This window comes from Actinomyces succiniciruminis (assembly GCF_900002405.1).
In the GTDB taxonomy this organism is placed as follows: Bacteria; Actinomycetota; Actinomycetes; order Actinomycetales; family Actinomycetaceae; genus Actinomyces; species Actinomyces succiniciruminis.
The window spans coordinates 1-40,909 of the sequence record NZ_LK995501.1 but is presented as its reverse complement, the minus strand read 5'-3'; the positions used below and the strand labels follow the sequence as shown (position 1 = coordinate 40,909).

Below are 40,909 nucleotides of genomic sequence, written 5' to 3'. Positions count from 1 at the left end.
GTCCTGAGGCAGAACTGTCACCGATGTCCTGAGACATCACAGGGCGCTGCGCACATGCAAACCTCCAAAACGCGTGTCTTTGTGGGGAAGTCGTATACGAGACGGTTCCGGGCGTGCCCACGACGCCGTCACGATGGCCTCGCAGGCCGGTACAGAGTGCGGGACAGAGCCGGGACAGGGTCAGTACAGCCGGAGGTTGCGGGAGGACTGGGCGGCGGCGTCGGGCACGGTGGGAAGCACGGAGATGAGCGTGCCCGGCACGTCGCCGGAAACCTCGGTGGTGACGACGGCGGCCGCGGAGACCTGCTGCCCGCCGGCCCCGGTGATCACCAGCGCCGACACCTCGTCGGGAACCCTGGGGGTGAGCGTGGTGGTGGCGGGGACCGTGACCTCGTCGGTCCACTCCCCATCCGCCGAGGTCAGGCTGACGGTGGCGTCGGCTGCCCCGGAGTTGGTCAGCACCACAGTGGTGTCCAGACCGCCCTCGCGGGGCAGGGCGAGGGTGGAGCCCGCGGCGTCGGCGGCGGCCTGCACCCAGGCCGTGTCGTGGGCGAGGGCGCCGGAGCGGTCGGGGTACTCCCCCGCGCTGCGCACAAGCTTGACGGCCGCGCCCACTGTCGCGTCCGAGGTCACGTGCACGGCGTAGGCGCCGGGGTCCACGCCCGCCAGGGAGATGTCGAAGACGGCGCCCGGGTCGACGGTCACGGCGGTGGCGCCCGGCAGGTCCTCCTCGCCGTCGGCGCCGATCAGAGAGATCGACACGGTGGCGGGGGCCTCGGCGGGGTTGACCACGCGCACGGCCGGAGAGTCGGAGGAGTCGGCGCCGTCGGCCTCCGTCTCCCCCTGCGCGGCGGCCTCCACGAGCACGACTCCGGGGATGGTCAGGTCGGTGGCGGGAGCGGCGCCGGCGGTGAGCGTGTCGACGCCGGCGGGGGTCTCACCGTCGAGGGACTCGGTGACCAGGGCCGGAATGAGCACGCCCCCGTCCGCCTCCACGCTCAGCGCCAGGCGGTCGTCCGCCGCCCCGGCGGCCTCGAGCAGCACGCCGACGATCTCACCGGCGCCGACGGCCACCTGCCCGGAGGATGGCAGGGTGAGCTCACCGGTGGAGCCGTACAGGTGGATGGTGGCGGTAACCGTGGTCAGTCCGGGGTTGGTCAGCCGCAACTCGGAGGAGGAGCCGACGGCGGCCGAGCCGCCGACGATCCAGGCGACGGAGGCGGGGGCGGCACAGGGGGCGGCGCTCAGGCCGCGCAGGTCGCCGCCGGCGGTCAGGGTGGTGACCGTGCCGACGGCGCCGGTGGCTTGGCCGCCGGGGGCCCGCACCGTCAGGATGCCGCCGTCGGCGGTATCGAAGGTGGTGGTGGCGTCCTCGAGCGACTCCGAGCCGTAGGTGAGGGTGGAGTCGGCGTCGAGTGCGGTGATGGTGGTGGATGCCGTGGGCTCGTCGAGGTCAATGCCGCCGATGGTGTTGTTCGGGGCTGCGGGACAGGCGTAGACGACGTCGGCGGCAGGGGCGGGCACCGCGGTGGCGGTTACGTTCTGGCTGGTCGCGCGCGGACTGCCGGTCCCCCACCAGGTCAGGGCGAGGACCGCGGCCAGCAGCAGGAGCGCGGAGGCGACGCGCCCGGCGATGGCGAAGAGTTTGCGATGGGGAAGGCTCATACGGTGCGCCTCCTGCGGCGCAGGGGCAGGGCGAACAGGGCGGTGATGACCCAGATGACGGGGATGCCGCGAGCGGCGATCGCGCCGAGGGTGGTGCCGTGAGTGACCACGAGTTCGCCGCCGTCGGCGGGGACGATGAAGGCGGTGCGCCAGCGGCCGGCGGCGTCGGGCACGGTGGTGGCCGCAAGTGGCTCGCCATTCAGGGTGGCCCGCCAGGCACCGTCGTTGCGCTCGGCGAGCATGAGCACGCGCCTGCCGGTGCCCGCCTGAAGGGCGGTGCGGACGGCCGTGGCTCCGGTGGCGTTGGCGGGGATGGTGGTGGCGGTGCCGTCGGCGGCCTGCAGTACGGCCCGGGCCGATTCGGGGGCGGCGGCGGGGGCGACGCGCCAGGAGGTGCCGGAGTCGGTGCGGGCGAGTTGTTCCAGGCCGGGGGTGGACTCCAGGCCGGCGCGGGTGGAGGCGGTCAGTTCGTCGCCGGCGGCGTCGGTCAGCAGCACGACGGCGATGCCGTGGGCCGCCAGGGCGTCGGCCACGTCCTCGTCCTGGCCGGCGGCGGCGCGCACCACCAGGTCGGCGAGTTCGGCGTCGGCCGGGTCGGTCAGGGTGGTGGTGAGCGGGTCGTCTGCCGCGGTCGTGGCCGGCGCGGGGCTTGCGGCCGCGGTGGTTCCGGACGCCATGCGCATGGCGAGCTGGGTTGTCAGGACGTCGGGAGTCACGTCGGTCAGCTGGGTGCCGTCCCCGCGCCAGATGCGCACGCGCAGTCCGGAGTCGCCTCCCGACAGGATCAGTACGCGTCCGGCGGTGTCGGAGGACTGGATCTCAGCGGCGATCAGCGGGATGCGGCTGCCGGCGGGCCGCAGGGCCATCACATCGGCGTCGGTGCCGGTGGCGGTGGAGGCGTGGGCCGCCAGGGCCCAGGCCCCGCCCACGCTCAATGGGGCGGCGACGGCGATGACACCGGCGCCCACCAGCCCGACGCGCGCCCAGCGCCTCCAGCCGGGAGCGTGGGCGGGCAGGGCCGCATATGCGGCGTCGCCGGCGGCCAGGGCGGCGGTGAGCAGGCCGGCAAGGGCGAAGGAGACGCCGGTGCCGGCCCAGGCGGCTACGGTGACGGAGCCGGTGCCGTCGGTTTGGGTGCCGACGGCGACGATGACGCGCGTCCCGGCGGCGGCCAGGGCCAGCCCGCCCAGTGCCATGAGGAAACCGGCGCGGGCACAGTTGCCGCGGCGCCCACCGGTCAGCAAGCCGAAGACCGCCGCGACTGGGACGATGGCGAGTAGGGCCTTGGCGGTCAACGCAAGGTTCGGGTCGGCGATCAGGGACTCGACGTCTTGCGGCATGCCCAGGAGGGTTTCGATGGTGCTGGGAGGGGCGACGGCAGCGGGCAGGCCGGTGTCGGTGAGCAGATAGTGCACGCCGTCGTCCACGTCACCGGCCTGGGCCAGGCGCGCGGCGCGCCACCAGGCGGGGGTGGCGGTGGCCGCGACCGGTACGAGCGTCAGTAGCAGGCGCGGCGCGCTGCGGCGCATGCATGCCGTCAGCACAATCAGGCCGACGAGGATAAGCGCGGCGGTGGCGGGGGCGGCGGCCACGATCAGGCTGAGCAGCAGTCCCGCCGCCGCGGCGGCCGTGGGTGAGCCGGGGCCGTAGCGCTCCGGCAAGGGCAGCGGCGGGCCGGCGGCCTCGGGCACCTCGACGGACTCAGCGGCGGCAGCGTCTGTTGCCGGCGGCTCGGCGTCCGCGGACGCCTCCGATGCGGCGAGGGCGTCCGCCTCGGAAGCGTCGGCAACCTCCGCCAGTTGGTCCTGCGCCTCCTGAGGGGCCGCGGGGTCGTCGTCGGCCAGCTCGGCCAGGTCCTCAATGCGGGCGGCGGCGAAGCGGTCGAGCTCGGCCTTCTCCGCCTGGGTGGCGTGGTGCGCGCCCACCATCCCGGACAGGACCACGTCGCGCCGATCCGCCCCCACGGCGCGTGCGAGCGCCGTCAACGCCCACGGCAGCGTCAGGTGCACGATGACGGCGGTGAGCCGCCCCTGTCCGACGGCCAGCAGCAGCCCCGGGGCCAGCGCCCACACGAGCGCCGCCCAGGCGCGCAGCGGGTTGCGGCGGGTCACGGTGCCGGCGGCGTACCAGGCGCCGAGCGCCGCCAGGGGGACGGCCAGCACCAGCAGGATATGCACCAGGGCGTCACCGTCGAGGCCGACCCAGGAGCCGACCGCCACCGGCAGGGCCAGGGTGGCCAGCAGTGGACTCAAGGCGGCGGGATAGCCGTCTCCGGAGCCGACCCAGGTGGACCAGGCGGCGTCCCACAGGTCGCGCCCGCTGCCCCCCAGGCCGGGCAGGGCGCCACCGGTCACGGTGCGGGCGACCAGGACCTGCGACAACCCGACAGCAGCGAAGGCTCCCGCCACGATCAGTACGCCGGCCAGGACGAGGCGCCGCCGCCGGGTCAGGGCGGCCAACTCACGCAGTTCCAACTCGCTGCGGGCGGCCTCACGGGCGGCGCGCTCGCGCTCCTGGCGCCGCCGGTCGCGGCGGGCGGCACGGATGTCGGCGGCGCTGACGTACAGCTCGGACAGTACGGTGCGACGCACGTCCTGGTGCGCGGCGAGCCGCCTGCGGCCGCGCCGGATCGCGGCGCCGCTGCGAGCGACGGCGAGGGCGGCGGCCAACTCGTCACGGGCCAGCGCGGGTGCCTTGGTCAGCAGCCGCCAGGCGGCACGGGCCAGCCCGAGCAGGACGATCCAGGCCAGCAGCAACGGCAAGGGACGGGCCGAGAAGGTCGCCCATGCGGTCAGCTGCGCGCTGCGCCGGGCGCGGAAGGAGCGGTCCGGATCGGGTTCGGGGACGGCGACGGTCGGAGGCGTATCGCTCTGGTCGGCGTGACCAGGGACGCGGTGCGGGCCGTGGGGCTGTTGGGCGGGGCGCAGGCCGAGGTAGCTGGCGCGGCGGTGGCGCAGGACGGCGTCGGGCACCACGACGACGCGGTGGCCGGCCAGGCGCACGGCGCGGGACAGCTCCAGGCCGTCGTCGAAGAGCGGGAACGCCGGTGAGATGCCCCCGAGCTGGTCCCAGACGGCGCGGTCGATCAGCGCCCCGGCGGTGCCGACGGCAAGCATGTCCGTGCGGTCGTCGTGTTGGCCCTGGTCTACCTCCCCCTCGACGACGTCGTTGGCGCGGCGGGCGGATGCGGTGGTGCGCAGGCCCACCTCGAGCAGTTCGTGGGGCCGTTCCCAGTCGACCTGCTTGGGCCCGGCCAGGGCAATGGAGCGGGCCGTGCGTACGGCGGCGAGCAGCGCCGCCAGGCAGTCGGGATCGGGGGCGGAGTCGTCGTGCAACAGCCACAGCCAGGAGCCCTCGGTGGGCTGGGCGGCCGGTGCGTCGACCTCGGTGGCACGGTAGATCTCGGTATCGGAGATCGGCGACATGGCGCCGGTGGGGCCGGTCAGCTGCCCGGAGGCGGTGGTAACGGCGCCGGTGGTCGCGTCCGGCCGGTCCGTCTGGCGCGACCCCGTGAAGTGGTCGCGGTGACGGCGGCGCTTGCGGTTGCCCTTGGCGATCAGCTCGGCGTACTTGGTCAGGCCGCGTCCGACGGCGTCGCCGAAACCGGCGGCCTCGGGTACGTGTACCACGCGTACAGCGGTGACCGCGTCGGTACCGGATTCGACCACGGCCTCCTCGATGGGTGTACCGTCACCGAGTCCATTGGCGCGAGAGGCGACGTCGACGATCAGCAGTACGTCGGGAGCGACGGTTTGGCCGGCCAGGGCATGCAGGGTTTCAGGCAAGTAGGGGGTGACCCCGGCTGAGACGAGGACCGCGAGGACCCCGCCGGGTGCAGGTTGCTGGGCGGCGCTTCCCGCCTGGCTCATACCGCGCGCCGTTTGAGCTTGCGGCGCTCGCGCTCGGACAATCCTCCCCAAATCCCGAAGCGCTCATCGTTGGCCAGGGCGTACTCCAGGCATTCCTCACGGACTTCGCAAGAGGCACACACGCGCTTGGCTTCGCGCGTGGAACCTCCCTTCTCAGGGAAGAAGGCCTCGGGGTCGGTCTGAGCGCACAGCGCGCGCTCCTGCCAGGCCAGGGGGCCTTCGTCTGGATCGTCGTCGCCGAGCAGAAGGAGGAGCGCCTCGTCGTCGGCGTCGTCGGACCGCTCAAGCGGCCCGTCGCCGAGGATGTTCCACACGATGGCTTCCCTTCAGGATGCGGACGATGTTCACGTAGAATTACACGGGTGTGAGCCGCCGTGAGTCAAGCCGCGGCAGAGAAGTTCACTTAATTGCGACGGCACGCAGACCGGCGCAGACACGCCGTTATAAGGCTGAACTTTTACGTATCGTGACGTGGCTCACAGCCGATTCTCCGGGAGCGCAAGACGCCCCACGGCGACAGCCTCACGGCAATCAGCGGCGAGAACGCCGCGCCACGGCAGCGACCCCACGCCTCTGCTTAGATCTGTGCCGTGATCCGCAACACCACCCACCCGCATGACCCTCTTGCCGACCTGCTCCCCACGGCGGCGGACGCCGACCGCGCCTGGCTCGTGTGGTACGCGCCGGGCGAGCGAGTGGAACTGACCGGGCGGGTGCTGAACATGTGGCAATGCAAGATCGCTCATCTGCTCGCCGAGGAGGCCCCGGCCGTGGGCGCCGAGGCGTACCCGCTTGTGCAACTGAGCCTGGGGGCGCACTGGCGCACGGTGACCTGGTGCTGCGGCACCTGGCTCGCAGGTGGGACGGTGACCTTCGACGCCCCCGCCGACGTGTCGGTGGCTTTCACCCCGGAGGAGCTGGATGCGGATGCGCAGCTGCAGGTGCTGGTGCCGCGCGCCGCCCTGGCCATGCGCTGGCCGGGCGAACTGCCGCCGCTGGTGCTCGATGGCGTAGCCGATGTCATGGGCTACGCGGACTCCTTCACCGCACCGGCCGTCGATGGCGCCCGCACCGCTTTCCGGGCTGATGCGACGCAAGCCTCGGGCACGCCCGCAGGGATCTCGCGCGCCGCCCTGGTCGCGGGGCTGGCCGAGTCGTCAAACCCGACCGACGCCCCCGGCGCCGCGGAGCACGCCTCCGCAGCCGGGACGCGGCCGCGAGCCGCACTGGTGCGCTCCGACACCGCCCTGGAGGCGATGCGCGGCGTGCTCGCCGCCTGGCGCAACGGGCTGACCGCGGTGCTCGTCTCGCCCGACGCGGACGCCGAGCTCACCCAGACGGCCGCCCGCCAGGAGGGCACCTAACCGCCCAGCCGCCGAGGCAGGTCGAAGCTGCACCGAGACCGGTCATTGCGGCACGGCGCTTCCAGCCGATTACCCCCAAGAGCGCCCGGCGCCACGCCAGAACCGACACCGACTAGGGCACGTCGGCCTGGACGACGGTCCCCTCCCCCTCGACCGCCAGGGTGCGTTCGTCGGCGCCGACGAACAGCGCCTGTCCGCGCACCAGCGGCGCCTGCCCGGCAGGCGTGGTGACCGTCGTACTCCCCTCGGTCGCCAGCACAATCCGCGGCCCTCGGCCGGGCACTTGCACGCGCCCGTCGGAGGGGACCACGGTGGTCACAAGCAGCTCGAAGTCGTCCACGGGCACGTAATAGGCGCGGGTCGCCCGGGACAGGTACTCGGGGGCGGGACGCACCGGGGGCGCCGCCACATAGTCCACACAGGCCAGCATCTCCGGCACGTCCACGTGCTTGGTGGTCAGCCCGGCGCGCAGCACATTGTCGGAGGAGGCCATCACCTCGATGCCCATGCCTGAGATGTAGGCGTGGACGCTGCCCGCGGGCACGAACAGGGCCTCGCCCGGCCGCAGGGTGACGGGGTTGAGCAGCAGCGCCGCGGCCACGCCCGGATCGCCGGGGAAGGACCGCCACATGCTGATCACATTGGAGTCAACCCGCCGCGACGGCGAGTCTCCGGCGGTGAGCCGGGCATCTATCTCCTCCACCAGTTCGGCGATCTCCGCCGGCGCGGGCCGGGTGGAGGCGGAGACGAGGTCGGTGAACACCTGCCGGATCCCGAAGCGGGTCGGATTCAGCCGCAGGGTGCGACGCATGCGCCGAGCCAACGGGGAGCGCAGCTCGGCCAGTACCTCGGCGGCCCGCCGCGGCGCCCGAAAGCCGGCGACCGCCTCGAAGTGGGTCAGCGCCAACACCATCTCCGGCTTGTGGTTGGCGTCCTTGTAGTTACGCATCGGACTATCCAGGGGAACACCGGCCTCGTTCTCCAGCTCGTAGCCCTCGACCGCCTGTTCCAGCGAGGGGTGCACCTGCAGGGAGAGTACGCGGGCGGGAGCGATGAACTTGAGGAGGAAGGGCAGCTTGGGGCCGAAGCGCCGCACCACATCCTCCCCGAGCAGGCGCTGCGGGTCGGAGTCGATGAGTGCGGCCAGGGTGCGGTCACCCACGCGGGTGGGCCCGGCGGGGTGAGCGCCGTACCACTGCTCGGCCCAGGGTTGGCCGTCCTCGTGGATGCCGAGATACTCGGGTATGGCCTCGGGCGAGCCCCAGTCGTAGCGCTGCCGCGCACCGTCAAGACGTTCCATGAAGGCCAACGGTAACGGAAGCTGCGGCCGCCTCCGGTCATGACGCCGGCGACGCCCCGCCCCGGGACTCGCGACGGCTCAGGGCTACACGCTTCCAGCGGCGCTCACGGCTACTCGCTCCCAGCCGCCCCCTCGGCGACCCGCCCCGGGCGGTACCAGGTAAGCCCGGCACTCGTCTTCTTCCGGGCCCCGTCGGACAGTACCGCAAAAACCCGGCCGCCCCAATTGCGACGAAATGGGGTGTGCATGGTCCAGACTGTGCCCATGCGAGGCATCATCCTGGCCGGCGGCTCCGGCACCCGACTGAACCCCATCACCCTGGGCACCTCCAAGCAGCTGGTGCCGGTGTACGACAAGCCGATGATCTACTACCCGCTGAGCACGCTGATGCTCGCCGGCATCCAGGACGTGCTGGTCATCACCACCCCGCACGATGCGCCCAGCTTCCACCGGCTGCTGGGCGACGGCTCCCAGCTGGGCGTGAACCTGTCCTACACGGTGCAGGAGGTTCCCAACGGTCTGGCGCAGGCCTTCGTGCTGGGGGCGGACTTCATCGGCGACCAGCCGGCCGCCCTGGTGCTGGGTGACAACATCTTCTACGGCCCTGGCATGGGCACGCGCCTGCGCCGCCACACCAACCCCGACGGCGGCGTCGTGTACGCCTACCAGGTCGCCGACCCAACGGCCTACGGTGTGGTGGAGTTCGACGCCGACTTCAAGGCCGTGTCCATCGAGGAGAAGCCCACCCGCCCCAAGTCGGACTACGCCGTTCCCGGGCTGTACTTCTACGACAATGATGTGGTTGAGATCGCCAAGAACCTCGCTCCCTCCGCGCGCGGCGAGTACGAGATCACCGACATCAACCGCACCTACCTGAACGCCGGGCGACTGACCGTGGAGGTGCTCCCCCGCGGCACCGCCTGGCTGGACACCGGCACCTTCGACTCGCTGGCCGACGCCACCAGCTTCGTGCGCACGGTCCAGCACCGGCAGGGGCTGAACATCGGCTGCCCGGAGGAGGTCGCCTGGCGCATGGGCTTCATCGACGACGACGGCCTGCGCGAGCGCGCCGAACCGCTGGTCAAGTCCGGCTACGGTCAGTACCTGCTCGGCCTGCTCGAGCGCGAGCGGCGCTGACGGGCCCAGCGGCAAGCCGCCCGCACCCGGACAGTGAGGCCGCGAATGCTCCACCGCAAGAGGCCGAACCGCGCAGGCGAGTCGTTTCCGAGACATCTCAGCCAATTGCTAACGTAGTCGTACAAAAATCTCGCTCAGCAGGAGTTGCCATGCCCACCCAATTCCCCAGCACGCTGGTAATCATGCCGGCATGGAATGAAGAGGACGTGATTGGTGGGACCATTAGCGAACTACGCCGGATCGTCCCGGACTACGACCTGCTCGTCGTCAACGACGGCTCTACCGATCGCACCTCGCAGATCGCCCAAGAGGCCGGAGCTCACGTCCTCGATCTGCCCTATAACCTCGGCGTCGGCGGGGCGATGCGGACCGGATACAAGTTCGCCCGCCGTTTCGGTTACACCAGAGCCATCCAAGTCGACGCGGATGGCCAGCACGATCCTCGTGACATCAATCGGGTACTCGCTGGGCTCGAGCACTCGAACATCTCCATCGGAGCACGTTTCACCAAGACCGGAACATACCGGGTACGCGGGCCAAGGCGCTGGGCGATGGTGATGCTCGCCACCATTATCGGACGGATTGCGCATACCAGGCTAACCGATGTCACCAGCGGCTTCCGTGCGGCGGATGCGATCGCGATCGACCAGTACTGCCTCCACTATCCGGCCGAGTACTTGGGGGACACAATTGACTCGCTGGTCATCGCTGTGCGCTCGGGACTGACCGTGAATCAAGTCGGTGTGGACATGAGGCCTAGACAAGCAGGCGCGCCTTCCAACAATCCCTGGAAGGCTGCCGTATACCTCATCAGAAGCATGTTCGCACTGTTCATCGCGCTGACCCGCCGGCCCATTATCCGAGCGGGGCGTGAGTCGACAACAGCCGCCCAGAAGGGGGAGTGACTATGTCCCAGCTCTTCTACCTCCTCATCGCCGCCCTCGTTGTCGCTTTTGTCTTCACGCTGCTGCGCGGCGGCAAACTGCGAGAAAAATACGCCGCGCTGTGGATTCTCGTGGGAATAGCCATCGTTCTACTGGCGGTGGTCCCCGGACTGCTATCGTCCTTGGCCCACCTCCTCGGATTCGAAGTTCCTTCAAACCTGCTATTCGTACTGGCGATCTTTCTATTGCTGGGGGTTACGCTCCATCACTCACTGGAGATTAGCCGTCTCGAGGACGAGACACGGATTCTGGCGGAAAACATCGCAATCCTCAATCTAATTGTAACCCAGGCGGGTCTGGATCCCCATTTCCCCCGACATCCGCATGCCGGACCCGACACCAAGTAGCGGGCCCTAGAATCAGCATTCATGGGACTCAGCGACCGGCGAGTACTTCACCGACCACCTCGCTGTACTCACGTGCGCGTACCGGCCAAGTCCAGGGATCGATGAGCTCCCGTGATGCGGGAACCGGCGGATTATCCAAGAGTTCCTGGAGAGCCGTCACCAGACAGTCCAGGCTCCGCTCACGACAGATCTTCACCGGCGCCCCCGACTCCCTCAGCAGCTGAGCGCCGGGAACCTCAAACGTAACGACCCGCCCCCTCTCGGCAATTGTCTCCAGTAGGGTGGTCTGAAATCCCTCAGACAGCACCGTAGGGTTGACCAGCGTCGCTCCGCGCAGGGCTGCGCGCGCCTGCTCCTGCGGTACACGACCGCGTATCGCGACCACTCCGTTCAACCCCAGCGTCCTGCACTCCTGACGGGCCTGAGCGAGCTGAGCTCCGTCGCCCAGCAACTCGCCGGTCACGTCCTGCCCTGCCGCTCGCAACGCCGACACCGCCCGCAGGAAGGTGTCCCATCCCTTTCCCGCCACAACTCGGCCCACAAACACCAGGTGGTCAGGCCGGTCCGGAACCGCATCCGTGAAGACTGATGGTGTAATCGCGTTGTAGAACACGTCTGCATGTGGAGCGCCTAGACGTCGAGCGAATGCAGCCGCCTCGGGCGAGACACCGAGCACCCGGTCGGCATGGCGCAGAACATATCGGCCCGCAGTAAGGTCAACGGCGCGGGAGCCCACGGTGATAATGGGGGAAGGAGAGGCGACGAAACCACTCCCGTGCTCGGTGTGAATGACGGGAAGCCCCGCCGCCTGTGCAGCCCGCATCCCTACGAGGCTCATGGGGAAGAAGCGTGTGTGTGTAGAAACGACGTCGACGTGCTCACGCCGCAGGTACTGCGCGATTGCCCGGGCCGTTCCCGGCCCCGGGAAGGAGATGACCTCCGCGATCGGCAGGTGGGCACGGCCCGTCAGAACCTTGACGCCGCCGTCGTTGCGCCTGGAGCGCTCAGACGAGATCGTCAGGACGTGCACCCGGTGTCCCAAGTCGTCCAGCCCCTGAGCGAGGTTGGAGACGTGGGACTCGAGCCCGCCGAGACGAGGCGGATAGGAGTTCGTAACGATAGCGAGGTGCACAAGCGGCCTTTTCTGAAGTGATGGGGGTGACCGGCATTCAGCGTACTACCGACGCGTCGTCGCGTGCGTCTGCGCACCGGCCAGCCGCGCTGAATGCAGGGACAGAAGTAAGAACAGCAGGGCGAGCACGAGCATCGCCCCCGCGTATGACAGGGCCGCTCCCATCAGCGCCCAAATCGGCACCAACAGGCGGCTGAGCACCAGGACGACGACGGCGGCGGCGGCGTAGCCTCCAAAGACCAGAACCTGACGACGCATCGTTGTCAGGGCGTAGTACAGGATGACCGCCACAGCGTTGAAGGCACCACCGGCAACCAATATCATGAGCTCGGGCAGATAAGCCGAGACATCCTGATTGAAGACAAGCTGCAGGATCCACGGCCCCGCCACGAGCGAAACCAACGCCACCAGGACGAACGCCCCGGAAGTGGTCACCAGGCCCCGGCGAACAAGCCTGGCGAACCCCTGTCTGTCACCGCCGACCCAACGGGAGGCAATCGGGGTGAGCAATGGCCGGAACACAAACAGGGAAAGCATATTGATGGCTACTGCCGGCATGTAAATGATAGCGAACACGCCTTGCGCCTGAGAGTCCAGGAACTCCTCAATAGCGTACCTCGGCGCATTGGTCAGATACATCGCTAGGAAAGAGCCGAGGAATAGCGGCAGGCATTCTACGAGCAGGGACCAGATCCGGCTGAAGTCCCAGCATGGTCGCACCGAGAACAGGCGCCGTGCCGCGGGCAGGTACAGCAGAACGAAGGCGATGCTGGACATCACCAACGTCAGAATTGTGGCACTCATCAGGTCATGAGTCACCACCAGGGTCACGACGAAAACACCGGTCGTGGTAGTGATTCGCCAGAAGCAGGCACGGCCTCCTATGTCCAGCCGCCCATTGCGCTGGAACTCGGAGTAGAACACATCCTCAACCGCATCGAATATGCGCAGCATAGCCACCAAGAGGCTCACTAGTCCGTCGCGAGGACTAGCCCCCGCCATGGTCGCCGCTACGATCCCCCCAATCATGAGTACGGTCGTCACGATGCGGGTGGCCAGGTAGTTCCCGAATGCGTAGCGCCCGGAGACGTCGGTTACATGATAGGTGCGAACCTCGTACATGCCCAGGGTTTGGAATTGCTGGCCGACGGCGATCGCCAGGGAATAGACCCCGGCCGCGGCAATTCCGGCGGTGCGAGTAACCGCCGTGAGCATGATCACCAGGGAAAGCGAGCTCATGAGCGAGGCCGCGGTATTCCACACGTAGTCGCGGCCCAACTGCCGCCTGTCGCCACTGACCACGCCTAGTCCTCCGGTGAAGCATAGGGCCCAAAAGTCACCCAGGCTGCCGCATGGTTCACCCGCTCATCCTCCGCCGGCAGTTCCATATAGCTACCATAACCGCGGGTCAGGACGGCATCATACTGGCGAGGCAGCATGACACGAATCCCCTCAAAGGGCACCCGGCGGGCCGGGAAGAGCTCGTCCAGACGCACTGCCCAGTGGCGCGGGTCTGTGGTCGAGTAGTCACCCAGCATCTCGGTGTGGCTTCCCTCGAAGCGTCTCGCGCTGCGCTCCCACCGGCTCTGCAGCAGGCGCGGACTTACGCCGAGCATACGCATCGTCCAGTGGACAACATGCAGCACGCCGGTAGCGAGATGGGTCAGGGGGGCCGGCAGGTCAACCTGCGCGTGCGGGGTTCCTCTCAGGTACAACAGCCTCCCCCACAGCCAGGTACTTCGCCTTTGGCGGCGGTAGGAGGCGCCATCGTCAGGCAAGGAATCGAGCGGGAACAGATCCACTCCAATGGGCATGCGGTAAGGGCGATCCCGCGCCGCCTGCGAAACGAACTCACTGCCCACCAGTCCTAGAACAGCGAAAGTCTGAGGATAGTCGGGATCGGAACGCGGCGAGTGAATCTTGAAGGCCTCGCCCAGCACAGCGGGAGCCTGGTCAAGGAAGCGCTCGTAATCCGGACGGGGCATGCACACATCGGCGTCGTCATCCCAGGGGATGAACCCCCGGTGACGCACGGCACCAATAGCGGTGCCGCCGTAGACGGTGTAGCGGACTCCAAGGTCAATGCACACGCGGTCAAGCTCCTCTAGGACAAGCGTAGTCGCGCGCTGGACTTGGGCGAGCTGCTCCGATGGTTCGTCGCCGCTCATGACCGTCCTTCCTCGAACTCGTCGGCATACGGCCCGAAGTCGACCAGGTGCATCCGGTGATTACGCTGCTGGTCCGGCGGCGGCAGGGCCATGTAGTCGCCGTAACCGCGGCTCAGCAAGGCGTCATAGTTGTGCGGAAGCATTACGGTGATGTCCTCAAAAGGTACGTCGCGGGTGGGGAACAACTCCTCGCGGGTGACTACCCAATTGTAGGGATCGCGCATGGTGAAGTCGGCCATACGTCCCGTGTCCTCGTGCTCGTAAGCGCGTACTGCCTTCTCCCACCGCAGCTGCAGCGCGGCGGGCGAGACTCGAGTCAGCCTCAGGCCCCAGTGCACCAGAGTTGTGAGCGCATAGATCAGGCGGCGACGCACTCCGGTGATGCCGATAAGGTAGGGGCGGGGAGTACCTCGCAGAAACAGCAGGCGGCCCCAAAGCCAACTCCGGCGGCTCATAGAACGCATGGCGCCGTCGTCGTCAGGAATATTATCCACCGGAAGGACGTCGACGAAGAAAGGCATGCGATAGCTCGAGTCCTTATCCGCTTCGGGGATTAAAAGCGTTCCCTTGAGCACCATTTTGGTGAACATAAAAGGGAACTCGGGGACGGTACGGGTGTTGTGCAGCTCGAACTCCCCTCCCATGACGGCGGGGGCCTCGCACAGGAACCGCTCGTAGTCTGCACGCGTGAGCATCACGTCAACGTCGTCGTCCCACGGAATAAATCCCCGGTGGCGAACCGCTCCGATGGCGGTGCCACCGTAGACGGCGTACTGGATCCCCAACTCGCGGCACACACGATCGAACTCGCCTAGCAAACGGGTGAGCAGCACGTGGATGTGGTCAAGCTGCCGCTGGTCAGCCGCGTGAGAAGGCATTGGCATCTCCCGTCTGATCTGGGCCGTCATCAGTTGGCAAGTCAGGGCAGGCCGCATCGCGTCCAGCCCCCGGGAAGGTCACCAGCGTACGCCAGTCCGGCGTAGCCGCCAGTACCGTTCCAACCAGCAGGACGAGGCACCCCGCGATCTGCAGCGGCGTGGGCACGGACCCTTGGAGCAGAAAGGCGAACAGTACCGCCCATGCCGAATACGAGATATTCAGAGCCATGCCTCGCGACGCCCCGATTGTGCCGATGGCCTTGTAGTAGAACAAGTATGAGAACGCACCCGCAATTCCGGCAAGCGCAACGACCGAGGCGGCCCGCGTTGCCACAGACGCCAAGGTGAAACCAAGGATCCCGGACAACGGTGCAACCACTAGCAAATAGACCAGTGAGGACGTGGTCTCGCGAATCTGCAGCGCAGTCTCGTTGTCAACCGTGTCATCACGCATGCCCCAGGCCAACAGCACGGCCTCAGAGCCCCAGCCCAACACGCACGCGAGCGCGGCAAGAACACCGACCGGCGCTGAGCCGGGAACATCGAACTCCGTGGAGGACCATCCGATAAGTACCACTGCCGCCAGTGCCACCACCAGCGCCACCACCTGTCGCGGTCTCATACGCTCGCCGAGCAGAATCGCGGCCAGCAGGGTGCCCACGGCGGGATAGAACGTGGAGATGATCGCGGTGTAGGCAGGACCGATGTTATCAATCGCAATCAGGTAGCCGGTCATTCCGAAGGGACCACCCAGGAGCGCCCCAAGCATGACAATCTTACCGCTACGAGTGCGCAGGGCCGCCGCGGTATCGTGCAGCCGACCCCGCGCTGCCATATATAGCGCAAGCACAATAGCGCACGTGGTGTCGTGCAGAACGGCGCCGGTTAGCGTCGCGTTCCCAACGCCGAGAAACGGCACCAGTACCAGGGCCATACCGAGAACAACGGTGTCGAGGCCCCACAGCGCCCCGCTGATCACCCCGTACCTCATGCCACCGCTCCCGCCGACAGGCGCGGCGCCGGCGCGCTCAACAACGGAGTGTCTGTCTCATAGGAGGCCAACAGCGCATCAACGTAGTCGACGGCATGGCGGTAGTAGATGAACAGCCACTCCCCCACTTCATCCCCCTCCGCTTCCTTCGCCAACGCCCATACATACCAGCACCAGCCGGCGAAAACGACGTGTGCCCAGAAGTGACGTCGCTCAACGGGAGTGGGCTCGCCCTCGAAATAGGCGAATAGCGCTTCCTCAGCCTGCTCACCGCTCAGCTGGGCGCACACGACCATGGTTCCGAAGTCGCTAGCAACATCGGACATACCGGCATACTCCCAGTCGATAAGATCGATGTGCCCGTGCTCATCAACGAGGAAGTTCAGCGGAAAGAAGTCATTGTGGCTGGGCCCGACCGGGAAGCCGTCGGCATCGGCATAGCGGCTAAGCCGAAGGATCTTCTCCCGCAGCTCGCCATATCCGGGCACATCGACGGGACCGTTGGCGGTAAGTAGGCGCTCGTAGCGCAGCCCCTCCTCCACGAAACCGAAGCTGCGCGCGAGCACTCGGTCGCTGTTGTGAAGACTGCGCGCCATGGACATCGCCCGCGCCAACTCACCAGGACGGTTCACGTCTAGATTACGACAGTGGGGGATGAAACGGGATATCTTCCACCCCTTGTCTGGGTCGCCCGCGAGAAATGTCCGGTCAATGCCGAGCTCCCGGGCCAGGAACAGAGCATCAAACTCAGCTTGCCGATCAACGATCTGGTCCGTGCCGACGCCTGGATGACGGTACACGTATTCCTGGCCGCCGGCGCTGAAGTGGCACGAGAGGTTCGTGATGCCCTGCTTGAGCGGATAGAAGTCGACTATCTCTGCCTTTGGCACGCCCAAAGCCGAGGCAATATTGTCGAACACCTCCGAGTCCACATTCTCCATGAACAACGGATCGAAAGAACGGATCTCGTCAACCGAGTCGAACTCATTGATGACGCCAGCCGGGTAGCGGCGCACTCGCATGTCAAGGTCGCTGACGTGGTCGAGGTAAATCGCTTCCCACAGCTTTGCGGCGGTCTCCGGCAGGTGGTACACCTCTTCAAGGATCTGGCGGAACGCTGCCGAGAAGGTCCGGTCGAAGTAGACGTGACCGAGCATCGTCCAGGCGTCGGCACCGCCCATAGTCGCGCCGGTAATGCGATCACCTGCGCCCACGGTTATACACCACTCGTCGGTGCTGCCCTCAGCATACTGGGCCGAGTAGTAGGCGTGATGGACGTGCGACTCGAAGGGGTTAACGGTGAAGTAGTCATCCGAGGAACACACGTAGGTGTTGTCGAGCCGGTCGCGTACGCGCCACAAAGAACCGTTGTTGTTACGCGTGGCGTACTCATCGTTGACGACGATTCGGACGCCGTACTTCTCCGCCAGGTAGAAGAAGTACTCCTTCTTGTATCCGACAACGACGGTGATGTCGCTTATTCCGGCTTCAAGCAGCTGTTCAATTTGCCGCTCGATGAGCACCTCCCCACGGACCCGCAGGGTTCCCTTGGGACGCTCGTAGGAAATCGGAGCGAACCGCTCGGAGAGCCCAGCAGCGAGTACGACGGCGTTGGTCACGCGGTACGGTTCCAACGCGGCTGCACCCGCGTCAGTCAGGGAGCGGTCCGCCAGCAGCCCGAGTGCCTCACACTCGCGCACCGCAGCGTTGGCGCTGCCCAACGACATGCCGGTCGCCGCCTGGACCTGCCGCTGAGTCAGCGGCTCTCCGGCGCGCAAGTACGCGTAGAGCACATCGAACTGCGACCGTTTCAAAGAAAGGGTCCCCTTATCTGGAGAAGTCACAGGCAACACCATCCGTTCATCAGCTTTCAATCATGGCTAGCGTTCGAAAGCATACACACGCCACCCAGTTTTGAACAAACGCCGCCGGCGTTTCCCACGGCGATGGCCCACACCGCCCACCTCCAGGTCACGCGGCAGCAGGCGACTCGGCCGTCGGGGCCGCGGAGGCAGTGTGAGTCTCGCGCTCAACCGGCCGTGACCTGCCGCCGCCTACCAACCACACCAGCATCGTGGAGGCCAAGAGGGTACAGGCCGTGACCAATGCCCACAGCTGCATCGGGGAGATAGGAATGTTCCACCACCACTGGACGCCGACATCAAGGTTAAAGGGCACACGATTGATGTCTTCAATGCCTTGCGTATACCGGAGCAGTAGTCGATGAACCGCAGCGGAACTCACCGCAGTGGACACAACGACGACCAGCATCGCCTGCGTACGAGTCATCATCGTACGCGAGTCGTCGGTGAGGAAAAGCACGAGGTAGAACACCGCCAGCAACGGCAGCACATAGCGGGGCTGAACCATGACATAGACATTCGGCAAGCCATTGAGAATCGCATACACAACGGGCATTCCCGCCAGCGCCCCGAGAATAACTCCCGCCGACAACAGCTTACGCCAGGTCATCACCCGGACTCCCATGAACAGCGCGATACCGGCGAGGCTCAGCGCGCCAATGGTGATCACGCCGTCCATGGGGACATCCCACCAACCTCCACCCCAGCGGCGCCCGTACATACCCGCCAGGAACTGAGGCACACCCTGAACGATCTCGAACAGCCGGGTACGAGTCATTGGCGGAGGCTGAGCCCCCTCACCGGAGGCGTAGCCGCCCTGCCCCGTGCTCCGCATCACCCAAACTCCAGCAAAGCCAACAACAGCCGCGACCAGCGCATGGACACGGATCTGCCGCCGCCAACGCACCCCCAGAAGCAGCGCCAGGGAGACCACGAAGAGGAAGAAGGCCGCGTCGCCACGGGACATGCAGGCGAGCACGCTCCCAACGACGCCCAGCCCCAGCAGCAGCCACTGGCGCTTACCTTCAGCCCTGAGCGACATGAATAAGCCGGAGGCGTAGGCAAGCACCCCAGTCAGCGCCCACGAACTGGGATTATTGGAAGCTACGAAATATACGCCCATTGGAATCCAGGCGAATCCGACCGCGGCAATGTAGCCGGCACGCAGTGCGGGTGGCGACAGCAGCGCAATCGTTCCCAACAGAGCCACTGCGATGAGTACGTTGACAACACGCATTAAGATCACCGAGCGGGTGACGTCGCTACCGACGAGGGCGTGATGGAAACGGTAGTAACCCACCGGATAGTTCCCGTCGTCATAACGAGCCGTATAGGCGGTCGTCTCGTCCGAATAGGACATCCGGCAAGCAGCAGATGTCTCCGGGTGCTTCTTATAGCAGAGCGAATCATCATCGATGGTCTGCGGCACCAGGACCTGCGTAACGTTGTCGATCGTCTTGGTCTGACAAGACTCCGCCACCGGACGCGGACACCATATGCTTCCCAGATGGTAGTCATCGTCGGGAGAGCCGCCCAATGGGGAGCACAGCACCCAGCCGACCCCGACGACGAGCAAAAGCAGCATGGTCAGCGCGGCCCCGAGGCGCCTGCGGCTTCCAAGGGGCCACCGCGATCGTCCCGCCTGGCTCGACCCGGTTGCTGCATCCATTGATTATTCTCCTCGTTGCTCGACGCGATGCCCGCACCCCAAGCCGACCGGAGAGGAGTGGAACGCCGGCGCTGTCGCACCCCGCCATGCAGGAGTTGCGCATGCCGCAGCAGCACGCAGTCTCGTCAACACGACCGAGAAGATCTCGCAAACAGTCGCCGGAAGCTCGCGCCAGGGAATGCTAGCAGGTATTGAGGCGGCTATGGAGACTCTGTTTGTTTCCTGGGTTGCCTGGAGTGAAGCCAACCACCCGGGCTTAGCGGCATTGGCTGGGTGGGCCTATCCAGGTTGCTGCCAGTGAGGTACCCCTGCCATGGCGCGTGAACGTGCGGTTTCCTCGACCGAGAGACGGCATTTGCCCAGCCGGGAGGGACGGGATGCCCTACAGGTCTAGGCTAGGTGGGTCGACGGCTTGCGGCGCTCGCCGTCAGCCCGGCACCGTAGTGCGAACCAGATGGAGAACCATGACTGACACGGCCGACACCCCCGACCGCACCGACGGCATCGAGCTGCTCAAGCCGCTCGGTGTTGAGACCACCCCGATTCCCGGCTTCCTGCGCATCGATCTGACCGTGCACGGCGACAACCGGGGCTGGTTCAAGGAGAACTGGCAGCGGGAGAAGATGACGGCCCTGGGGCTGCCGGACTTCGGCCCGGTGCAGAACAACATCTCCTTCAACGACGAGGTCGGGGTGACCCGCGGCATCCACGCCGAGCCGTGGGACAAGTTCGTGTCGGTGGCCACCGGGCGCGTCTTCGGTGCTTGGGTGGACCTACGTGAGGGGCCGTCCTTCGGCACCGTGTACACCACCGAGATCGACCCGTCGGTGGCCGTGTTCGTGCCCAAGGGTGTGGGCAACGCCTACCAGACGCTGGAGCCGAACACCGCCTACACCTACCTGGTCAACGATCACTGGTCGCCCGACGCCCAGTACACCTTCTTGAACCTGGCCGATGAGACCGTCGCCGTGCCGTGGCCTATTCCGCTGGAGCAGGCGATCCAGTCCGACAAGGACCGCGCTCACCCGCGCCTGGCGGACGTCGTCCCCTTCGCAGCCACCGACGCCACCGCGGATGGCAGGCGCGTGCTGGTCACCGGCTGCAAGGGGCAGCTCGGCCGCGAGCTCATGAAGCAGCTGCCCGCGGCCGGCTTCAGCCCCACCGGCGTGGATCTGCCGGAGGTGGACATCTCCGACGCCGACGCCATGGCCGCCTGGGACTGGTCCGCTTACGACATCATCATCAACGCCGCCGCCTGGACGAACGTCGACGGCGCCGAGACCCCCGAGGGACGGCCCCTGTCCTGGCGCGCCAACGCCACCGGCCCGGCAAACCTGGCCCGGGAGGCGGCCCGCCACGATCTGACCCTGGTGCACATCTCCAGCGAGTACACCTTCGACGGCACGCTTGAGCCGCACACGGAGGATGAGTCCCCCAGCCCGCTGGGTGTGTACGGCCAGTCGAAGGCGGGCGGCGACGCCGCCGTCGAAGCGGCCCCCAACCACTACCTGGTGCGCACCTCCTGGGTGGTGGGTGACGGCAAGAACTTCGCCAAGACCATGGCCTCCCTGGCCGCGCGCGGCATCGCCCCGAAGGTGGTGGACGACCAGACCGGCCGACTCACCTTCACCACCGACCTGGCGGCCGGCATCATCCACCTGCTGCGCACCGGCGCCGAGTTCGGCACCTACAACCTGTCCGGTGAGGGGCCGGTGGTGTCCTGGTGCGACGTCGCCAAGCGAGTCTTCGAACTGGTGGGCCACAGCGCCGAGGAGGTCACGCCGGTGACGACCGCCGAGTACTACGCCGGGCAGGAGGGCATCGCCCCGCGTCCGCTTCGCAGCGCTCTGGACCTGAGCAAGATCGAGGCAACCGGCTTCACGCCGGGCAACTCCATGGAGCGTCTGGACGCCTACGTGCCCACCATCGAACTGTGAGTTCGTGAACGCTAGCGGGGTGCGCCTCATGGGGACGTGACCCACCCCCCACCCCTGTGGGCAACGAGTCCGAAAATGTGGCCATCTCTGCGACGCGACACACGCCAACTCCTTGCCTAGTCCGTTAGCCTTCCCACATGCGTATTTCGGTAATTGGTTGTGGATACCTGGGCGCTGTGCACGCGGCCTCGATGGCCGAGTTGGGCCATACGGTGGTGGGGGTCGACGTCGACGCCCGCAAGGTCGAGCTGCTGTCCCAGGGCAAGGCCCCCTTCTTCGAGCCCGATTTCGAGGATGTCCTGCGCCGCAACGTGGATGCCGGGCGGCTGACCTTCACCACCGACTACGCGGCAATCGCCGGCGCGCAGGTGCACTTCATCGGCGTGGGCACGCCCCAGTCGGAGACCGGTGCCGCGAACCTCACCTACGTGAACGCTGCCATCGAGGGCATGCTGCCGCACCTGGGCCAGTGCACCGACGGACCGGAGGTCGTCGCCGGCAAGTCCACTGTCCCGGTGGGCACCGCCGCCCGCCTGGCCGAGCAGGTCGCCCCCACCGGCGTGACGCTGGTGTGGAATCCGGAGTTCCTGCGCGAGGGATTCGCGGTCAAGGACACGCTGGACCCCGACCGCATGGTTTACGGGCTGCCCGACGACGAGCGGGCCGCGGCGGACGCGCAGGCGGTCCTGGACGAGCTGTACCGGCCGATTATCGAGGCGGGCAAGCCCCGGCTGGTGATGGATTACCAGACCGCGGAGCTGGTGAAGATCTCCGCCAACGCCTTCCTGGCCACCAAGATCTCCTTCATCAACGCCATGGCGCAGATCTGCGACGCCGCCGGGGCCGACGTGACCGCGCTGGCCGGCGCCATCGGCCTGGACGACCGCATCGGCAAGCGGTTCCTGCGCGCCGGTATCGGCTTTGGCGGAGGCTGCCTGCCGAAGGACATTCGCGCCTTCCAGGCGCGCGCCAACGAGCTGGGCGTCGGCGAGTCGCTCGGCTTCCTGGCCGAGGTGGACAAGGTCAACGACGCCGTACGTCACTCCGTGGTGGACACCGCCCGTGGGCTGCTGGGTGAGGACCTGGCTGGGAAGCGGGTGGCGATCCTCGGCGCGGCCTTCAAGCCGGACAGCGATGACATGCGTAACTCCCCCGCACTCGACCTGGCTAAGGAGTTCGTCGGCCTATCCGCCTCCGTGGTGGTCATGGATCCGGCAGCCGGCCCCATCCTGGCCGACCGCGAGGGCCTGCCCTATCAGGTTGCGGACTCCATCGAGGCGGCACTGACCGGCGCGGACGTGGTTGTGCTGGGAACCGAGTGGAAGCAGTTCACCACCTTCGACCCCGCCAAGGCCGCCGAGCTGGTGGCCCGCCGCATCGTCATCGACGGCCGCAACGCGCTGCCGCGTGAGGACTGGAAGGCCGCCGGCTTCACCTACGCGGGCATCGGCCGGCGCTAGCCGTACAAACCGTGACAACGGCCCGAAAACCGGTCAGCAGTTGACTGGTTTTCGGGCCGTTGGCGTTGCCCCTACAGCCGGATGATCAGATCCAAACAGCGTCGCGCAGCGCTAGCAAGAAAGTTCGCCCAAAACGCGTAGTCGGCTCCAAAACGGCGCTCTCCGCCCACTCGTTCCAGGCGTTGATGAACACCACGCGGTGCTCCGGCTCCCGAGACATCACCGAGTCGATCAGTCCTGCCACCCAGCGACGGAAGGTGTACGGGTTCGAGCCGTACCAGGTGTCCGCAGTCCACTGGCGGCGTGCCGTGTTGTCGAATGCGACCATGGCTCCCGGATACTCGCTGTCATCCAGTGTGCCGGACATGGCCAACGAGGCCTTGACGGTCTCCTGGTAGCTCATGAAGTTCCCGCGCCAACGCGAGTCGAGGCCGACCTCTGTAGCCGGACCGGCGACCCAGGGCAGGTTGTGCGGGGGGAACTGGAGCGTGCCGTCGATGCCAGTTTCACCGCCGAGAGCCTGGATGCCGTCGAACTCCTCCGCTACCGCGACGGCGAGCACGTACAGCTCGCCGACGCCCGCCTCACGGGCCTTCTGGCGCCAGGTCGCGACCACGTCCGGGAAGTTCGACATCTGTGCCGGGCGGTAAACGGCTAGGACGGCCTTGCCGTCTATACGCATGTAGCGCGGGTCAAGGAGGAACTCCATGACGTCGTCGATGAAGGTCTCAGCCGGGACCTTCGTGTAGTCCTGGCCGACGAGAATATCCGCGGCCCTGCCGTCCCAGCGACGGGTCCAGTTCTCGTTGGCCCACATGATGCAGTAGGGCTGATCGAGATCGGATGCGTGCAACCGCTCGATCGGAACGTTCAGCAGTCTCTCGCCGGAGAACCAGTAGTAGTAGTACATGAAGCCGGCAATACCGTGTTCACGCGCCAGTACGGCCTGCTTACGGCGGACCTCATCGTTAGCGAGGTCGTAGAAACCGAGCTCGGTCGGCAGCTTCGGTTGGTAGTGCCCCCGGTATCCCGGGATCGCGGCGGTGACATTCGACCACTCGGTGAATCCCTGCCCCCACCAGCGGTTGTTCTGCGGAGAATCGTGGAACTGCGGCAGGTAGAAGGGGATCAGCTGGGCCCGGGCATACCGGTCTGCTCCGCGTTCGAACCGCGCATAGGCATCAGCCGCGCCCGCGCCCTGCTTGCCGAGTTCGGCCACCTCGGCCATTCGCAGGCCCGCCTCCTCGGTCAGGATGCCCAGTAGGCGCTCAACGGCGTGAGCCGTGGTGGCGTCGACCTGCCCGTTCTCCTCATCAAAGTCTGCGTGCTGCAGGTTCAAGGCGCGCAGCCCCTGCAGTACGAAGCCACGGATCCAGTACATGGAGCCGGAGGCGAAGCGCAGGGCGTCAGGATCGTCCAGTGACAACTCCAGCCGGCGCAGCAACTGCTCGACGATGTGCTGGTCCCCGCCCCAGAACTCGGGTCCAACCACGCAATCGTCGGCTGTGACCAGGCCGAGGGAGGAGTCCGAGGCGAACGCGTTGAGGATCTCCTTCACCCGCTGCTCCGAGCCGAGCAGGTCGGCCAGCAGCTGGTCCTTCCAACCGGCGCCGTCGCCGGCGAGCTCCGCATGCTCCTCCCGCCAAGGGCTTCGCTTCGTATGCACCTTCAGCACGATGTCGTACGGGTCGAGGAAGCCGGCATTGATCAGCTGCACGGTTGGGAAGATGTCCCGCCCGTGGTTGGCCACCTCCACGACGGATACATGTCCCAGATGCGGCAGCCGCTCCCGCGGAACCGTGAGCTCCCGTCCGGAGGCGTTGGTGACGAACAGGTCGAAGTCGACGGGAATGACCTGCAGGTGCTCGAACAGCTCATCCATCAGCTCCGGGTAGAAGCAGTGAATCACCACGGCGACCCGCGCCGGGTCGTCGTTGACCAGTGAGTCGTCCACCCGCCAGTGGTCCGGAAACCCGGAGTTCTGGCGTCCTCCCAACCGCGAGACGTACTCGTTGAAGTCCGCGCAGTGCTTGCTCTGATAGCCGTGGATGCTGCCGCTGACGACCAGGTTGGCGACGGCGTTGCGCCCCCTGGCGGCGAAGTAGCTGGCTCGTCGTACGAGCCCGGTCTTGGTGACTTTGGTCATCACAGGTCCTTACCACTCGTTGACGTCGGTTCCGAACCGCCGCCGAATGTACTGAGCCGCCTCGGCCGCTTCAGCCTCGGTAGACGGATGGGTCATGATGGTGCGCTTGAGAAACGGCACGCCGGACTCGATCAGGTTCTTCCAGCCATCGACAGTGGGGTTTCCGTAGGGCACTCCCAACTCCGGACCGGTCACCCACACCTCGCTCGAGTAGCACTCGGCGAAGGCCAGACGGGACACGCCGATCTCATACGACATGACCACGTCGTCCTTGCCGGGCTCCACGCGGACGGCGTTGAAGAAGTCCCGCCACGGATGATCGGCCAGTATCCCGCCTCTGAAGGACAGGAAGAAGCTCTGAATATGGTGGGCGAACTGGAACGACGCGGTCAGGCCGCGAATGTCGGGGCCGGGCGCGGCGGCCCACTCCAGCAGTTCGTCGATCGGAGCGAACGGGCCCAGCAGGGAGTCGTTGGTGAGCAGCACCGTCCCCGCGTTGCGCAGTTCCGGGAAGCAACCCAGGGCGGTGGCCCATGATCCGAAGTCATAGCCGAGGTTCGGGCGCCGGATGATCATCGTGTCGTTCGGAATCCCCGCCGGGAACTCCAGCGGCTCGGCGGACTCGCAGGTCGAGATCACCACGGTCGCGTAACCCGCCGCATCCAGACGCATCAGGTATTCGGAGAGCGACTTGGGTTGGAGCGGGCCGACGGAGAACTGGGCGACAAGCGCCACCCGATCAGGGCCCACGACCGTGGCGGGCCTGCCGCGTTCGATGTGCACGCGCCCTCTTGACACCTCCGACACCAGAGGACCGCGTCCCTTCAGCCGTGGGCGCCTCACCTCAGGACTCCCCGCAGACGGGTCTTGAATGCACGCACCGGCGCGGTGACCCGCCACGATGAGGAGTGGCGCAGTACGTCGATCTGCTCCCATGCACCGCTGATGACCCTGTTGGCACGCCGCAACTCCTTCTCAAGCTCCTCGTTGCGCATGGAGAGCTCGGCCATCTCGTGCTTCATCTTGTGCAGGGTGGCACGAAGCTGCCGGATCTCCTCCTCGCAGTCGCGCGCTGCGGAGTCCGGACCCGCGCCAAGCGGCACTTCTGGTTCATTGGCGGATGTACTCATTGTTGTCCTTCCCCGGGGGCGGGAAACCCCGGACGCTTACTCCAGTGCCCCGGCACCAGCGTGACCAGTCCGGGTTCGTCCATGGTCCTGTCGGCACGGACAATGAGTTCGGTACGTCGGTCGGACAGGTCGAAGATCTGTCCATCCCTGACGAAGCACGTGGTCAGCCACAGCCTTCCGGGCTGGAACACCACCTGATCGATCTTATAGTCGATGAAGGAATCGCCTGCACGGAGTGAGTACAGCGTGCCCGCGGCCTTGGAGTTGGGGCCGGCAATCGTCACGCCCCCGTCGGTCGAGAATCCGAGTCCCAGCTCAACATCATGCAGGTCCTTCTTGGCGTTCACGTGCACGCGCACGGTCAGGGGCCTGCCGTACGTGGCGAACGCGACCTCTTGGAGGTCATCGTCCAGCAGTTGCACACCGGTCATCCGGCAGTCGCCGTTGCCCTGGTTCAGCTTGTACTGGTCGTCCTCGGGGAACTCCTCCTCCGGCTGCTCCTGCGCCCGTTGGCGGGCCTCCTTCTCATTGACGGAGGTCAGGTAGGCGGAGACGACCTCGTCGGCATCGCCGACCATCTGCACCTTGCCGTGGTCGAGCCAGACGACTTCATCACACATCTCGGTGGCGAGCGACAGCGAGTGGGTCACCAGCACGATCGTGGTGCCGCGGTCACGCAACTGCCGCATCAGATCAAAGCACTTGCGCTGAAACTCCTCGTCCCCGACGGCGATGATCTCGTCAACCACCAGGATCTCCGGCTCGATAGCCACGGCCGCGGCGAATCCCAGTCGAACCGTCATTCCGGAGGAGTAGACCTTGACGGGCTCGTCGATGAAGTCGCCGATGTCCGCGAAGTTGATGATCCAGTCGATGGACTCTTCGATCTGCTTCTTGGTGCGTCCGAGGATGGCCCCGTTGAGGTAGATGTTCTCTCGCCCCGTGAGCTCACCGTGGAAGCCGGCACCCACCTCCAGCAGCGCGTCGACCTTGCTGGCGACCATGACCTCGCCCTCGTTGGGCCGGTACACGCCGGCGAGGATCTTGAGCATGGTGGACTTACCGGATCCGTTGTGCCCAACGAGCCCGAACGTAATGCCCTTCTTCACGGCGAAGCTGACATTGTCCAGGGCGTGGAATACGTGGGTGTCACGAGACCGTCCGCGCACGAAGCGCTCCTTGAGAGAGTCGCGCCGGTCCGCGTGCAGCGTGAAGTGTTTGGAAACGTCACGCACCTCAATGGCGAAGTCATCGCCTGCGTCGGCGACGACCGGAGCAGCCGTAGTGTTCATGTTCAGATCCTCTCCCCCAGGTCGGCACCCCAGCGGCGGAAGACGAGCACCGCGCCGACGAGTGCGATTCCCGCCCAGACACAGCAGGACAGCCAGTCACCTATGGTTCCGGGCTGTAGCGAGTAGACCAGCGAACGGAACAGACTGATGAACTGGGCCATGGGCATCGCCTGAATGAGGTCGTGGGCGGGCAGCCCCCAAACGGACTCGGGGACGATATCGGGGTTGTAGATAATGGGGGTCGCGTAGAACATCAGCTGCAGAAAGACGCCCACGAGGTGCGCCAGATCGCGAACATAGATGTTCCAAATGGACAGGATCACACTGATGGCACCAGTGAAGACAACGAGCAGCAGCAGGAATGGCACCAGCAGCAGCCAAGTCCAGGACACGTTCGTCAGGCACAGCAGTACCGCTAGCAGCAGACCGACCTCAATCGCCGACTGCACCCCGATGGCCAGGCAGGAACCAAGCACTGCGGAGTAGGCGGGGAAATAAACCTTCTGTAACAGGCCGCCCGAACCGAGCAGACCGTTGATTCCCGCATTAATCGAGTTCTGGAAGAATCCCCAAATGGTCAGGCCTGCGAATAGCCATACGGCGAAGATTCCGATGCCCTCGTGTCGTGAGGCGATAGTTGCCGGGACCATTTTGAACAATCCGCCGAAGATCAGCGTGTAGATGCCCAGGGACGCAAGGGGGACTACGAGTGACCACAGCCAGCCCAGAGCGGTCCCCTTGAACTTCGACTTGAGGTCACGCTGCCCGAAGGCCTGAATGAGGTCCCACTCCTGCCAGAACGACCTCCTGGACCTCACGTTCGTCTTGTTCATGCAGTCCTCACTTGCCTCGGGGTGCACGTCGGAGCGCGGACGAGTCCCCAAGGACTCGTGCAAGCGCGTCCGCGCCTGACGGACCAGGCCACCATACCTGCTAGGTCATAGTCGCAGAGAGGGCCTGTAGGTGATGTCTCCCGCAACTTCCCCGGCTGCATCGGCGGTGTCGGTCGGGTTACCCTGTGGATACCCAACTGCGAGAACACAGCACTGCCAGGGAGGACGCGCATGCCGGTAGTAGTAGCGGTTGTCGTGACCTTCAACCCCGATCATGACATCGCCGGACTGCTCCGGGTGCTGGACGAACAGTGCGATCACGTGCTTGTCGTCGACAACGGCACTCCCGGCGACGGGCTGTCCCGCATCAAAAGAGCGGCGGTGGAAGCACACGCCGAACTGTTGGCCTTGGGGCACAATCGGGGAATCGCCGCGGCTCAGAACGTCGGCATCGCGCATGCTCGCGACCTGGGCGCCTCCCACATACTACTGTCCGATCATGATTCACTGCCCGCTCCGGGAATGGTGGACCGCCTGCTGTCCGGCTTCGACTCCGCGGGGCGCGTTGCCGCGGTCGGGCCTTTGCCGGAAGAAGACCGCGAGGGCGGCGATCAGCTCGTCTACGTGAGTCGCCGTTGGAAACCGGGGCGCGCAACGCCTGCGGAGCTGGACACCGACCGTCTCGAAGCCGCCTTCCTCATCGCCTCCGGCTGCCTGGTGAGTGTCGACGCGCTGAACACCGTAGGTCCAATGGATGAATCGCTGTTCATCGACCACGTCGATCTGGAGTGGGGACTGCGCGCACGCCAAGCCGGGTTCCGGCTGCTGGTTGTTCCCGACGCCAAGCTGCATCATTCACTGGGCGACGACGTGGTCATGTTGCCGGGCAGATCCCAACCAGTGCATGTCCACGGGCCGACGCGTAACTACTACCTCGCGCGCAACACCATCGCCCTGGTCCGCAGGCACGCGCTCATGCCCTGGCGGTGGCGAGTGCGGTACGTGTACTGGCTGGTCAAGTACGTTGCCTTCAACGCCATGCTGCCGGACCGAGGCAAGGAGCGCAGACGCCTACTGCGCCGAGGCATCCGGGACGGCCTGTGCGGCCGCTCGGGGCCGCTCGACGACCAGGCCTGAGCCGTACCTCCCCGCACGCCTCCGCCTGCGTCTTCCCACACGCTATTAGACCCGGCCTACTCCGAGGCTGTCGATGACGATCAGCAGCAGCACCAGAGCGCACAGGCACCAGACCACGGCCCGTCCGCGTCTCTTCAAGGGCTTTAGCAACAGCCCGAGCACCAGCGCTGTGAGTGGGATCAGCGTGACCCCGTAACGTGCGGAGACGATGGGGAAGTAGACCTCCTCACGTACCCACGACTGGACCTGGACCAGCAGAACCACCAGCACCGGCCCCACTACCGCAATGCCTGCCAGGAGTCGTTCACGCCCGCGCAGCGCAATAAGCCCACAGAAGGGGGCCACGGTTAGCGCCAGCCCCGCCAGATTGGTGAGGAGCTGGCCGTGATAGGTCGTGACCGGAGCTCCTTCCCAGGATCCCGAGGTGTATCCGAACACGTGGGTTAGCGTCGGCAGCCACTCGTCGAACGGATTGCCCGCGTATTCGGTGTTATTCTGGCCGAGGACCCGGTTCTCCCACCCGGTCGGCGTATGGGCGGCGACGTATCGCCCCCACAGCAGGGTGACCAGCCCACCCCCAGAAATACCGGCGGCCACGGTGAGCAATGGCTGCCACCAGCGGTCGCGTCCGCGCACCAGTCGCACCACTGCGATAAGTACCAGCACCCCGAGCACAATGACTAGGGACGCCAGGGTGATCGTCTTGACCGCCCCGGCACAGGCCGCCGCTATCAATGCGAGTAGCGCCGCCGACTTTCCCGACAGTTCACGCGTAAGCACGATCGCGGACAGCACACCGAACACCAGGAAGGGCGCATCAGTGGACACCGTCGTGGCCACCATGAGCGTGAAGGGATTGGCGAGCAGCAGCAGGGTCACCGGAGCAGCGAGCCCGCGCGGCAGGGACCACATGCGCATCAGGGCGTAGACCATCATCAGGCCAACCGCGACGATGATCGCACAGGACAGGCGCATGAGCGTCACCGGATCGAGGGAGGTTACCACCATGCCGATACGGGTCATCAGTGCAACCACGGCGAAGAAGCCCGGCGGCTGCCAGGCGTTGTAGTTCTCCATGATCACACCGAACTGCGACGGATCGGTCACGCCGCACTCGGGCAGTTTGTTATACACACTCGCCTGCTTCCGGCAGGACCACTCCTCGAGCGTGAAGGGGGTGTAGGTGTCACCGCGATGGGGAAGCTCGCCGTGCATGATGCGCCATACGTAGTCGATATGGGTCGCCTCGTCGATAGGGCTGATCTCGGTAACTCGCATGATCTGCACCACCGCGACGGCGAGGGCGAACAGGCCAATCGCCAGGGCGATGCCCACGTCGGCGCGCCGCCGGGGCCACCAGGAGCTCCACCGGGACCGCCCATTGCCGTCCCCCGCCCAAGTGCGCCGTGCCGACGCAACGGAGTCCGTAGCACCTTCCACCATGTCACTCCTCCTCATGTGTCACCGATTCCTGCCCTCGCCCGGCGGCCGCTCCGGGTTACCTCACTCGGACGGCGTCTGCCCCCGACTACGCCCTTGCCGAGCGGCGAGAATGCCGGCGCCACCCATGGCAAGATCCGCGATGGTCAGCACCGCGCGGGACAGTAGCACCACGGCGACCACACCACCGGTGGTCAGCGCGCCTGCCAGGACGAGCCCGAGCACGCCCTCGCGCACACCTGCGCCGGCGGGGACAAAGACGATCAGGAAGCCGACGGTCCAGGCCATGGCGTACCCGCCGATGCACAACGCCAACGTGGCCGGGGTCCCGGCCATACCGATGCCGATGGCCAGCAGCCACACCTGAACGCCGGCGACCGCCCATGCGACCAGCGTCCAGACCGTGCAGGCACCGATACCGGACCAGCTGACCGGATGCTCCAGCGGGGGCCGCCCTGTGAGACGGAAAACCAAGGCGAGTAGCCGGTTGAGGATCGGCGGCAGCAGCATGACGACGAAGACGGGCAGTGTCCAGGACACCCAGCCATAGCTGTCGCGCAAACGCTCCGAGGCGAAGGGCATCGTTACCACCGCCAGCGCGGCACCGGTGACGATGGAGACGATCACGGTCACCGCCATCACCGAGACGGAGCGACGACGCGGAATGTCATGATCCGCGCCGAGTTCGGCCGCGGCGAGTATGTTCCACACCCCTCCGGGCATGTACTTGCCGAGTTGGGAGACGAAGAAGACCCGGAAGGCCGCGCTCAGCGGCAGCGTTGTGCCCATGTCGGCCAGCAGTACCCTCCAGGCCAGCATAGTCAACAGTACGTAGATCACGCCGGCAACCAGCGAGCCCAGCAGCAGCAAAGGATTCATGCCGCTCACGGCCGCGACGATGTCATCCCACTGTGAGGCCACCGCATACACTGCCAGTACGACCACCAGTGCGAGGAAACCAATCCGTACCGGGGTGGAGCGCAACGCCCCCATGACTCTTCCGATAAGCGCGCTCACCGATCCCCCTCCGCAGCCACCGCGCGCTCCAGAGCGGCGACCAGTGGCGCGACGGCCTGCTCGGGCACAAAGGCCTCCGCAGCGGCCGCGGCGTGCTCGCGTGCGGCGCGCAGAGCGGCGGGGTCGGTTGCCAAGCGCTCCAGGGCGTCGGCCAAGGCGTGGGGATCACCTGGCGGGACCAGAATCGCGCCGTCGCCGATCGCACGCCGTTGTGGGGCGGTATCGGAGGTGACGACGGCGCATCCGGCCGCCAGCCCCTGGTAGACCTTGTTGGGCACCACGTCAAGGGCCTTGTCGGTGGTGCCGACAATGCCGAGGCAGACATCGTGCTCGGCCACCACGCGGGGCAGCTCGGCGGAGTCCACCCAGTCGCGCCACTGAACCATCTGCCCGGCTGGGGAATCAGCCAGTATCTGTTCGCATTCGGCACGATCCTGCCCCGACCCAATCAGCAACGTTCGCACCGGCACACCTCGCTCGGCGAGTTGCCGCAGCGCCTGGGCGATGTACGGCGTGCCTTGCAGCGGAGTGAACAGTCCGAAGAAGACTACGGTCAGTGGGCGATCTGCATTCCGCACGTCGTCGTCCCCGCTCGTGGTGCGTTTCGTGCGGGCGGCTTCACCGGCCGTAAACCAGGCCGACGGGGCGCCGACCGGGACGATCACTCCATGGTCGCGTACTGCGCCGTCGAGCTTGGCAGCGTGCTCCGCGGTATCTAGGACAACCACATCAGCGCAATGTGTAGCCATGCGGTCAAGGACCGACAGGAGTTTTGCCTTGACCCCATCCTCGCCGCGGTCGCGGGCGGTTCCAGAGGCGAAGATCAAGTGGTCCAGAATGATCGTCGTGCGGGGGTAGAGCAGGCGGGCCAGCAGCACGTCGAAGTGCCCCATGTAGCCTACAAGTAGGGCATCTGGTTTGTGCGAGCCGCGGTAGCGGCGACTGCCGGCGGTAAGACGCGACCAGCGTGAGGCAAGCCGGCCTGCCAGAACCGGCAGGCGCCAGGGCTGTTTGAGGATCGCGACCCGGTCGGCGGTGCTCAGCCCCAATGGCTCGTCTAGCTCACGCACCTCGTTTCCAGGTGTGCGACGCAAGCCCTCGAGAAGGACCTCGACGCGCGGGTGTGACGCGACATCGTAGGTCCCAAAGCCCAGTACCCTGCGCACGTCTCAGTCTTCCTGGTTGTAAGAGTCCGCTCCCGGCAGGAGACCGGGGATGAGGGCGGCGCGGATACCGGGAATCTGCGTGTCGTCCACGCGCCCGTACTCGATGTTCTTGACCCGTTCCAGAGTCTCCTCGATCAGCACCCGGTTGGTGCGCTGCAGGTCGGCGATCACCAGCAGGGCCACGCACAGCAGGGCCGCCACCAGCATGGTGGTGCCGAAGACCAGGGACTGCACGTGACCGCCGGCGGTGCCCATGCACCACAGGATGAAGAAGCGGATGAACGGGATGGCCCCAACGATCGCGAATAACGCCGCCAGCCAGCCCAGCACCACGTGCGGCTTGAACATCAGGTAGGAGCGGGTGATAGCCCCACCGGACTTGGCCATGTGCTGGAAGATGTTGTTGAACAGGCGCGATTCACGCGTCTTGGGGTTGGTGGTGATCGGCACCGACGCGATACGCAGCCGCTTGTTGCCCGCCTGGATGATCGTCTCCATGCAGTAGGAGAACTGGGTGATCACATTGAGTTTGAGCAGTGCGTTCTTGGAGTAGGCGCGGAAGCCGGAGGCGGCGTCGGGCAGGCGAGTACCGGCCGCATAGTTGACCACCTGGGAGCCGAAGTGCTGCATGCGCTTCTTGAACCAGGAGAAGTGGGCGATCTTGGCGGTCTGCCGATCGGCGATGGCGATGTCGGCCTCGCCGCGCACCACCGGGGCCACCAGGTCGCCGATGTACTCCTGCTTGTACTGGTTGTCGCCGTCGGTGTTGACCACGATGTCGGCGCCATGCGCCAGGGCGTAGTCCACGCCGTCGCGGAAGGAACGGGCCAGACCCATGTTTCGGGCGTGGCGCACGAAGTGCTTGACGCCGTGCTCCCGCGCCACCTCCACGGTGCGGTCCTTGGAACCGTCGTCGATGACGAGGATCTCGATCTCGTCGACACCCTCGATCTGGCGGGGGATCGTGTCCAGGACCATGCCTAGCGTCCCCTCCTCATTGAGGCAGGGGATCTGCACAAACAGTTTCATGAACTTCCTTCTCGGGTGGGCGCGGGGCGTGTGCACGCCCGAAATCGTGGCCGAGCGAGCACCGCTAGCCTACAAGCTGCCACATGCGCTACACACCAGCGCGAAGGACATCACCGTTGTTCAGCGCACCACGCCGAGAGTGTCCTTCTTGTCCCCGTTCCAGTCACCCACGATCGTCTTGTCACCGGCCCGGCCGTAGATCTGGACGATGTCGGCCACGCCGCTGGACAGAGAGTTCCGGACGTAGTACGTGGCGTTGCGACGCACGGCGAGGGTGTCCTTACCGTTCCCGTTCCAGTCGCCCACCAGGACGGTGTCGGTGGGCTTACCGTAGATGACGACCTGATCCGCCTTCCCGCCGGTCAGCGAGTTCTTGATGTGGTACTGGCCGCCGCGGCGCACCGCCAAGGTGTCCTTGCCGTCACCGTTCCAGTCGCCGACGATCACTTCGTCGGCCGCTTTACCGTAGACAACAACCTTGTCAGCACCACCGCCATACATGGAGTTCCTGAAGTAGTAGGTGTTGCCGCGCCGCACCGCCAAGGTGTCGGTGCCGTTGCCGTCCCAGTCCCCTACGAGCACCTGATCGGTGCTCTTGCCGTAAGTGAAGGTGCGCAGGCTCGCACCGGACGTGTTGGCGTTGCGGAAACCGTAGGCGGCGCCATTGCGCACTCCGGTGGTGTCCTTGCCGTCTCCGTTCCAGTCGCCCGCGAGGACGGTTGTAGCCGGAGTGGTGTAGGTGAAGACCGTATTGGCGGTCGCCGACCAGGCGTCATTCAGATAGATCTGGTGGCTCCTGGCACCGTTGGACGAGGTGGATTTGCTTGTGGAACTGGTCGCGTTGTTACTCGAGCTGTTGATCTGGCTCTGCGCGGTCGAGCGGATCTGGCCCAGCTTGGAGTAGCCGACGTCGCCGGGGCAGGTTGTGTAGCCGACGTCGCGGTGCCCGGAGATGACGGGCAAGGAGATGGTTTGCCCGGCGGCGTACTTCTCCGTGGACTTGAAGGTGAAGGCGGAGGAGCCGGTGGCGCTGGTGACCCCGGCCCGCTTCAGGAACCAGCCGGCCATCTTGCCGACATTGGTCAGGTGGGTGGAGGAGGGGGACACGCTGGTGTAGGTGCCCATCATGGAGATGCCCATGGTGCCGGTGTTGGCGCCGTAGGCGTGACCGCCCACCACCATCTTGCCGGCCGCGGCACCGGTGGACCCGTAACGGCCCTCGAACACCTGGCCGTACTTGTCCACCAGGAAGTTGTAGCCGATGTCGCCCCAGCCGAGGGTGACCGCGTGGTAGTAGTAGATGCCGTTCACAATGGAGGCCGACTGGCTGGACGTGTAGTTGTTCGTCCCGGCGGTGTGGTGGACGATCACGTGGTCGGCCGCCACGTATGACGGCGTCCAGGTCATGTAGGAGGAGTTGGCGCCCCACTCCGCGCGGGTGATCACCGGCACCGGCAGGCTGCCCGCGGTGGTGGTGGCCGCCAGTGCGGCGGGCAGGTTCGGGCTGACGGAGGTGCCTCCGCTCGTACCGGTCGAGGCCGCTGCGGACTCGGTGGTGGCGGCCGTTGCCTCGGCAGCCTCCGGCTCCGCGCCTCCTGTCTGCGAGGTCGCCTCATCCGCCTCCTGCGTTGCCACCCCGGTGGGTGTGGTCAGGCCGCTCGTCAGGTTGTCCTCCGCCTCCTCGGGCGTGGCCACCGCGGTGGGCTCCGCATCCACGGAGCCGAGGTTCTCGGGCTCGAGTACCTCCTCGCCGACGGGCTCGCCGGGGATCAGCGCCAAGCGGAGGCCGGCGGGCAGGTCGGCCGCATCGCCGACGACGCTGGCCTGTACGGCGTCCGCACCGCCGGTGACGAACTCCTCCGTGCCGGCCACGCCGACGGCGTCATCCCGGCCGGCGCCACTGGCCTCGTTGAGGTACCACTCGGACCAGACGCCGTTCTCGCGAACGCGCAGGTAGACGTCCAGGCCGTCGGGCAGCTCGTCGGCGCCGGTCCAGGTGAAGCCGGCGACCAGGAAGTCATCTACCTCTAGCGGTTCGGTGAGCAGGAGCGCATCCGCCTCCGGGTCCACGCCGCCAGCAGTGACCGCCCGGGCCACGGTTGCCAGGCGCGCGTTGAGCCGGGGAGCGACGGCGGTGCCGCCGCTCGTGCCGGCCGATGTCGTCTCCTCCAGTCCGGCCTCGGCCACCTCGGTCGCCTCGCCGGTGGAGGTGGTCAGTTCGAGCAGTTGCACGGGTGCGGCCGTCTCCGCAGTATCGGCGACCGCCGTCGTGGCGGGCATGAGTCCGGCCGCGAGCAGCGGGAGCACCGCCGTCAGCCCGAGAAGTCGTGGGGCTCGCATGAGGGTCCTTTCAGCACCGCGAACAAATTCCTGTGAGTCACATGTGCACGCTGAGACGTATGTGACTTATGTGAACTGAAAGGCAGGCTACCGCCGATGAGCGATACATGGTGAACGAATTGATCTATGTCACTTAACTACAGAAGCGTAATTATCGCCGATGTAATTCATTGTCGACATGCGCCTAATGCCATCACTCCGAGTTGCCACTGCCACCGACTGCATGGGCGGCACCTGACCCGCCCAGTCGGCCGATCCCATGTGGCATGATGGCGACGTTCGAACGCCTTCTAGCAGCGCAGGGGAGCACTTCATGCACGTCCTCATCACCGGCGGCGCCGGGTTCATCGGCGCCAACTTCGTCCACCAGACCCTGGTGCGTCACCCCGACGCGAAGGTGACGGTGCTCGACAAGCTCACCTACGCCGGCAACCGGGGCTCCCTGGAGGACCTGGGCGACCGTATCAACCTGGTGGTCGGTGACATCGCCGACGCAGACACGGTGGACCCGCTGGTGGCCGACGCCGACGTGGTGGTCCACTTCGCCGCCGAGTCTCACAACGACAACTCGCTGCGTGACCCCTCCCCCTTCATCCGCACCAACCTGGTGGGCACCTTCACCCTGCTGGAAGCGGTACGCCGCCACGGGGTGCGCTTCCACCACGTGTCCACCGACGAGGTCTACGGCGACCTCGAGCTTGACGACCCGGCCAAGTTCACTCCCGACACCCCCTACAACCCCTCCTCCCCCTACTCCTCCTCCAAGGCCGGCAGTGACCTGCTGGTGCGCGCCTGGGTGCGTTCCTTCGGCGTGGAGGCGACCATCTCCAACTGCTCGAACAACTACGGGCCCTATCAGCACATCGAGAAGTTCATTCCTCGCCAGATCACCAACCTGATCGACGGCGTGCGCCCCAAGCTGTACGGCGCGGGCGAGAACGTACGCGACTGGATTCACGTGCTGGATCACAACAACGCCGTGTGGGACATCATTGAGAAGGGCCGCATCGGCGAGACCTATCTGATCGGCGCCAACGGGGAGAAGAGCAACAAGGAGGTCGTCGAGCTCATCCTCGAGCTCATGGGACACGACCCCAGCGACTACGAGCACGTGAACGACCGCCCCGGCCACGACATGCGCTACGCGATCGACAACTCCAAGCTCGTCACCGAGCTCGGCTGGGCCCCGCAGTACACGGACTTCCGCTCCGGCCTGCAGGCCACCATCGACTGGTACCGGGACAACGAGTCCTGGTGGCGCCCGCTGAAGGCGGAGGTCGAGGCCAAGTACGCCGCCCAGGGACAGTGAGCCACCCCGCAGCGCCCGACCGGAGAGGTTGGGCGCTGCGGTTCTTATTCGCCGTCGTCGCCGTCGCAGGCGGTGATGCGCCACAGCTGCGCGCCGCCCTGGGAGTCCACCAGCTCCATTCCGGTCTCGGGCAGCTGTGCCAGGGGCTCGTCCCAGCGCAGTGGGGCAATGCCGGTCTGCGATCCCGCGGCCGTGGCATCGGTGTCGATGAAGAAGAACTCTGCGCCGAGCTCGTCCAGTGCCACGCAGGTGGTCTGATTCAAGTCCGGCCAGGTCTCCAGCAGTGCCGCCTGGGGCGTGCCCGCGGCGGGGGCGGCCCGCATTGGATAGGCGACGTGCACGCCGCCCAGCGACCACAGGTAGGCACCGCCTAGGGATGGTGCACCGACCACGACGGCGTCATCCGGCAGCGCCGACGCCGCCCGCTCGAACAGGGAGATCTCGTCGGCAGTGACCAGGGTGCCGTACTGGATGCGTTTCGGATCGTAGATCGAGGCGACGAGTGCCCGCTCCAACGGTATCCGCGTCAACACCGGCACCGTCGCCAACAGCACCAGTGCGACCGCGCCCGCCCGTCGCCACTGCACCGTGCGCTGTTGGAGCAACCGGGCGGCCATGCCCTGCACCGCACCGCCGGCCAGGACCAGCGCCGGTAGCAGCACCAGCGGGGCAATACGGGCCTTCTGCAAATACCAAGGAGAACCGAGCTGGCGGCCCACCCACTGCGGTCCGCCAACCATCACGACGAGCACCAACGCCAGTAGCCACGCCGCCAGCCAGGGACGCAGCCGCCGATCGCGCCGTCCCATCCAGGCACCACCGATCACGAGTGCACCGAAGACCGCGCCCACGGGGATCAGGGCGCCGGCGTAGGAGCCGTACATGGGTAGGTCGGCCAGCGTCTGCAACAGCGTGCCCGCAGCGCCCGCCGGCCCGCCGGCCGGGCGCCGGTAGCCCATGACGGAGGCCAGCGAACTGCGCAGCAGCCAGGCAGCGGCCGCCAGTATCAGCACGCCGACCGCTCCCCCGCCGAGCAACCACGCCCGTGCGCGTCCACGCAGGTGACGCAGCCCGGCAAACGCCCCCACTGCGAACGGAAGTCCTAGGACCACCAGATTGAACAATCCGGTGCCGTGCGCGGCCACCACCCCACCGCAGGCACCAATGAGTAGCAGCCAAAGCACCGCCCGCCGGCGCGGCGACTCGGCAGCGTGTGCACGCAGTAGCTCCAGGCACACCATCACCCCCGGCAGGCCCAGCACGCTGAGCGCGTAGGGCCACACCGCCAGCGCGGTCATGGGCAGTAGCGCGAAGGCCACCAGCCCCGCTGACAGGGCGACGGTAACGGCTACCGCGATCGCCCGGAGGCGATCACGGTCGAGCTGCGCGCCGGGCACGCCCCCGGTGCTGGGCCTGGGGCCCATGCCCGCGCCGACCAGCTGGATGAGCATGCCGCAGGCGGTCAGCGGCCAGACAAGGGCGAGGACCGCCAGAACGGCGGCGTTGGTTGCAGCCACTGCGCTGCCGGGAGCCAGGGCGACGAGCCCGTGCCAGACCGTGGGGTAGTAGACCGCCCGGCCGCCATACAGGTCGGCGAGGCCGCCGAGCATGGAGGCATTGCCACCCTCCCGAATAGCGGCCACGGCACTCAGGTGGAAGACGGCGTCGAAGGCCTGGGCCGGGTATCCGGCACCCGGCAGCGTCGTAAGAAACACCAGCGCAGGAACCAGAACCGCGATGGCCAGGCCGGCGCTTAGGATCCGGCGGCCGCTCCGTCCGGCCGCCAGCCGCCGCCCCACCTGGTCACCGTGCCCGGCGACCAGGCGCGCCGCCGAGACAAGCAGCACGGTGACAACGCCAACAACCAACCACCCCCACGGGCACCAGGACGCGCCGACGGCGTGGGCAAGGATCTCCGCCGCCCCGACAATCGCGCAGCTGAGCGCGGGGGCGAGCGCCAGGGCCGCCGACGCATTCAGCCGGGCCCCCCGTGCGACGGCCCAGCCGGGCAATAGCAGAATGAGCGCCACGACCGCCGTCGCCGGCAGCAACTCCACGGGGCTGGACACTGCGGTGACCGTCATGCTCAAGCTCACGTCCACCTGCACCATGAAACCAGATGCACCAGGCGCCGCACCGGCTTACCGGGCCCAGCCACAGGCACTGATCAGCCACAGGGTGTGGTCGCCGTCGCTCGCCACCGGCGTCAACGCCTCGCGCGGCAGCTCGTCGAGCTGGTTGGGCCAGCGCGGTGTCTCGGCTCCGCCGGGGGCGCCGCCTTCGGTGAGGTCGTCGTCGGTGTAGTAGTAGTGGGCGCCCAACCGGTCCAGGGCGGCGCACACCTGCGGGTCGTCAAGGATCTCGTCCGCATGCCGAGCCACGATGCGGCGGTCTGCCTCGGCGTAGCGCCGCAGAGTCGGATAGACCACGTCGGTGCCGGTCAGTGACCAGTAGTAGGCCGAGCCGTTGGTGGGCTGGCCGAGCACCACCGCGTCCTGGGGCAGCAGGTCCGCGGAAGCGCGGATGAAGTCGATCTCCTCCTCGGACAGCATCATCGGCCAGCGGCTGATCGTCGGCTGGTAGGAGAAGGCGATTACGTAGTGGTGAAAGCCCGAGCGGGCGACCGCGGCGCCGCCAAGGGCGACCGTGCTCACGGCGAGCAGCGCCGCCGCCGCGCGCAATCCCCAGGCCGCACGGACCGGCTGCGGGGAGGCGAGCAGCGCCGCGCGGCGTCCCCGCGCCGAGTCCCCTAGCCCCTCCAGCGCGGTCACCGCCAGCACCAGAACGGCGATCTCGAACAACGGCATGATCCGCGCACGCTGCAAATACCAGGGTGAGGCGAACACGCGCAGTGGACCATCCGTGTACACGGAGGCGACCATCAGCAGCACGGCGAGCACAGCGGTGAGGATCGCCCAGCGATGCCGGCGCCGAACCACGGAGACGACCACTCCGACGGCCGCGACCACGGTCAGGCTGGCCCCGCCCCAGCCGCCGTCGCGAATGGCCCGGGTCATGGCCGAGTCGTGGAAGGCCTCACGCAGCACCGCCACCGCATTCGCACTCGGCCGGTGGTAGGTGAACAGCATCCGCAGCTGGTCCCAGAAGCCAATCACGCCCAGGGCCACCGCCAGCACAACCAGGCCGGCCAGGGCCATGATGATCATCCGCTGGCGGTTTCCGGCGCGCCAGCGCTGCGTGATCGCCACCAGCCCCACCACCAGCAGCGCGGGCACGCCGATGACCGCCAGGTTGAACGCGGAGGCGCCGTGCACCGCCACCAGTCCCAGGCAGGCGAAGCCGGCGGCCAGCCAGCCACCGACCCGGGAGGCGGCCGCGCGGCGCTC

General features: G+C 66.8%; 31 protein-coding genes. 8 read left to right on the top strand and 23 right to left on the bottom strand.

All coding sequences use genetic code 11. The features are described from left to right. Window positions 1-180 precede the first annotated feature (180 nt). Genes BN1056_RS07820 through BN1056_RS07810 form a run of 3 tightly spaced genes read right to left on the bottom strand, consistent with a single transcriptional unit; the run spans window position 181 to window position 5,779 of the window. On the bottom strand, window positions 181-1,665 hold the full coding sequence (locus BN1056_RS07820) for a DUF5719 family protein (protein WP_210580214.1): 1,485 nt from the start codon (window positions 1,663-1,665) through the stop codon (window positions 181-183). Beyond that, window positions 1,662-5,534 (bottom strand): glycosyltransferase family 2 protein, encoded by a 3,873-nt coding sequence (locus BN1056_RS07815; protein ID WP_210580212.1) that lies wholly within the window; start codon window positions 5,532-5,534, stop codon window positions 1,662-1,664. Before BN1056_RS07815 ends, BN1056_RS07820 begins: the two co-directional genes overlap by 4 nt. Next, on the bottom strand, window positions 5,531-5,779 hold the full coding sequence (locus BN1056_RS07810) for a WhiB family transcriptional regulator (protein ID WP_275405338.1): 249 nt from the start codon (window positions 5,777-5,779) through the stop codon (window positions 5,531-5,533). Before BN1056_RS07810 ends, BN1056_RS07815 begins: the two co-directional genes overlap by 4 nt. A 345-nt stretch (window positions 5,780-6,124) precedes the next feature. Between BN1056_RS07810 and BN1056_RS07805 the strand changes: the two genes are divergently transcribed. Then, window positions 6,125-6,898 (top strand): TIGR03089 family protein, encoded by a 774-nt coding sequence (locus tag BN1056_RS07805; RefSeq protein ID WP_244671581.1) that lies wholly within the window; start codon window positions 6,125-6,127, stop codon window positions 6,896-6,898. Window positions 6,899-7,010: 112 nt separating this feature from the next. Here the strand turns inward: BN1056_RS07805 and manA are convergent, their stop codons facing one another. Continuing rightward, window positions 7,011-8,198 carry a mannose-6-phosphate isomerase, class I gene (manA, locus tag BN1056_RS07800; protein WP_210580210.1) on the bottom strand — a complete coding sequence of 396 codons (1,188 nt, stop codon included), beginning with the start codon at window positions 8,196-8,198 and terminating at the stop codon, window positions 7,011-7,013. Window positions 8,199-8,462: 264 nt separating this feature from the next. Here manA and rfbA point away from each other — a divergent pair, with 264 nt between their 5' ends. The 3 genes from rfbA to BN1056_RS07785 all read left to right on the top strand — a co-directional run bounded on the left by rfbA (window position 8,463) and on the right by BN1056_RS07785 (window position 10,626). Further along, window positions 8,463-9,335, top strand: a complete 873-nt coding sequence (rfbA, locus tag BN1056_RS07795; protein WP_210580208.1) for a glucose-1-phosphate thymidylyltransferase RfbA — start codon at window positions 8,463-8,465, stop codon at window positions 9,333-9,335. 149 nt (window positions 9,336-9,484) lie between these two features. Next, window positions 9,485-10,240 carry a glycosyltransferase family 2 protein gene (locus BN1056_RS07790; RefSeq protein WP_073327155.1) on the top strand — a complete coding sequence of 252 codons (756 nt, stop codon included), beginning with the start codon at window positions 9,485-9,487 and terminating at the stop codon, window positions 10,238-10,240. Window positions 10,241-10,242: 2 nt separating this feature from the next. Next, a complete protein-coding gene (locus BN1056_RS07785; RefSeq protein WP_108966623.1) occupies window positions 10,243-10,626 on the top strand; it encodes a DUF2304 domain-containing protein in 384 nt (127 codons plus the stop codon). A 28-nt stretch (window positions 10,627-10,654) separates the two neighbouring features. Here BN1056_RS07785 and BN1056_RS07780 read toward each other — a convergent pair whose 3' ends face one another. From BN1056_RS07780 to BN1056_RS07750, 7 genes are all read right to left on the bottom strand, one after another. Then, on the bottom strand, window positions 10,655-11,758 hold the full coding sequence (locus BN1056_RS07780) for a glycosyltransferase family 4 protein (protein WP_111819687.1): 1,104 nt from the start codon (window positions 11,756-11,758) through the stop codon (window positions 10,655-10,657). Window positions 11,759-11,803: 45 nt separating this feature from the next. Beyond that, the gene (locus tag BN1056_RS07775; RefSeq protein WP_210580205.1) at window positions 11,804-13,060 is read right to left on the bottom strand and encodes a lipopolysaccharide biosynthesis protein; all 1,257 of its coding nucleotides are present in this window, start codon (window positions 13,058-13,060) and stop codon (window positions 11,804-11,806) included. A 2-nt stretch (window positions 13,061-13,062) separates the two neighbouring features. Then, on the bottom strand, window positions 13,063-13,926 hold the full coding sequence (locus BN1056_RS07770; RefSeq protein ID WP_073327160.1) for a LicD family protein: 864 nt from the start codon (window positions 13,924-13,926) through the stop codon (window positions 13,063-13,065). Further along, window positions 13,923-14,804: a LicD family protein gene (locus BN1056_RS07765; RefSeq protein ID WP_073327161.1), complete on the bottom strand. Its 882-nt coding sequence runs from the start codon at window positions 14,802-14,804 to the stop codon at window positions 13,923-13,925. Before BN1056_RS07765 ends, BN1056_RS07770 begins: the two co-directional genes overlap by 4 nt. Beyond that, complete coding sequence (locus BN1056_RS07760; protein ID WP_210580203.1) at window positions 14,785-15,795, bottom strand: DMT family transporter; 1,011 nt, start codon at window positions 15,793-15,795, stop codon at window positions 14,785-14,787. The genes BN1056_RS07765 and BN1056_RS07760 overlap by 20 nt, the downstream gene beginning before the upstream one ends. Next, window positions 15,792-17,651 (bottom strand): phosphotransferase, encoded by a 1,860-nt coding sequence (locus tag BN1056_RS07755; RefSeq protein ID WP_111819685.1) that lies wholly within the window; start codon window positions 17,649-17,651, stop codon window positions 15,792-15,794. Before BN1056_RS07755 ends, BN1056_RS07760 begins: the two co-directional genes overlap by 4 nt. A 115-nt stretch (window positions 17,652-17,766) precedes the next feature. Continuing rightward, window positions 17,767-19,326 (bottom strand): DUF2142 domain-containing protein, encoded by a 1,560-nt coding sequence (locus BN1056_RS07750; RefSeq protein WP_210580201.1) that lies wholly within the window; start codon window positions 19,324-19,326, stop codon window positions 17,767-17,769. A 464-nt stretch (window positions 19,327-19,790) separates the two neighbouring features. Between BN1056_RS07750 and BN1056_RS07745 the strand changes: the two genes are divergently transcribed. Both BN1056_RS07745 and BN1056_RS07740 read left to right on the top strand, forming a co-directional pair. Beyond that, window positions 19,791-21,263, top strand: coding sequence for a sugar nucleotide-binding protein (locus BN1056_RS07745; protein WP_210580199.1), 1,473 nt, complete (start codon window positions 19,791-19,793; stop codon window positions 21,261-21,263). A 137-nt stretch (window positions 21,264-21,400) separates the two neighbouring features. Continuing rightward, entirely contained in the window at window positions 21,401-22,723 is a 1,323-nt protein-coding gene (locus tag BN1056_RS07740; protein ID WP_210580197.1) for a UDP-glucose dehydrogenase family protein, read from the top strand. Window positions 22,724-22,808: 85 nt separating this feature from the next. On the opposite strand, the gene BN1056_RS07735 is transcribed toward BN1056_RS07740, so the two are convergent. Genes BN1056_RS07735 through BN1056_RS07715 form a run of 5 tightly spaced genes read right to left on the bottom strand, consistent with a single transcriptional unit; the run spans window position 22,809 to window position 28,124 of the window. Beyond that, window positions 22,809-24,869, bottom strand: coding sequence for a glycoside hydrolase family 99-like domain-containing protein (locus tag BN1056_RS07735; protein WP_210580195.1), 2,061 nt, complete (start codon window positions 24,867-24,869; stop codon window positions 22,809-22,811). A 9-nt stretch (window positions 24,870-24,878) separates the two neighbouring features. Further along, window positions 24,879-25,652: a rhamnan synthesis F family protein gene (locus BN1056_RS07730; RefSeq protein ID WP_244671580.1), complete on the bottom strand. Its 774-nt coding sequence runs from the start codon at window positions 25,650-25,652 to the stop codon at window positions 24,879-24,881. 56 nt (window positions 25,653-25,708) lie between these two features. After that, on the bottom strand, window positions 25,709-25,999 hold the full coding sequence (locus BN1056_RS07725) for a methyltransferase (RefSeq protein WP_210580217.1): 291 nt from the start codon (window positions 25,997-25,999) through the stop codon (window positions 25,709-25,711). Next, window positions 25,996-27,291 (bottom strand): ABC transporter ATP-binding protein, encoded by a 1,296-nt coding sequence (locus BN1056_RS07720; RefSeq protein ID WP_210580193.1) that lies wholly within the window; start codon window positions 27,289-27,291, stop codon window positions 25,996-25,998. Before BN1056_RS07720 ends, BN1056_RS07725 begins: the two co-directional genes overlap by 4 nt. 2 nt (window positions 27,292-27,293) lie before the next feature. After that, window positions 27,294-28,124, bottom strand: a complete 831-nt coding sequence (locus BN1056_RS07715; RefSeq protein WP_210580192.1) for an ABC transporter permease — start codon at window positions 28,122-28,124, stop codon at window positions 27,294-27,296. Window positions 28,125-28,355: 231 nt separating this feature from the next. Between BN1056_RS07715 and BN1056_RS07710 the strand changes: the two genes are divergently transcribed. Next, window positions 28,356-29,261, top strand: a complete 906-nt coding sequence (locus BN1056_RS07710; protein WP_210580191.1) for a glycosyltransferase family 2 protein — start codon at window positions 28,356-28,358, stop codon at window positions 29,259-29,261. A gap of 45 nt (window positions 29,262-29,306) precedes the next feature. Here the strand turns inward: BN1056_RS07710 and BN1056_RS07705 are convergent, their stop codons facing one another. The 5 genes from BN1056_RS07705 to BN1056_RS07685 all read right to left on the bottom strand — a co-directional run bounded on the left by BN1056_RS07705 (window position 29,307) and on the right by BN1056_RS07685 (window position 36,253). Then, on the bottom strand, window positions 29,307-30,704 hold the full coding sequence (locus BN1056_RS07705) for a phospholipid carrier-dependent glycosyltransferase (protein ID WP_210580190.1): 1,398 nt from the start codon (window positions 30,702-30,704) through the stop codon (window positions 29,307-29,309). A 60-nt stretch (window positions 30,705-30,764) separates the two neighbouring features. Continuing rightward, the gene (locus BN1056_RS07700; protein WP_210580189.1) at window positions 30,765-31,718 is read right to left on the bottom strand and encodes a lysylphosphatidylglycerol synthase domain-containing protein; all 954 of its coding nucleotides are present in this window, start codon (window positions 31,716-31,718) and stop codon (window positions 30,765-30,767) included. Then, window positions 31,715-32,788: a glycosyltransferase family 4 protein gene (locus BN1056_RS07695; RefSeq protein ID WP_210580187.1), complete on the bottom strand. Its 1,074-nt coding sequence runs from the start codon at window positions 32,786-32,788 to the stop codon at window positions 31,715-31,717. The genes BN1056_RS07700 and BN1056_RS07695 overlap by 4 nt, the downstream gene beginning before the upstream one ends. Window positions 32,789-32,887: 99 nt before the next feature. Then, a complete protein-coding gene (locus BN1056_RS07690) occupies window positions 32,888-33,913 on the bottom strand; it encodes a glycosyltransferase family 2 protein (RefSeq protein WP_210580185.1) in 1,026 nt (341 codons plus the stop codon). A 120-nt stretch (window positions 33,914-34,033) separates the two neighbouring features. Then, on the bottom strand, window positions 34,034-36,253 hold the full coding sequence (locus tag BN1056_RS07685) for an N-acetylmuramoyl-L-alanine amidase (protein ID WP_210580184.1): 2,220 nt from the start codon (window positions 36,251-36,253) through the stop codon (window positions 34,034-34,036). A 313-nt stretch (window positions 36,254-36,566) separates the two neighbouring features. Here BN1056_RS07685 and rfbB point away from each other — a divergent pair, with 313 nt between their 5' ends. Next, window positions 36,567-37,562 carry a dTDP-glucose 4,6-dehydratase gene (rfbB, locus tag BN1056_RS07680; protein WP_210580183.1) on the top strand — a complete coding sequence of 332 codons (996 nt, stop codon included), beginning with the start codon at window positions 36,567-36,569 and terminating at the stop codon, window positions 37,560-37,562. A gap of 44 nt (window positions 37,563-37,606) precedes the next feature. Here rfbB and BN1056_RS07675 read toward each other — a convergent pair whose 3' ends face one another. Together BN1056_RS07675 and BN1056_RS07670 are read right to left on the bottom strand one after the other, a co-directional pair. Beyond that, window positions 37,607-39,646 carry a DUF6541 family protein gene (locus tag BN1056_RS07675; protein ID WP_210580182.1) on the bottom strand — a complete coding sequence of 680 codons (2,040 nt, stop codon included), beginning with the start codon at window positions 39,644-39,646 and terminating at the stop codon, window positions 37,607-37,609. 57 nt (window positions 39,647-39,703) lie between these two features. Further along, window positions 39,704-40,909, bottom strand: a 1,206-nt coding sequence (locus BN1056_RS07670) for a DUF6541 family protein (protein ID WP_342343942.1), incomplete at its 5' end; no start/stop codon positions are given.

Excerpts from the sequence above, each read along its gene's own strand:
- BN1056_RS07820 (WP_210580214.1), bottom strand. The coding sequence starts at position 1,665 with ATGAGCCTTCCCCATCGCAAACTCTTCGCCATCGCCGGGCGCGTCGCC.
- BN1056_RS07815 (WP_210580212.1), bottom strand. The coding sequence starts at position 5,534 with ATGAGCCAGGCGGGAAGCGCCGCCCAGCAACCTGCACCCGGCGGGGTC.
- manA (WP_210580210.1), bottom strand. The coding sequence starts at position 8,198 with ATGGAACGTCTTGACGGTGCGCGGCAGCGCTACGACTGGGGCTCGCCC.
- rfbA (WP_210580208.1), top strand. The coding sequence starts at position 8,463 with ATGCGAGGCATCATCCTGGCCGGCGGCTCCGGCACCCGACTGAACCCC.
- BN1056_RS07790 (WP_073327155.1), top strand. The coding sequence starts at position 9,485 with ATGCCCACCCAATTCCCCAGCACGCTGGTAATCATGCCGGCATGGAAT.
- BN1056_RS07785 (WP_108966623.1), top strand. The coding sequence starts at position 10,243 with ATGTCCCAGCTCTTCTACCTCCTCATCGCCGCCCTCGTTGTCGCTTTT.
- BN1056_RS07770 (WP_073327160.1), bottom strand. The coding sequence starts at position 13,926 with ATGAGCGGCGACGAACCATCGGAGCAGCTCGCCCAAGTCCAGCGCGCG.
- BN1056_RS07765 (WP_073327161.1), bottom strand. The coding sequence starts at position 14,804 with ATGCCTTCTCACGCGGCTGACCAGCGGCAGCTTGACCACATCCACGTG.
- BN1056_RS07760 (WP_210580203.1), bottom strand. The coding sequence starts at position 15,795 with ATGAGGTACGGGGTGATCAGCGGGGCGCTGTGGGGCCTCGACACCGTT.
- BN1056_RS07755 (WP_111819685.1), bottom strand. The coding sequence starts at position 17,651 with ATGGTGTTGCCTGTGACTTCTCCAGATAAGGGGACCCTTTCTTTGAAA.
- BN1056_RS07750 (WP_210580201.1), bottom strand. The coding sequence starts at position 19,326 with ATGGATGCAGCAACCGGGTCGAGCCAGGCGGGACGATCGCGGTGGCCC.
- BN1056_RS07745 (WP_210580199.1), top strand. The coding sequence starts at position 19,791 with ATGACTGACACGGCCGACACCCCCGACCGCACCGACGGCATCGAGCTG.
- BN1056_RS07740 (WP_210580197.1), top strand. The coding sequence starts at position 21,401 with ATGCGTATTTCGGTAATTGGTTGTGGATACCTGGGCGCTGTGCACGCG.
- BN1056_RS07735 (WP_210580195.1), bottom strand. The coding sequence starts at position 24,869 with ATGACCAAAGTCACCAAGACCGGGCTCGTACGACGAGCCAGCTACTTC.
- BN1056_RS07725 (WP_210580217.1), bottom strand. The coding sequence starts at position 25,999 with ATGAGTACATCCGCCAATGAACCAGAAGTGCCGCTTGGCGCGGGTCCG.
- BN1056_RS07720 (WP_210580193.1), bottom strand. The coding sequence starts at position 27,291 with ATGAACACTACGGCTGCTCCGGTCGTCGCCGACGCAGGCGATGACTTC.
- BN1056_RS07715 (WP_210580192.1), bottom strand. The coding sequence starts at position 28,124 with ATGAACAAGACGAACGTGAGGTCCAGGAGGTCGTTCTGGCAGGAGTGG.
- BN1056_RS07710 (WP_210580191.1), top strand. The coding sequence starts at position 28,356 with ATGCCGGTAGTAGTAGCGGTTGTCGTGACCTTCAACCCCGATCATGAC.
- BN1056_RS07705 (WP_210580190.1), bottom strand. The coding sequence starts at position 30,704 with ATGGTGGAAGGTGCTACGGACTCCGTTGCGTCGGCACGGCGCACTTGG.
- BN1056_RS07690 (WP_210580185.1), bottom strand. The coding sequence starts at position 33,913 with ATGAAACTGTTTGTGCAGATCCCCTGCCTCAATGAGGAGGGGACGCTA.
- BN1056_RS07685 (WP_210580184.1), bottom strand. The coding sequence starts at position 36,253 with ATGCGAGCCCCACGACTTCTCGGGCTGACGGCGGTGCTCCCGCTGCTC.
- rfbB (WP_210580183.1), top strand. The coding sequence starts at position 36,567 with ATGCACGTCCTCATCACCGGCGGCGCCGGGTTCATCGGCGCCAACTTC.
- BN1056_RS07675 (WP_210580182.1), bottom strand. The coding sequence starts at position 39,646 with ATGACGGTCACCGCAGTGTCCAGCCCCGTGGAGTTGCTGCCGGCGACG.